Annotated in this window: 54 protein-coding genes, 1 pseudogene and 1 riboswitch (1 of these 56 only partly in view); of the genes and pseudogenes, 11 read left to right on the plus strand and 44 right to left on the minus strand. The window is 71.7% G+C overall.

Translation table 11 applies throughout. The features are described from left to right. Positions 1 to 139, plus strand: a pseudogene (locus ACIRPT_RS24700) (IS481 family transposase); the annotation flags it as partial. Positions 140 to 607: 468 nt separating this feature from the next. Here the strand turns inward: ACIRPT_RS24700 and ACIRPT_RS24705 are convergent. The 10 genes from ACIRPT_RS24705 to ribD all read right to left on the minus strand — a co-directional run bounded on the left by ACIRPT_RS24705 (position 608) and on the right by ribD (position 9,390). Next, the gene (locus ACIRPT_RS24705; protein ID WP_403830629.1) at positions 608 to 1,711 is read right to left on the minus strand and encodes a hemolysin family protein; all 1,104 of its coding nucleotides are present in this window, start codon (positions 1,709 to 1,711) and stop codon (positions 608 to 610) included. Next, positions 1,708 to 3,081, minus strand: coding sequence for a hemolysin family protein (locus tag ACIRPT_RS24710; RefSeq protein ID WP_403504910.1), 1,374 nt, complete (start codon positions 3,079 to 3,081; stop codon positions 1,708 to 1,710). The genes ACIRPT_RS24705 and ACIRPT_RS24710 overlap by 4 nt, the downstream gene beginning before the upstream one ends. Before the next feature lie 174 nt (positions 3,082 to 3,255). Next, positions 3,256 to 3,729 carry a PH domain-containing protein gene (locus tag ACIRPT_RS24715; RefSeq protein WP_403830632.1) on the minus strand — a complete coding sequence of 158 codons (474 nt, stop codon included), beginning with the start codon at positions 3,727 to 3,729 and terminating at the stop codon, positions 3,256 to 3,258. Between the two features lie 128 nt (positions 3,730 to 3,857). Continuing rightward, complete coding sequence (gene hisG / locus ACIRPT_RS24720; protein WP_403504904.1) at positions 3,858 to 4,706, minus strand: ATP phosphoribosyltransferase; 849 nt, start codon at positions 4,704 to 4,706, stop codon at positions 3,858 to 3,860. A 54-nt stretch (positions 4,707 to 4,760) separates the two neighbouring features. Then, positions 4,761 to 5,033 carry a phosphoribosyl-ATP diphosphatase gene (locus tag ACIRPT_RS24725; RefSeq protein WP_400065930.1) on the minus strand — a complete coding sequence of 91 codons (273 nt, stop codon included), beginning with the start codon at positions 5,031 to 5,033 and terminating at the stop codon, positions 4,761 to 4,763. Between the two features lie 35 nt (positions 5,034 to 5,068). Then, positions 5,069 to 5,554 (minus strand): 6,7-dimethyl-8-ribityllumazine synthase, encoded by a 486-nt coding sequence (gene ribH, locus ACIRPT_RS24730; protein WP_403504901.1) that lies wholly within the window; start codon positions 5,552 to 5,554, stop codon positions 5,069 to 5,071. A gap of 54 nt (positions 5,555 to 5,608) precedes the next feature. Beyond that, positions 5,609 to 6,970 carry a bifunctional 3,4-dihydroxy-2-butanone-4-phosphate synthase/GTP cyclohydrolase II gene (locus ACIRPT_RS24735; protein ID WP_403830635.1) on the minus strand — a complete coding sequence of 454 codons (1,362 nt, stop codon included), beginning with the start codon at positions 6,968 to 6,970 and terminating at the stop codon, positions 5,609 to 5,611. Further along, positions 6,967 to 7,620 carry a nicotinamide riboside transporter PnuC gene (locus ACIRPT_RS24740; protein ID WP_403830638.1) on the minus strand — a complete coding sequence of 218 codons (654 nt, stop codon included), beginning with the start codon at positions 7,618 to 7,620 and terminating at the stop codon, positions 6,967 to 6,969. The genes ACIRPT_RS24735 and ACIRPT_RS24740 overlap by 4 nt, the downstream gene beginning before the upstream one ends. Next, on the minus strand, positions 7,617 to 8,279 hold the full coding sequence (locus ACIRPT_RS24745; RefSeq protein WP_403504893.1) for a riboflavin synthase: 663 nt from the start codon (positions 8,277 to 8,279) through the stop codon (positions 7,617 to 7,619). Before ACIRPT_RS24745 ends, ACIRPT_RS24740 begins: the two co-directional genes overlap by 4 nt. 1 nt (position 8,280) lies before the next feature. Next, the gene (gene ribD, locus ACIRPT_RS24750; RefSeq protein ID WP_403831061.1) at positions 8,281 to 9,390 is read right to left on the minus strand and encodes a bifunctional diaminohydroxyphosphoribosylaminopyrimidine deaminase/5-amino-6-(5-phosphoribosylamino)uracil reductase RibD; all 1,110 of its coding nucleotides are present in this window, start codon (positions 9,388 to 9,390) and stop codon (positions 8,281 to 8,283) included. Positions 9,391 to 9,575: 185 nt separating this feature from the next. After that, positions 9,576 to 9,706, minus strand: a riboswitch (FMN riboswitch). Between the two features lie 172 nt (positions 9,707 to 9,878). Here ribD and ACIRPT_RS24755 point away from each other — a divergent pair. Further along, positions 9,879 to 10,658, plus strand: coding sequence for an SDR family oxidoreductase (locus tag ACIRPT_RS24755; RefSeq protein ID WP_403830641.1), 780 nt, complete (start codon positions 9,879 to 9,881; stop codon positions 10,656 to 10,658). Positions 10,659 to 10,740: 82 nt separating this feature from the next. On the opposite strand, the gene ACIRPT_RS24760 is transcribed toward ACIRPT_RS24755, so the two are convergent. Continuing rightward, positions 10,741 to 11,961: an ROK family transcriptional regulator gene (locus ACIRPT_RS24760; protein ID WP_403830644.1), complete on the minus strand. Its 1,221-nt coding sequence runs from the start codon at positions 11,959 to 11,961 to the stop codon at positions 10,741 to 10,743. A gap of 81 nt (positions 11,962 to 12,042) precedes the next feature. On the opposite strand from ACIRPT_RS24760, the gene ACIRPT_RS24765 reads away from it, so the two are divergent. From ACIRPT_RS24765 to ACIRPT_RS24775, 3 genes are read left to right on the plus strand one after another with little or no spacing between them, the layout of a single operon-like run. Then, entirely contained in the window at positions 12,043 to 13,272 is a 1,230-nt protein-coding gene (locus ACIRPT_RS24765; protein WP_403830647.1) for an MFS transporter, read from the plus strand. A gap of 46 nt (positions 13,273 to 13,318) precedes the next feature. Continuing rightward, a complete protein-coding gene (locus ACIRPT_RS24770; protein WP_403830649.1) occupies positions 13,319 to 13,795 on the plus strand; it encodes a hypothetical protein in 477 nt (158 codons plus the stop codon). A 34-nt stretch (positions 13,796 to 13,829) separates the two neighbouring features. After that, positions 13,830 to 14,252: a hypothetical protein gene (locus ACIRPT_RS24775; protein WP_403830651.1), complete on the plus strand. Its 423-nt coding sequence runs from the start codon at positions 13,830 to 13,832 to the stop codon at positions 14,250 to 14,252. A 1-nt stretch (position 14,253) separates the two neighbouring features. On the opposite strand, the gene ACIRPT_RS24780 is transcribed toward ACIRPT_RS24775, so the two are convergent. Next, positions 14,254 to 14,730 (minus strand): acyl-CoA thioesterase, encoded by a 477-nt coding sequence (locus ACIRPT_RS24780; RefSeq protein WP_403504878.1) that lies wholly within the window; start codon positions 14,728 to 14,730, stop codon positions 14,254 to 14,256. A gap of 133 nt (positions 14,731 to 14,863) precedes the next feature. On the opposite strand from ACIRPT_RS24780, the gene ACIRPT_RS24785 reads away from it, so the two are divergent. Beyond that, entirely contained in the window at positions 14,864 to 16,294 is a 1,431-nt protein-coding gene (locus ACIRPT_RS24785) for a uracil-xanthine permease family protein (RefSeq protein ID WP_403830654.1), read from the plus strand. Between the two features lie 31 nt (positions 16,295 to 16,325). Here ACIRPT_RS24785 and ACIRPT_RS24790 read toward each other — a convergent pair whose 3' ends face one another. Next, complete coding sequence (locus ACIRPT_RS24790) at positions 16,326 to 16,778, minus strand: phospholipase (protein WP_403830656.1); 453 nt, start codon at positions 16,776 to 16,778, stop codon at positions 16,326 to 16,328. Between the two features lie 199 nt (positions 16,779 to 16,977). Here ACIRPT_RS24790 and ACIRPT_RS24795 point away from each other — a divergent pair, with 199 nt between their 5' ends. Then, complete coding sequence (locus ACIRPT_RS24795) at positions 16,978 to 17,685, plus strand: DUF5995 family protein (protein ID WP_403830659.1); 708 nt, start codon at positions 16,978 to 16,980, stop codon at positions 17,683 to 17,685. Positions 17,686 to 17,763: 78 nt separating this feature from the next. Here the strand turns inward: ACIRPT_RS24795 and ACIRPT_RS24800 are convergent, their stop codons facing one another. The 3 genes from ACIRPT_RS24800 to ACIRPT_RS24810 form a co-directional block, all read right to left on the minus strand. After that, positions 17,764 to 19,470: a flavin monoamine oxidase family protein gene (locus ACIRPT_RS24800; protein WP_403830661.1), complete on the minus strand. Its 1,707-nt coding sequence runs from the start codon at positions 19,468 to 19,470 to the stop codon at positions 17,764 to 17,766. Between the two features lie 112 nt (positions 19,471 to 19,582). Further along, complete coding sequence (locus ACIRPT_RS24805) at positions 19,583 to 20,383, minus strand: carbon-nitrogen hydrolase family protein (protein WP_403830663.1); 801 nt, start codon at positions 20,381 to 20,383, stop codon at positions 19,583 to 19,585. A gap of 214 nt (positions 20,384 to 20,597) precedes the next feature. Then, entirely contained in the window at positions 20,598 to 20,807 is a 210-nt protein-coding gene (locus ACIRPT_RS24810; RefSeq protein WP_403830665.1) for a hypothetical protein, read from the minus strand. Positions 20,808 to 21,000: 193 nt separating this feature from the next. On the opposite strand from ACIRPT_RS24810, the gene ACIRPT_RS24815 reads away from it, so the two are divergent. Continuing rightward, the gene (locus ACIRPT_RS24815) at positions 21,001 to 21,468 is read left to right on the plus strand and encodes a nuclear transport factor 2 family protein (RefSeq protein ID WP_403504859.1); all 468 of its coding nucleotides are present in this window, start codon (positions 21,001 to 21,003) and stop codon (positions 21,466 to 21,468) included. A 36-nt stretch (positions 21,469 to 21,504) separates the two neighbouring features. Here ACIRPT_RS24815 and ACIRPT_RS24820 read toward each other — a convergent pair whose 3' ends face one another. From ACIRPT_RS24820 to ACIRPT_RS24865, 10 genes are all read right to left on the minus strand, one after another. Next, positions 21,505 to 21,960: an Lrp/AsnC family transcriptional regulator gene (locus tag ACIRPT_RS24820; protein ID WP_403830668.1), complete on the minus strand. Its 456-nt coding sequence runs from the start codon at positions 21,958 to 21,960 to the stop codon at positions 21,505 to 21,507. Positions 21,961 to 21,970: 10 nt separating this feature from the next. Beyond that, entirely contained in the window at positions 21,971 to 23,443 is a 1,473-nt protein-coding gene (locus ACIRPT_RS24825; protein WP_403504854.1) for an amino acid permease, read from the minus strand. Positions 23,444 to 23,868: 425 nt separating this feature from the next. After that, entirely contained in the window at positions 23,869 to 25,308 is a 1,440-nt protein-coding gene (locus tag ACIRPT_RS24830; RefSeq protein WP_403830670.1) for a GuaB1 family IMP dehydrogenase-related protein, read from the minus strand. Between the two features lie 163 nt (positions 25,309 to 25,471). Continuing rightward, positions 25,472 to 25,915, minus strand: a complete 444-nt coding sequence (locus tag ACIRPT_RS24835) for a barstar family protein (protein ID WP_403504848.1) — start codon at positions 25,913 to 25,915, stop codon at positions 25,472 to 25,474. Then, positions 25,912 to 26,358: a ribonuclease domain-containing protein gene (locus ACIRPT_RS24840; RefSeq protein WP_403830672.1), complete on the minus strand. Its 447-nt coding sequence runs from the start codon at positions 26,356 to 26,358 to the stop codon at positions 25,912 to 25,914. The genes ACIRPT_RS24835 and ACIRPT_RS24840 overlap by 4 nt, the downstream gene beginning before the upstream one ends. 74 nt (positions 26,359 to 26,432) lie before the next feature. Beyond that, positions 26,433 to 27,422 carry a sugar-binding transcriptional regulator gene (locus tag ACIRPT_RS24845; RefSeq protein ID WP_403505108.1) on the minus strand — a complete coding sequence of 330 codons (990 nt, stop codon included), beginning with the start codon at positions 27,420 to 27,422 and terminating at the stop codon, positions 26,433 to 26,435. A gap of 199 nt (positions 27,423 to 27,621) precedes the next feature. Further along, entirely contained in the window at positions 27,622 to 28,302 is a 681-nt protein-coding gene (gene rpe / locus ACIRPT_RS24850; protein ID WP_403830674.1) for a ribulose-phosphate 3-epimerase, read from the minus strand. Between the two features lie 136 nt (positions 28,303 to 28,438). Further along, on the minus strand, positions 28,439 to 30,658 hold the full coding sequence (locus ACIRPT_RS24855) for an NADP-dependent isocitrate dehydrogenase (RefSeq protein WP_403830677.1): 2,220 nt from the start codon (positions 30,656 to 30,658) through the stop codon (positions 28,439 to 28,441). A gap of 191 nt (positions 30,659 to 30,849) precedes the next feature. After that, positions 30,850 to 31,455: a hypothetical protein gene (locus tag ACIRPT_RS24860; RefSeq protein ID WP_403830679.1), complete on the minus strand. Its 606-nt coding sequence runs from the start codon at positions 31,453 to 31,455 to the stop codon at positions 30,850 to 30,852. Positions 31,456 to 31,696: 241 nt separating this feature from the next. Next, the gene (locus ACIRPT_RS24865) at positions 31,697 to 32,683 is read right to left on the minus strand and encodes an AraC family transcriptional regulator (RefSeq protein WP_403830681.1); all 987 of its coding nucleotides are present in this window, start codon (positions 32,681 to 32,683) and stop codon (positions 31,697 to 31,699) included. Between the two features lie 81 nt (positions 32,684 to 32,764). Here ACIRPT_RS24865 and ACIRPT_RS24870 point away from each other — a divergent pair, with 81 nt between their 5' ends. Beyond that, entirely contained in the window at positions 32,765 to 33,601 is an 837-nt protein-coding gene (locus tag ACIRPT_RS24870) for an NAD(P)H-binding protein (RefSeq protein ID WP_403830683.1), read from the plus strand. A 275-nt stretch (positions 33,602 to 33,876) separates the two neighbouring features. On the opposite strand, the gene ACIRPT_RS24875 is transcribed toward ACIRPT_RS24870, so the two are convergent. Both ACIRPT_RS24875 and fmt read right to left on the minus strand, forming a co-directional pair. Continuing rightward, a complete protein-coding gene (locus tag ACIRPT_RS24875; RefSeq protein WP_403830686.1) occupies positions 33,877 to 35,316 on the minus strand; it encodes an RsmB/NOP family class I SAM-dependent RNA methyltransferase in 1,440 nt (479 codons plus the stop codon). An 84-nt stretch (positions 35,317 to 35,400) separates the two neighbouring features. Further along, positions 35,401 to 36,333, minus strand: coding sequence for a methionyl-tRNA formyltransferase (gene fmt / locus ACIRPT_RS24880; RefSeq protein WP_403830688.1), 933 nt, complete (start codon positions 36,331 to 36,333; stop codon positions 35,401 to 35,403). Positions 36,334 to 36,609: 276 nt separating this feature from the next. Between fmt and ACIRPT_RS24885 the strand changes: the two genes are divergently transcribed. After that, complete coding sequence (locus ACIRPT_RS24885) at positions 36,610 to 37,149, plus strand: hypothetical protein (protein WP_403504831.1); 540 nt, start codon at positions 36,610 to 36,612, stop codon at positions 37,147 to 37,149. A gap of 124 nt (positions 37,150 to 37,273) precedes the next feature. Here the strand turns inward: ACIRPT_RS24885 and ACIRPT_RS24890 are convergent, their stop codons facing one another. From ACIRPT_RS24890 to pyrR, 14 genes are all read right to left on the minus strand, one after another. After that, positions 37,274 to 39,415, minus strand: coding sequence for a primosomal protein N' (locus ACIRPT_RS24890; protein WP_403830691.1), 2,142 nt, complete (start codon positions 39,413 to 39,415; stop codon positions 37,274 to 37,276). A 288-nt stretch (positions 39,416 to 39,703) separates the two neighbouring features. After that, entirely contained in the window at positions 39,704 to 40,912 is a 1,209-nt protein-coding gene (metK, locus tag ACIRPT_RS24895) for a methionine adenosyltransferase (RefSeq protein ID WP_403830694.1), read from the minus strand. A 237-nt stretch (positions 40,913 to 41,149) separates the two neighbouring features. Then, positions 41,150 to 42,424, minus strand: a complete 1,275-nt coding sequence (gene coaBC, locus ACIRPT_RS24900) for a bifunctional phosphopantothenoylcysteine decarboxylase/phosphopantothenate--cysteine ligase CoaBC (protein WP_403830696.1) — start codon at positions 42,422 to 42,424, stop codon at positions 41,150 to 41,152. Between the two features lie 101 nt (positions 42,425 to 42,525). Beyond that, positions 42,526 to 42,798, minus strand: coding sequence for a DNA-directed RNA polymerase subunit omega (rpoZ, locus tag ACIRPT_RS24905; protein WP_005319902.1), 273 nt, complete (start codon positions 42,796 to 42,798; stop codon positions 42,526 to 42,528). Between the two features lie 89 nt (positions 42,799 to 42,887). Beyond that, positions 42,888 to 43,508, minus strand: coding sequence for a guanylate kinase (gmk, locus tag ACIRPT_RS24910; protein ID WP_403504819.1), 621 nt, complete (start codon positions 43,506 to 43,508; stop codon positions 42,888 to 42,890). Positions 43,509 to 43,546: 38 nt separating this feature from the next. Further along, complete coding sequence (locus ACIRPT_RS24915) at positions 43,547 to 43,870, minus strand: integration host factor (protein ID WP_006607450.1); 324 nt, start codon at positions 43,868 to 43,870, stop codon at positions 43,547 to 43,549. A 216-nt stretch (positions 43,871 to 44,086) separates the two neighbouring features. Beyond that, on the minus strand, positions 44,087 to 44,926 hold the full coding sequence (gene pyrF / locus ACIRPT_RS24920) for an orotidine-5'-phosphate decarboxylase (RefSeq protein ID WP_403830700.1): 840 nt from the start codon (positions 44,924 to 44,926) through the stop codon (positions 44,087 to 44,089). Further along, positions 44,923 to 46,032: a quinone-dependent dihydroorotate dehydrogenase gene (locus ACIRPT_RS24925; RefSeq protein ID WP_403830702.1), complete on the minus strand. Its 1,110-nt coding sequence runs from the start codon at positions 46,030 to 46,032 to the stop codon at positions 44,923 to 44,925. The genes pyrF and ACIRPT_RS24925 overlap by 4 nt, the downstream gene beginning before the upstream one ends. A 108-nt stretch (positions 46,033 to 46,140) precedes the next feature. After that, on the minus strand, positions 46,141 to 49,452 hold the full coding sequence (gene carB, locus ACIRPT_RS24930; RefSeq protein ID WP_403830705.1) for a carbamoyl-phosphate synthase large subunit: 3,312 nt from the start codon (positions 49,450 to 49,452) through the stop codon (positions 46,141 to 46,143). Next, positions 49,445 to 50,587, minus strand: coding sequence for a glutamine-hydrolyzing carbamoyl-phosphate synthase small subunit (carA, locus tag ACIRPT_RS24935; RefSeq protein ID WP_403830707.1), 1,143 nt, complete (start codon positions 50,585 to 50,587; stop codon positions 49,445 to 49,447). Before carA ends, carB begins: the two co-directional genes overlap by 8 nt. Then, complete coding sequence (locus tag ACIRPT_RS24940) at positions 50,584 to 51,171, minus strand: hypothetical protein (protein WP_403830710.1); 588 nt, start codon at positions 51,169 to 51,171, stop codon at positions 50,584 to 50,586. Before ACIRPT_RS24940 ends, carA begins: the two co-directional genes overlap by 4 nt. Continuing rightward, complete coding sequence (locus tag ACIRPT_RS24945; RefSeq protein WP_403830713.1) at positions 51,168 to 52,454, minus strand: dihydroorotase; 1,287 nt, start codon at positions 52,452 to 52,454, stop codon at positions 51,168 to 51,170. Before ACIRPT_RS24945 ends, ACIRPT_RS24940 begins: the two co-directional genes overlap by 4 nt. Before the next feature lie 4 nt (positions 52,455 to 52,458). Then, a complete protein-coding gene (locus ACIRPT_RS24950) occupies positions 52,459 to 53,436 on the minus strand; it encodes an aspartate carbamoyltransferase catalytic subunit (protein WP_403830715.1) in 978 nt (325 codons plus the stop codon). Positions 53,437 to 53,529: 93 nt separating this feature from the next. Then, a complete protein-coding gene (gene pyrR, locus ACIRPT_RS24955; RefSeq protein ID WP_403504798.1) occupies positions 53,530 to 54,135 on the minus strand; it encodes a bifunctional pyr operon transcriptional regulator/uracil phosphoribosyltransferase PyrR in 606 nt (201 codons plus the stop codon). A 220-nt stretch (positions 54,136 to 54,355) separates the two neighbouring features. On the opposite strand from pyrR, the gene bldD reads away from it, so the two are divergent. After that, positions 54,356 to 54,856: a transcriptional regulator BldD gene (gene bldD, locus ACIRPT_RS24960; RefSeq protein ID WP_362712307.1), complete on the plus strand. Its 501-nt coding sequence runs from the start codon at positions 54,356 to 54,358 to the stop codon at positions 54,854 to 54,856. A 228-nt stretch (positions 54,857 to 55,084) separates the two neighbouring features. On the opposite strand, the gene nusB is transcribed toward bldD, so the two are convergent. Both nusB and efp read right to left on the minus strand, forming a co-directional pair. Next, positions 55,085 to 55,519, minus strand: coding sequence for a transcription antitermination factor NusB (gene nusB / locus ACIRPT_RS24965; RefSeq protein ID WP_403504795.1), 435 nt, complete (start codon positions 55,517 to 55,519; stop codon positions 55,085 to 55,087). A 2-nt stretch (positions 55,520 to 55,521) separates the two neighbouring features. Further along, positions 55,522 to 55,806 carry the 3' portion of an elongation factor P gene (efp, locus tag ACIRPT_RS24970; RefSeq protein WP_403830720.1) on the minus strand. 282 nt of this gene lie beyond the right edge of the window, so only the last 285 of its 567 coding nucleotides appear in the window; the start codon falls outside the window, past its right edge; its stop codon occupies positions 55,522 to 55,524.

The following is a 55,806-nucleotide window of genomic DNA, read 5'->3' on the forward strand; positions in this document are numbered from 1 at the left end:
GCCCTACACCAGCAACACCGAGCGGACCGAAGCCTTGACAGACTTCCTCCACACCTACAACCACCACCGATGCCACACCGCACTGGACGGGAAACAGCCCATCACCCGCGTGAACAACGCTGCGGATCAATACACCTAGGGGGCGGGCGAACGGATCCCGTAAGGGGTGCGCGCGCCCCCTGCGGGCCACAACGCGGCGGGGGCGGGCGGGTATTCCCGGAGTCGACGGGGCGAAGGGTCAATGGCTCGGCGGCGCGACGGCTCGATGGCCCGGCGGCTCGGTGGCCCGATGCCTCGAAGGCCCGAAGGCCCGAAGGCAACCGCTCACGGCTCACTGCCCACGGCTGACGGCCCACGGCGCAACGACTCACAGCCCAAAGCCCAACGGCTCACAGCTCACAGCTCACAGCTCACAGCTCACAGCTCACAGCTCGATGATTCGACGGTTCGACAGCTCGCCATCTCGACGACTCGACGACTCGACGACTCGGCAGCTGACCCGCAGGGCACGGCCCGTTCGCCGTCCGGCCGGAGGCAGTCGGGCGCGTGCCCCGGCCGCCGCCCCGGTGCACGCGAACGCGGCGGGCCGGGGCGGGCGCGGCCCCGGTTACCCCGCCAGCGCCCGGTCCCCCTCCGGCAGGGCGCGCGGGGCGGCGACGCGCTCGGCGCGGGCCTCGGGGGTGCGGCGGTGGGCCGGGTCGCGGACCTCGCCGACCAGCATCTCCAGGACGTCCTCCAGCGCGACCAGGCCGAGCACCCGGCCGGTCCCATCGGCGACCGCCGCCAGGTGGGAGGCGGCCCGGCGCATCGCCGTCAGGGCGTCGTCCAGGGGCAGCTCGGCGCGCAGCGTCGCCATCGCGTGCCAGATGCGCTGCGGGACCGCGCGGTCCCGCTCCTCCAGGTCCAGGACGTCCTTGACGTGGAGATAGCCCATGTACGCGCCGCCGGGCGCGCAGACCGGGAAGCGGGAGTAGCCGGTCTTGACGGTCAGCTCCTCCACTTGGCGGGGCGTCACCGTCGGGTCGACGGTGATCAGGCCCGCCCGGTCCAGGAGGACGTCGGTGACGGGGCGGCTGCCGAGCTCCAGGGCGTCGGAGAGCCGTTCCTGTTCCTCCGGTTCCAGGAGGCCGGCCTGGCCGGAGTCCTCGACGAGATGGGTCAGCTGTTCGCTGGTGAAGACCGCCTCGACCTCGTCCCTGGGCTCGACGCGGAAGAGCCGCAGCACACCGTGGGCGCAGGCGCCGAGGAGGGCGGTGACCGGGCGGCACAGCCTGGCGAAGGCGACCAGGCCGGGGCTGAACCACAGGGCGGTCTTCTCGGGCGCCGCCATCGCCATGTTCTTGGGGACCATCTCGCCGATGACGAGGTGGAGGAAGACCACCAGTGCCAGGGCTATGACATAGCCGAGGGGGTGGATGAGGGCCTCGGGGAGGTGGATCGCCTCGAAGGCGGGCTCCAGGAGGCCGGCGACGGTCGGTTCGGCGACCGCGCCGAGGGTCAGGGAGCAGACGGTGATGCCGAACTGGGCGGCGGCCATCATCTGCGGCAGGTTCTCCAGGCCGTGCAGGACCTGCCGGGCCCGTTTGGAGCCCTCCGTCGCCAGCGGTTCGATCTGGCTGCGGCGTACGGAGACCAGGGCGAACTCGGCGCCGACGAAGAAGCCGTTGGCGAGCACGAGGAGTATCGCGAAGAGCAGCTGTGCGAGGGTCATCGGGCCGCCTCCGCGGCGAGCGGGGCGGGGGTCGTGGCGGCGGGCACTGCGGGAGTCACAGCCGTGGGACCGGTCCGTACGATCCTTATCCGCTCGGCGCGGTGGTGGGAGACCAGCCGGACCCGCAGCCGCCAGCCGTCGAGTTCGGCGGTGTCGCCGGGCGCCGGGATCCTGCCGAGTATGTGTGCCACCAGTCCCGCCACCGTCTCGTAAGGGCCGTCGGGGGCCTCCAGGCCGATCCGCCGCAGCATGTCGACACGGCAGCCGCCGTCGGCGTCCCAGGCGGGGCGGCCGTCCTCGGCCGGGGCCTGGCCCAGTTCGGGCAGGTCCACCCCGTCGTGTTCGTCGCGGACCTCGCCGACGAGCTCCTCGATGATGTCCTCCAGGGTGACCACACCGGCCGTGCCGCCGTACTCGTCGACGACGACGGCGATCGGCTGTTCGCTGCGCAGCCGCTCCAGGAGAGGCTGCACCGGCAGCGTCTCGGGTACCAGCAGCGGCGGCACCGCGATCCGGGCGGCCGGGGTGCGCAGCCGCTCGTGCGCCGGGATGGCCAGCGCGTCCTTGAGGTGCACCATGCCGACGATCTCGTCGAGCCGGGTGCGGTAGACGGGGAAGCGGGACAGGCCGGTGGCGCGGGTGAGGTTCACCACGTCCTCGGCGGTCGCGGAGGCCTGCAGGGCGCTGACGCGTACGCGGGGTGTCATGACGTTCTCCGCGGTCAGGTCGCCGAGCGTGATGGTGCGGACGAAGAGGTCCGCGGTGTCCTGCTCGATGGCGCCGGCCTGGGCGGAGTGGCGGGCGAGCGAGACCAGTTCGCCGGGCGTGCGGGCGGAGGCCAGCTCGTCGGTCGGCTCCACGCCGAGCGCGCGGACGAGGCGGTTGGCGACGGTGTTGAGGAGGGTGATGACCGGGCGGAAGAAGCGCGAGAAGGCGTTCTGCGGACCGGCGACGAACCGCGCGACCTGCAGCGGCTTGGAGACCGCCCAGTTCTTGGGCACGAGCTCGCCGACGACCATCTGGACGCCGGAGGCCACCAGCATGCCGAGGACGACGGCGACGCCGGGTGCCGCGGCCTTCGGCAGGCCGATGGCGCGCAGCGGGCCGTCCAGCAGCCCGGCCAGCGCGGGCTCGGCGAGCATGCCGACCACCAGGGAGGTGATCGTGATGCCCAGCTGGGTGCCGGAGAGCTGGAAGGAGAGTTCGCGGAGCGCGGAGACGACGGTCGCGGCGCGCCGATCGCCGTCGGCCGCGGCGCGCTCGGCGTCCGCCTTCTCGACGGTGACGAGGCCGAACTCGGCGGCGACGAAGAAACCGTTGGCCAGGATCAGGACGAGGGCCGCCGCGAGCAGCAGCAGGGGGCCGGTCATGCCGCCGCCTCCGTGGTATGCGGGGGTTGGGGAGGGGCGGCGCAGGTACTACAGGACGATCCGTCCATTGCCGGAGGGAGTCACTCCTCGGTTCGCAGGGTGCCCACTGAGGGGCGGGACGCACGGCGCGTCCCGGAGAACAGAGTAAACAGCGAGGCCCGGATTAGGGCAGGCTCACCCGGCCGTGTGGTTGCCGGTGCCGTGATTCTCGGTGAGCTCGCGCAGCGCGCGGGCGTCACGGATGGCCGCCTCGCGGGCGATGCCGGGCTGGATGCCCATCGCGGGCAGGCTGGTGCCGTCGGCGAGGTCGAGATGGACCCAGGGGTCGCCCTGGCGGAGGTTGACCCGCAGCACCTGGGCCCAGGCCAGTTCGCGCTTGGTGGTGAGGTTGACGACCGTGATGCCCTCCTGCCGCGCGACCACCTTGGGGCGGGCGAGCAGCAGGAGGACCGCCAGGATCAGCAGCCCCGTGCCGACGAAGCTCATGCGCTCGCCGCCGGTCAGCTTCGGCAGCAGCATCGCGATCGCCGTCAGGGCGGCGAGCTGGGCGAGGCCGACGGTGTACAGGACGGCCCGGGTTCGGGTCGGCCGGAAGGTCACCGGGAGGCTGGGCACGTTCGGGAGCTCGAGGGAGGGCTCGGCGGACACGTCGTCGGTCTTCCGTCGGGGGCGGGGATGGGGGTTCCCCCGCTCATGGGGGTCCCCCCGCTCGAGCGAAGTCGAGAGGGGGGCAGAAGTCGAGAGGGGGGAGAAGTCGCGAGTTTGAGGGAGGGCGGTCAGAGCCGGCAGGCGTGGATGCCGGTCGTGAGGATCGCGCGGGCGCCGAGTTCGTAGAGCTCGTCCATGATCCGCTGGGCCTCCTTGGAGGGGACCATGGAGCGGACCGCGACCCAGCCCTCGTGGTGCAGCGGGGAGACCGTGGGCGATTCCAGGCCCGGGGTGAGGGCGACGGCCTTCTCGACGTGCTCGACGCGGATGTCGTAGTCCATCATCACGTACCGGCGGGCCACCAGGACGCCCTGCATACGGCGCAGGAACTGACGGACCTTCGGGTCGTCCTCGGGGGCGCCGGCGCGGCGGATGACGACCGCTTCCGAGGAGAGGATCGGCTCGCCGATGATCTCCAGGCCGGCGTTGCGCAGGGTGGTGCCGGTTTCCACGACATCGGCGATGATCTCGGCGACGCCGAGCTGGATGGCGGTCTCGACGGCGCCGTCGAGGTGGACGACGGAGGCGTCCACGCCGTTGTCGGCGAGGTGCTTGCTGACCAGGCCGGCGAAGGAGGTGGCGATCGTCATGCCGCCGAACTCGCTGACGTCCTTGGCGGTCCCCGGGCGGGTGGCGTACCGGAACGTCGAGCCGGCGAAGCCGAGCTGCATGATCTCCTCGGCGTGCGAGCCGGAGTCCAGCAGCAGGTCCCGGCCGGTGATGCCGATGTCGAGCTTGCCGGAGCCCACGTAGACCGCGATGTCGCGCGGGCGCAGGAAGAAGAACTCGACCTCGTTCTCGGCGTCGACCAGGACCAGTTCCCTGCGGTCCTTGCGCTGGCGGTAGCCGGCCTCATGCAGCATCGCCGACGCAGGCTCGGACAGTGAACCCTTGTTGGGGACAGCGATGCGCAGCATGAGTGCAGGTTCCTTTGCAGCTGAAGGGAGTTGGGGTGGAAGCGGGGGGGTGGATCAGAGGTGGGCGTAGACGTCGTCGAGGGAGATTCCCTTGGCGATCATCATCACCTGAAGGTGGTAGAGGAGCTGGGAGATCTCCTCGGCGGCGGCCTCGTCGGATTCGTACTCCGCGGCCATCCAGACCTCGGCGGCCTCTTCGACGACCTTCTTGCCGATGGTATGGACACCGGCCTGCACCAGTTCGGCGGTGCGGGAGGTGGCGGGGTCGCCGGTGGCGGCCTTCTGCTGGAGCTCGGCGAAGAGCTCCTCGAAAGTCTTCTTGGACATGGTGACGCCTACCCTACGCGGTCGCCCCGCCCCGCTCAGCGCCAGGGTTCGCTGACCGTGCGGAGAGTGGCGGCGGTGGCGACCGCCGCGGTGACCGCTTCGTGGCCCTTGTCCTCGGTCGATCCCGGAAGGCCGGCGCGGTCCAGGGCCTGCTGCTCGGTGTCGCAGGTCAGCACGCCGAAGCCGACGGGGACGCCGGTGTCCACGGAGACCTGGGTCAGGCCCTGGGTGACGCCCTGGCAGACGTAGTCGAAGTGCGGGGTACCGCCCTTGATGACGACGCCGAGCGCGACCACCGCGTCATAGCCGCGGCCGGCCAGGACCTTGGCGACGACCGGGAGCTCGAAGGCGCCGGGGACCCGCAGCAGCGTCGGCTCGTCGATGCCGAGCTCGGTCAGGGCGCGCAGCGCGCCGTCCACCAGGCCGTCCATCACCTGCTGGTGCCACTGGGCGGCGATCACGGCCACCCGCAGGTCGCCACAGTTCTTCACGGTCAGTTCGGGTGCGCCCTTGCCGCTCACGGTTCTCCTCGTACGGGTGATGGGGGTGGTGATGTGCTGACGGGTGACGGGGTGCTACTGGTTGCCGCAGGTGGTCGCGCTACCGGGGGGCGCGGCGTCAGCCGCTCCGGTGACTGGGGCCTCCCCTGCTCGAGCGGATTCGAGAGCTTGGGGAACGGTGCCTGCACCGGGCAGCCAGGGCAGGTCGTGGCCCATGCGGTCCCGCTTGGTGCGCAGATACCGCAGATTGTGTTCGCCGGCCTGGATGCGCATCGGCTCGCGGCCGGTGACCTTGAGGCCGTACCGCACCAGGGCGGAGGTCTTGTCGGGGTTGTTGGTCATCAGTCGCAGCGAGCGCACGCCCAGGTCCTGGAGCATCTGCGCACCCGCGGCGTAGTCGCGGGAGTCAGCGGGCAGCCCCAGTTCGAGGTTGGCGTCCAGGGTGTCGCGGCCGCGTTCCTGGAGTTCGTACGCGCGCAGCTTGGACAGCAGGCCGATGCCGCGTCCCTCGTGGCCGCGGAGGTAGATCACCACGCCGCGCCCGGCCTCGGCGATCCGCTCCAGCGAGGCCTCCAGCTGGGGGCCGCAGTCGCAGCGCAGCGAGTGGAAGATGTCGCCGGTCAGGCACTCGGAGTGCATCCGGACCAGGACGTCCTCGCCGTCGCCGATCTCGCCGGCGACCAGCGCGATGTGCTCGACGCCGTCGACGGTCGAGCGGTAGCCGTACGCGGTGTACTCGCCGTGGGCGGTGGGCAGCCGGGTGGTGGCCTCGCGGCGGACGGTGGGGGCGGAGGTGCGGCGGTAGTCGATCAGGTCCTCGATGGAGATGATCGCCAGGCCGTGCTTGCGGGCGAACGGGACCAGCTCGGGCAGCCGCAGCATGGTGCCGTCCTCGCCGGCGATCTCCACGATGGCGGCGGCGGGGCGGAGACCGGCGAGCCGGGCGAGGTCGACGCCGGCCTCGGTGTGGCCGTTGCGGACCAGGACGCCGCCGGGCTTGGCGCGCAGCGGGAAGATGTGGCCGGGCCGTACGAAGTCGCCGGGCGTCGAGTCGCCGGAGGCGAGCAGCCGCAGCGTGGTGGCGCGGTCGGCGGCGGAGATGCCGGTGCTGATGCCGTGTGCGGCGGTGGCGTCGACGGAGACGGTGAAGGCCGTCTTCATCGACTCGGTGTTGTTCTCGACCATCTGCGGGAGTTCGAGGCGGTCGAGTTCGGTGCCCTCCATGGGGGCGCAGATCAGGCCGCGGCACTCGCTCATCATGAAGGCGACGATCTCGGGGGTGGCCTTCTCGGCCGCGATGACGAGGTCGCCTTCGTTCTCGCGGTTCTCGTCGTCCACGACGACGACGGGGCGGCCCGCGGCGATTTCGGCGATGGCCCGCTCCACGGGGTCCAGCGCCAGGTCCTCGGCGGCGTACCAGCTTTGCAGTGCGGTCATGCCGCTGCTCCTTCCAGGACGGGGCCGGCGGCGGCCCGCGAGCGCACCCACCAGTCGCGCATGCCCCACACGACGAGGGCGAGATAGACGACATAGACAAAGCCGGAGAAGGCGAGGCCGCTGCTGAAGGCGAGCGGAACGCCGACGACATCGACCAGCAGCCAGGCGAACCAGAACTCCACCAGGCCGCGCGCCTGGGCGACCATCGCGGCGAGCGTGCCGACGAAGATGTAGGCGTCCGGCCAGGGGTTCCAGGACAGCTGCGGGAACAGGGTGAACAGTGCGCCGACGGCGGCGGTGCCCAGCGCCGTACCGGCGATCAGCAGGCCGCGCTCGCGCCAGCCGGCGAACCGTACGGCGATGGTGCCGTCCTGCGCCTGCTGCCGGCCGCGCTGCCACTGCCGCCAGCCCCACAGCGCCACGCCGATGACGAGGAGCTGCTTGCCGACGCCGCCGCTGAGGTGGGCGGAGGCGTAGGCGGCGACGAGGATGAGGCCGGAGAGGAACTGGGCGGGCCAGGTCCATATGGACCGCCGCCAGCCCAGGGCGAGGGCCGCCAGGCCGATGGTGTTGCCGACCATGTCCGACCAGATGACGTGCTGGTCAAAGGCCGTGAAGGCCTCGCCGTTCAGCCAGTCGAGGGCGCTCAACGGTCCATCTCCTTCAGTTCCTGGAGGTCCTTGAGGTCGGCGGCGTCCTCGGCGTACCCGGCGTCGGCGATGGTCCGGCCGAGCAGCCGCTCGACGTACTTGGCGAGGACGTCGACCTCGAGGTTGACAGGGTCGCCGGGCCGCTTGATGCCCAGCGTGGTCAGGTCGAGCGTGGTGGGGATGAGGCTGATGGTGAAGTAGTCGTCCGCCGCCTCGACGACGGTCAGGCTGACGCCGTCGACGGTGATGGAGCCCTTCTCGACGACATAGCGGGCGAGCGTGGCGGGCAGGGCGATCTTGACGATCTCCCAGTGTTCGCCCGGGGTGCGCTCGACGATGGTGCCGGTGCCGTCGACGTGGCCCTGGACGAGGTGGCCGCCGAGCCGTCCGCCGAGCGCCATCGGGCGTTCGAGGTTGACCCGCGAGCCGGCGGCCAGCGCTCCGAGGCTGGAGCGGTTCAGGGTTTCGGCCATCACATCGGCGGTGAATTCCCCGCGCTCCGTCTCCACGACGGTCAGACAGACGCCGTTGACGGCGATGGAGTCGCCGTGCTTGGCGTCCTCGGTGACGACGGGGCCGCGCAGTCGGAAACGGGAGCTGTCGCCGAGGTCCTCGACGGCGACGACCTCACCCAGTTCTTCGACGATTCCGGTGAACACTTCAGTTCTCCTCGTGGCGGGCATGCTCGGTGCGGGCATGGCGGATGGGGGTTGCGGTGATGCGCAGATCGGGGCCGAGCCGCTCGGTGTCGGTCACGTCGAGCCGCAACGCCTGGGCGATGGTGGTGATTCCGGCGTCGCTGACGGCGGCCGGTCCGGCGCCGAGCAGTACCGGGGCGAGATAGCCGACGACCTTGTCGACGGCCCCTGCGGCGAGGAAGGCCCCGGCGAGCGTGGGCCCGCCTTCGAGGAGTACGGAGCGGACGTCCCGCTCGTACAGGGCCTTCAGCAGGGCGGGGAGGTGCAGGCCGCGGCCGTCGGCGGCGCGGGGCAGCCGGACGATCGGGGCGAGGCCTTCGAGGCGGGCGGCGTCGGCGTCCTCGGCGACCGCGATGAGGGTGGGCGCGGTGCCGTCCAGGACGCGGGCGCCGGCCTTGACGGCCCTGGCGCCGGTGTCGACGACGACCCGCAGCGGCTGGCTGATCTCGTCGTCCGAGAGGCCGGCGATCCGGGCGCCGAGCTGGGGGTCGTCGGCGCGGGCGGTGCCGGAGCCGACGATGACGGCGTCCGCGGCGGCGCGCAGGCGGTGGACGTCGGCGCGCGACTGGGGTGAGGAGATCCAGCGGCTGGTGCCGTCGGCGGCGGCGATCCGCCCGTCGAGGGTGGCGGCGTACTTCCACAGGACGAAGGGGCGGTGGCGCAGGACCGAGGTCAGCCAGGCCTCGTTGCCGGCCGCGGCCTCGTCCGCGAGGAGTCCGCCCTCGACGTCGACGCCGGCCTCGGCCAGGGTGACGGCGCCGCCGGTGGCGGCCGGGTTGGGGTCGGCGACGGCGTAGACGACCCGGGCGATCCCGGCGTCGATCAGCGCCTGGGCGCAGGGGCCGGTGCGGCCGGTGTGGTTGCAGGGTTCGAGCGTGACCAGTGCGGTGCCGCCGCGGGCCTTCTCGCCCGCCGCGCGCAGGGCGTGGATCTCGGCGTGCGGTCCCCCGGCCCGCTGGTGCCAGCCCTCACCGGCCGTACGGCCGTGGGAGTCCAGGACGACGCAGCCGACCACCGGGTTGGGGCTGGTGTGGCCGAGGCCGCGCGCGGCGAGCTCCATGGCCCGGCGCATTGCCGCGGTCTCGTCGGGGGCTGCGGTGGCCACCGGGTCCTCCTGCCTCTTCGGGCACGGACTCCGGGGCTGTCTGGACGACAGAAGCGGGAACGACGCCACGGGGACACCGCGGCCGGAAAATAGGGGGCTCGCCGGGATACGACCCGACGCGCCGCCGACGGCGGTGTACCGAAGCTCGCCCGCCGCGCACTGCCTCCCATCCGGACTTTCACCGTCGGTGCAGGAATTTCACCTGCTCAACCGGCCGCTGGCTGCGGACGGGTCGCGGACTGTTACCGCCGGTTCGGAATTACACCGACCCCGGAGTGCGCTGCTGCTCTTATGTCAGTACAGCTTCAGTCTGCCACGGCTGATCGTCGGCCATGCGGGCGAGGGCCTGTGGGGTGGCTCACAGGACGCGGCGCGCGTCGGGTGTCACGGGCGGAGCGGCCGTCTCGTCACAGTGGGGACAGTACGTACCTGCGCACCCAAGGACTGATTCCGCGATGGCGACAATTCTGGTGACCGGCGGCACGGGCACGCTCGGGCGGATCCTGGTCGACCGGCTGCTCGGCGACGGCCACGAGGTGCGGTCGCTGAGCCGGCGGCCACACACCGGCCGGGAGCGGCGCGGGCTGCGGGCGTACGCGGTCGATCTGCGCGAGGGCACCGGGCTGGACGAGGCGGTGGCGGGGGTGGACGCGATCGTGCACTGCGCCTCGGCGCCGTCGGGCGGGGACACGGAGGCCGCGGGGCGGCTGATCGACGCGGCGAAGGCGGCGGCGGTGCCGCATCTGGTCTACATCTCCATCGTCGGCATCGACCTGGTCCCGATGCGCTACTACCGCACCAAGCTCGCGGTGGAGCGGCTGATCGAGGACTCCGGGCTCGGCTGGAGCGTGCTGCGCACCACGCAGTTCCACGACCTGGTGCTCGGGGTGATCAAGGCGGGGGCGCGGTCGCCGGTGCTGCCGGTGCCGGTGGGTGTGCGGGTGCAGCCGGTCGAGGTGGCCGAGGTGGCCGACCGGCTGGCCGAGCTGGCGGCCGGGGCACCGGCCGGGCGGGTCACCGACCTCGGCGGTCCCGAGGTGCTCCGGGTCCGGGACCTGGTAGGCGCCACTCTGGAGGCGGGCGGGCGGCGCCGGCTGCGGATGCCGTTGTGGCTGCCGGGCCGGACGTTCGCGGCGCTGCGGCGGGGCGGGATCCTCACGCCGGAACACGCGGACGGGAGGCGGACGTACGCGGAGTTCCTGGCGGCGCGGGGCGGGGGCGGGGCGGGGCGGTGACACCTGGTCCGGGGCGCTCCTGGAGACCGGCGCCCGGCGCCCGCCGGGGGCGGCCCGGCCGTCGTACGGGCCGGGCGCCCGCTCAACTCGCCGGCGCGAACAGGTCGTTCTGAGCGGCGTCGCGCGCGGCGAGCACCGCGCCGAGGAGTACCGCCCGCCCGCCGACCGTGCCCGCGCGGACCTCGGTGCGCAGCGGGGAGAGGCGGGCGAGGCGCTCGGCGACCCGCTCGGCGAGCGCGGCGCCGCCCGCCCGGCCGATCTCGCCGCCGAGGACGACACACCCGGGGTCGAGTACGGCGCAGACCGCCGCCACGCCGAGGACGATCCGCGCGGCGAGCGCATCGAGGAAGGCGGCGTGGCCCCCGGTCGCCGCGGCCCGTACGAGGGCCTCGGCGGGCGGGGCGTCCGCGGCGGCGGGGCCGGCCGGGCCCGGGTCCGGCGTCAGGCCGTGTTCCGCGGCCAGTGCGCAGATCGCGGCGGAGCCCGCCAGCGAGTGGAAACCGCCGTCGCAGCCGCTCGCGGAGGGCAGCGCACCGGTGCCGGGGACGGGCAGAAAGCCGATCTCGCCGGTGCCGCCCGAGGCGCCGCGGCGCAGGGCGCCGTCCAGGACGACGGCGGCGCCCGTGCCGTGCCCCAGCCAGAGCAGGACGAAGGTGTCGCGGTCGCGGGCCGCGCCGTCGCGCTGTTCGGCGATGGCGGCGAGATTGACCTCGTTCTCCAACAGGACCGCCGAGGTCCCCCGGTCGCGGAGCGCGCCGACCAGGGCGACGTGCCAGGGCGGGATCCAGTCGTTGCCGCCGAGCCTGCCGGTGGCGGGGTCGACCAGGCCTGGGGCGCCGACGGCGAGGGTGTGCGGGTGGGCGGCGCCCGCCGCGCCGAGGGCCCGGTCCACGGCGGCGAGGGCGGTCGCGACGGCGGTTTCGGGCGTGTCGTCGGGGCCGATGGGGACGGTGCGTTCGGCGCGTACCCGACCCAGGAGGTCGGCGACCGCGAGGGTGGCGCTGTGGGTGCGCAGATCGAGGCCGACCAGATGGGCCCGGTCGGCGACGATGCCGTAGAGCCTGGCGTTGGGTCCGCGCCGCTGCGCGCCGCTCTCGCCGACCACGGCGATCAGCCCGGCGTCCTGGAGGCGCTCGACCAGGTCCGCCACGGTCGGGCGGGACAGCCCGGTCAGCGACTTGAGCTGACCTGCCGTCAAAGGGCCCTCGGACTGGAGGAGTTGGAGGGCCAGCCGGTCGTTGATCCGCCGTGCGGTGGCCGGTGAGGCGGTGCGCCCTGCGGCCGCCGCGCGCGATGCATCCATGGCCGGATCCTTTCATCCGTGCGGATCACCGGCGGGACAACCCTCTTATTATCAGGCAGGCTTCCTGATAGTTTACCTCTCATGGTCGGCAACGGCGTCCCCGACGCACCCACCCCACCCCCCGCCAACGGGCTGCGCCGCGCACGGTGGGCGCTCGCCCTCGTCTTCCTCATCCACGGCTCGGTCACCGGCAACTTCGCCACCCGCGTCCCCTGGATCCAGGACCACACCGCCCTCACCCCCGGCCAGCTCGGCCTGGCCCTCGCCTTCCCCGCCATCGGCGCGTCCCTGGCCATGCCGCTGGCCGGACGGATCAGCCACCGCCTCGGCGCCCGCACCGCACTGCGCGTCCTGCTCGCCCTGTGGACCCTCGCCCTGGCCCTGCCCGCCCTCTCCCCCGGCCTGTACGTGCTGTGCCCGGCGCTGCTGGTCTACGGCGCGACCTCGGGCATGGCGGACGTCGCCATGAACGCGCTGGGCGTGGAGACCGAGGACCGGCTCGGCCGGCCGATCATGTCGGGGCTGCACGGCATGTGGAGCACGGGCGCGCTGCTGGGTTCGGCGGCCGGCACCGTCGCCGCGCACGCCGGGACCGACGCCCGGCTCCATCTGGGCGGCGCCGCGCTGCTGCTGACGCTCCTGGGTGCCGCCGCCTGCCAGGGCGTACCGGATCTCCGCAGCGCCCCCGAGGAGCATCCGCCGCCCCGCTTCGCGCTGCCGCCGAAGTCCGCGCTGATCATCGGGGCCATAGGCTTCTGCGCGGTCTTCGCGGAGGGCGCGAGCCTGGACTGGTCGGCGGTCTACCTCCGGGACCGGCTGGGCACCGACGCAGGCCTGGCGGCCGCGTCGACCACCGCGTTCGCCTGCACGATGGCCGTCGCCCGGCTGGCCGGCGACAAGGTGGTGGCCCGCTACGGCGCGGTGCGCACGGTACGGGTCGGCGGCGTCCTGGCGACGGCCGGCGGTCTGCTGATCATGGCCGCCCGGCATCCGGCGCCGGCGATGGCCGGCTTCGCCCTGATGGGCCTGGGCATCGCGGTCGTGGTCCCGTTGGCCTTCGCGGCCGCCGCCCGCAGCGGCCCGGCCCCCAGCCAGGCCATCGCGGGCGTCGCCACGATCACCTACACCTCGGGCCTGATCGCCCCGTCCGCGATCGGCGGCATCGCCCAGGCATCCTCGCTGACGATCTCGTTCGCGCTGGTCACGACGTTGGCGGCGGGCCTGGTGGCGGGGGCGCGGGTACTGCGGGTGCCGGGGCGCGCGGCGCACAAAACGGTGGCCGCCACCGCGACCGATCTGGAACGCTCCTGACCGGAGCGGCGGCCGGCGCCGCACCGGCCACCCACCCGGAGCCCCCATGACCGCCCCCGCACGCGGAGCGCGCCGCTTTCCGCCGCACCGGATACCCGAGGTCCGCATCGTGCACGTCAGTAACGGCGGGTGCGGCGGACCCCATGCGGTCTGCACGGTGGACTTCGATCCGCTGCCGGACGACGAGTTCGCGCCGGTCGTCTTCGACTGGCCCGAGCGCGACCGGCGGCGCAACCCGGAGAAGTGGCTGCCCGGCGAGCTGGCGCGGGCGCTGGAGCGGGGGATCACAGCGGCCCTCGACGATCTGCCCCCGGGCGTACGGGCGGCGGCCTGGTGCACGGTCACCCGGGTCCACTGGCACGAAGTCGACTCCCGCGAGAGCGCCTTCGAGCGGGCCGGCGCGATGGCCGTGGAGCGGGCGCTGCGCCGCTGCGGTTTCGTCGCGCCGGACGCGGGGAGCGAACGCAACAAACGGCTCGCGCCGCCCCCTTCCGGCCTGAGACGCTCGCGGCCGGCGCGGTGACCGCCATCGCGCGGGTGAGGCAGCAGGAGCTCCCATGACCACCCTCCCGACGCACCGGACCCGCCGCTTCCCGCCGCAGCCCGTGCGGGAGGTGTCCATCACGCACGTCCGCCAGACCTCGTGCGGCGGCCCGTTCGCGATCGTCACCATGGACTTCGAGCCGCTGCCCGACGACGAGCTCTCCCCCGTCGTCCTCGACTGGCCGGTGCGCGACCGGCCGGAGGTCCGGGAGCAGAGGCGCGCCTGGCCCGAGGACAAGGAGTGGGTCGGCCTGCTGGAGCGGGCCCTGGAACAGGGGGTCCGCAACGCCCTCGACGCGCTCGGGCCCGACATCCGGCCGGCCGTCCGCTGCATCGTCACCGACTTCCGCTGGCATCCGGTGGACTCCGGCGAGCGGGGGTTCGTGCAGGCCGGCGAGATGGCCGTACGGGAAGCCCGGCGCCGCTGCGAGCGGTGACTCAGGCCGCTTCCGCCGCCGGCTCCGGCCGCCGCAGCCCGTCCGCGATCGCGCGGGCCTTGTCCGACCACGGGGTGGGGCGCAGCGTCTCGGAGTCGACGCGGACGAGTACGCGGTGGCCCTGGGCGTAGGTCTCGGTGCCGTCGGCCGAGCAGATCCGGAAGCCGTAGGTGAGGCCGGTGCGGCCGAGGCGCTCGACCCACAGGTGGGCGGCGTAGCGGCCGGCACGGGTGACCGGGCGCTCGTAGGTCAGGCGCATCTCCCTGATGACGTTGCACATGTCACCCGCGGCGGCCCAGTCGCCGTCGAAGCCGAAGCCGTGGCCGTGCCAGTACTCGCCCCAGGCGCGCTCGACGAGCAGCGGGTAGCGGGAGTTGTGGAGCATGCCGAGCGCGTCGAGGTCGTCGAAGTGGACGGTGACGGGGACCAGTTGGCCGTACGGGACGGGGTGGGCGGCCTGGAGGGGTTCGACGCTCACGGGTGGTGCTCCTGAAGTTCTTGTGACGTGGTGCGTGGCATGACTCGGACCATCGTAAGCGGCCGCTTAGTACATGTTCTCCGGCGGGATGGGAAACTGCCCTGTCCTCACCGTTCGGAGAAGTGGAGCAGACATGGGCCTCGGCGTGCGCTGGACCGTGCATGGCGACGGGCGCAACCCGGCCCCGGGGGCCGTGGTCAGGCCGGATGAGCGGCTGTCGTGGCCGCGGACCGCGGGCCTGGGCGCGCAGCATGTCGTGGCCATGTTCGGCGCGAGTTTCGTCTCGCCCGTTCTGATGGGCCTCGATCCCAATCTCGCGATCATGATGTCCGGCGTGGCGACGGCCATCTTCCTGCTCGCCACCCGCGGCCGGGTGCCCTCCTACCTGGGCTGTTCGCTGTCGTTCGTCGGCGTGGCGGCCGTCATCCGCGCGCAGGGCGGCACCAGCGCGACCGTCACCGGAGCGGTCCTCGTCGTCGGCGTCGCGCTGTTCCTGGTGGGCGTGGCGGTCCAGCGGTTCGGGGCGCGGATCATCCATGCCGTGATGCCGCCGGTGGTCACCGGCGCGGTGGTGATGCTGATCGGCTTCAACCTGGCGCCGGTGACGGCGAGTACGTACTGGCCGCAGGACCAGTGGGTGGCGCTGCTGACCATGCTGGTCACCGGGCTGTTCGTGGTCTGTCTGCGCGGGTTCTGGTCGCGGATCGCGATCTTCCTCGGGCTGGTCTTCGGCTACGCCGTCTCCTGGGTCTTCGACCGGGTCTTCGGGCAGATCCATTCCGTCAACGGGGCCGGGAAGGTCGCCGACCACTGGCGGCTGGACTTCTCCGCGGTCGGCTCGGCCGACTGGATCGGCCTGCCGTCGTTCCACGCGCCCGCCTTCCAGTGGTCGGCGATCCTGGTGGCGCTGCCCGTCGTGATCGCGCTGGTCGCGGAGAACGCCGGACACGTCAAGGCGGTCGGCGAGATGACCGGCGATCCGCTGGACGACGAGCTGGGCACCGCGATCTCCGCGGACGGCGTCGCCTCGGTGCTCTCCACCGCCGTCGGCGGCCCGCCCAACACCACGTACTCCGAGAACATCGGCGTCATGGCGGCCACCCGGGTCTACTCCACCGCGGCCTACTGGGCGGCGGCCGGCTTCGCCCTGCTCTTCGGCCTGTGCCCGAAGTTCGGCGCGGTGGTGGCCGCGATCCCCGGCGGGGTGCTGGGCGGTATCACCGTCATCCTGTACGGCATGATCGGCCTGCTCGGCGCCCAGATCTGGATCCACAACAAGGTGGACCTGCGCAATCCGCTGCACCTCGTACCGGTCGCCGCGGGCATCATCATCGGCGTCGGCGGCGTCAGCCTGCGCATCAGCGACAACTTCGAGCTCGGCGGTATCGCGCTGGGCACCATCGTGGTGCTCGCCGGCTACCACGTCCTGCGCGCGCTGGCTCCCGCGCATCTCAAGGTGCAGCCGCCACTCCTGGACGAGGGCACCTCCGCGTACGGCGACGGGACGGGTGGCGAAGGGACGGACGGCGAGACGGACGGGGAGAGCGGGCCGGGTTCCCGCTGACGACGCGGCGCGCGACCCCGGCCCGCCCCGGTCAGCCGAGGTGCTTCACGGCCTCGTAGTACGTCCAGGCCAGCGCGTCGCAGGAGCTCTTCTTGGCGCCGGAATAGCGCGCGCAGACCCGCTTCAGATCGGCGTACAGGGCACTGTCGAGCCGCGGTTTATTGGCCTCGAAAGTGCCCGCTTTCTTGTAGTTGCGGTAGCCGAAGTCATGCCGGGCACAGGAGATCTCGAAGGGAAAGCCGAAGGGATTGTCGGGCGACTTCGAGCAATAGTCGGTGGACCAGTCGAAGTCGTATGCGGACCATTTCGCCTGATCTCCGCGGGCCGCGACCCAGTTGTTGTAGCTGCTCGCGTCGGTCCCCGTCCAACTGGCGAGTACGCGCGGCTTGTCGGCGGGTGCGGCCTGCGCCGGGGCGGCCCCCGCCGACAGGGCTAACACGGCAAGGAGCGGGGCGGACAGGGCTGCGGCGAGTCTTCGGGGCATGACGACCTCCGGAATTTCGGCACCGCCTCGTATGCGGTGTCCCGTGGGGAGGACGCCAAAGTATGCGGTTTTCCGGGGAAGTTGACGCTCTTTAAGGCTCAGCCTAAAAGCACAAGTGGGCGCGCCAGTAATTACCCCGATCAGGTCATCGGCACACGGCAAAGGCCGCATTTCCGGGCGCTGCTGTCACGCTGAACGGATGACGACGACTCAGCGGTGCGGAACGCGGCCGGGATCCGCGACGGCGGCGGATGTGGGCGGGGTACTGGCGCGGATGCGGGACCTGGACGCGGCGCTGCCCGCCGCGGACGGCGTGGCCGTCTTCAACCGCGTCTACCTGACCGTCACCGAAGCGGTGGCGCGACGCATCGGCGCGGGCGCGTTCGCGGACCCGGTGGCGGCGGACGAGCTGGACGTCCGCTTCGCCGGGCGCTACTTCACCGCGGTGGACGCCGCCGCCGCGGGCCGGCGCCCGCCCGCCTGCTGGCGCCCGCTGTTCCAGCTGCGCCGGCACCCTGGCATCCACCCGCTGCAGTTCGCGCTCGCCGGGATCAATGCGCACATCGGGCACGACCTGGCGCTGGCGGTGGTGGACACCTGCCGGGCGCTGGAGTGCGAACCGCCCGCCCTGGAAGGGGACTTCGACCGTATCGGCGCGGTCCTGACCGGGCTCGAGGAGCGGATCCGGGAGAGCCTGATGCCCGGCCCCGACCTGCTGGACATCGCCGATCCGCTCACCCATCTCGCCGGCTCCTGGAGCCTGGAGAGGGCCCGGGACGCCGCCTGGGCGGCGGCCCGGATGATGTGGGGCGCGCGGCGGCTGCCCGAGATGGCCGAGGAGTTCGCCGAGCGGCTGGACGCGAGCGTGGGGCTGGTGGGCCGGTGTCTGCTCACGCCGCTGAATTAACCGCCGCTGCGGCGGGTCCCCGCGGCCGGCCCCTGACCGGCCCGCGGGTCATCGGTTCCCGGGCAGCTCTGCGGTGACTCAGTCCTCGGGCAGCTCGACCGGCGCGATCTCGTCGTACACGTCGCCGGGGCCCGGGTTGGCCGCGTCGGTGCTGCCGCCGAAGTGGTGCATCACGCCCCACACGGCATTGAGCGCGGTCTGCACGGCACCCTCGGCCCAGCCGGCCGTCCAGGAGATGTCGTCGCCCGCCAGGAAGATGCCCCGCTTGTCCTCGGGGAGCCGGTCCTGCATGAAGTGGGTGAACAGGCGGCGCTGGTAGCGGTAGTGGCCGGGGAGATTGGCCTTGAACGCGCCCATGAAGTAGGGCTCGTTCTCCCAGGACACGGTGACCGGGTTGCCGATGATGTGCTTCCGGATGTCGACCTTCGGATAGATCTCCGACAGCGACTTCAGCATCACCTCCATCCGCTCGTTGGCGTCCAGCGGCAGCCACTTCAGGCTGTCGTCGCACCAGGTGTACGAGAGGCAGATGACGGCGGGCTTGTCCGGGCCGTTGTCGAGGAGGTAGGTGCCGCGGGTCATCCGGTCGGTGAGCGTCATCGACATGACGTCCCGGCCGGTGTCCTCGTCCTTGTCCAGCCAGAACGGCCGGTCGACGGGGACGAAGAGCTTGGACGACTCCATGTAGTGGGTGCGCTCCATCGCCGTCCAGTGGTCGATGGGGAACAGCGAGTCGTCGCACGCGATCTTGCTCAGCAGCATCCAGGACTGCGCGGTGAAGACCGCGGCCGTGTAGGTGCGGATGTCGCCGTCGGCGTCGGTCACCGTGATGCGGTTGCCGGCGGTGCGGTGCAGCCGGGTCACCGCGGGGCGGGGCGCGCCGTCGTGCAGCGACGACAGCGAGGTGCCGGGCGCCCAGTGCACGGTCTTCTCCGGCTCGCGCTCCCACAGGCGCAGCGGCAGCTGCTGGGAGCCGCCGACGATGCCGCGGTGGTGGTCGTCGGCCTCGGTGTAGACGACCCGCAGGATCTCCAGGATGGAGTTGGGGAAGTCGGTGTCCCAGCCGCCGGTGCCGAAGCCGACCTGGCCGAAGATCTCGCGGTGCCGGAAGGACTTGAAGGCCTCGGAGTCGCAGAGGAAGCCGTAGAAGGTCTGGTTGTCGAGCTTCTCGACGAGCTGCGCCCAGATCTCACGGATGCGCGGGACGTCGCGCTCGCGCATGGCCTGGTTCATGTCGGTGAAGTCGGCGCCCGCCTCCAGGCAGGCGTTCCACGCCTCGGCGACCTGGCGGTAGACCGCGGGCAGGTCGTCCAGGGTCTTCGCGTAGTGCGACTCGCCCTTCAGGTCGACGACCGTGGACGGGGTGGACTCGGCGAGCGGGTTCGGGAACGGCTCGGTCCCCAGGCCCACCAGGTCGATGTAGTGCTGGAGCGCCGTCGAGGACGGCGGGAAGCGCATCGCGCCCAGCTCGCAGTTGAGCTCGTCCGCGTCGCCCGCGGCGGAGACGCCCTCGAAGCCGACGGTGCGCAGCCGGCCGCCGATCTGGTCGGCCTCGTAGACGACGGGCTTGAGGCCCATCTTCATCAGCTCGTACGCGGTGACGATGCCGGAGAGGCCGCCACCGATGACGGCGACCTCGGTGCCGTGCTCGGTCGCCGGTATCTGGCCGAGCCCCGCCGGGTGGGCCAGGAAGTCGTCGTAGGCGTACGGGAAGTCCGGGCCGAACATCGTGATCGGCGGCTGCACGTCGGTGTGCGGGACGGCGGGGGGCACCGTGGACGTCATGGGGTACGGACTCCTTGCAGGCGGGGCACAGCGGGCGGGGCAGGGCGGCGCAGACCGGGGGCGGGCTGCGGCCGGACCGGGTGTTCCGGTGGGGTGGGTCAGGCGGGGCGGGTCACGTCAGCGGGCCGTACAGCTCCGGCCGTCGGTCGTGCAGATACGGGTTGTCCGCCCGGGATTCCTTCAGGAAGCCTGCGTCGACCTCGGCCTGCACCAGCTGCTCGTGGCGGCCGGCGCGGGTGCGGACGACACCGTCCGGGCCGGCCAGGCAGCTCAGGCCGACGAACTCGAACTCGCCCTCCGCGCCGACCCGGTTGATGTACGCGACGTACATCTGGTTCTCGAAGGCGCGGACCGGGATGACGGATTCGGGGACGAACTGGAAGGGGTGCATCTGCGCGGTGGGCACCAGCAGCAGATCGGTGCCGGCCAGCGCATGCGCCCGGACGTTCTCCGGGAACTCCACGTCGTAGCAGATGATCACGCCGATCCGGACGCCGGACAGCTCGGCCTGGACGACGGGCTGCTCGCCAGGGGTGAACCACTCGCGCTCGAAGCAGCCGAAGAGGTGGGTCTTGCGGTAGTTCGCCAGGCGCTCGCCGCCGGGGCCGATGAGCTGCGCGGAGTTGTAGACGGTGTCGCCGTCGGCGCGCTCGGGGTAGCCGTAGAGCACCGCGATGCCGTGTTCGGCGGCGATCTCGCCGATGGCCCGGGCGCTGTCGCCGTCGGCGGGCTCGGCGAGCCGGTGGACGTCGCCGCCGATGGCGTAGCCGGTCAGGAACAGCTCGGGGCAGGCGAGCAGCCCGGCGCCGTTGGCAGCGGCCGCTCGGACCGCATCCTTGAGTACCTGCAGGTTGTGCGCGACATCGCCGGGCCGTCCCGAACTCTGGAGCAGGGCGGTGTGCAGGGACGGCATGGAACCCCTCGGCGGGACGGTGCGGGCGGGACGCATTGACGGTACGGGCCGCCGCCGATTCCGGACAAGGCGCCACCGTTGCGCGTCGACGGAGCATTCGTTGCGCGTTCAAGGGGCTCGGCGGTGATTCGTTGCGCCGTGGCGTTCGCACAGGTCGGGCGGGGGTCGTCAGCCCACGGCCGAGCCGTGACCGACGGCCTCGCTCACGTCCCCCTCACGTCCCGCGGACGGTTGCCGCGGCGGCGTCGCGGACGGGTCCGCGCAGCCCCGGCGCGCGGAGCGCCGCCGCGGCGGTCCGCTCGGCGCCCGGACCGATCGCGTCGCTGTCGCGCACCATCCTCGGCGGGGCCGCGAGGGTCGGGACGGTCGCGATCACCTTGCGGCGCGGCTCATCGCGGGCCCGCCATCGTGGCGTCCGTGCCACCCGGCCAGGCCCGCATGGGCTCCGAACTCCAGGACGTGGCAACGGAGTTGGGTGCGGCGCTCGGCCACCGGATCGCGGCGGTCGCGGTGCTGGTGGTGGGTGCGACGGTGGCGTACGGGCTGCGGCCCGGCGGCCGACTCAGGCCGTGGCGACACTTGACCTCAAGTCCGCTTCAGGTAGCAACCTCGGACCCATGGACACCGAAGCGATGCATCGCCGACTTCAGCAGCTCACCGACCGCGCCGAGATCACCGACCTCCTGGACCGCTACCTCCGGTCCCTGGACGAGGGCCACTTCGACGAGGCATGGGCCCGCGCCTTCCACACCGAGGAGGTGACCGCCGAGATGCCGATCGGCACGGTCCACGGCCGCGGCGCCCTGCTGGCACACGTCCAGCGCGGTATGGCGCTGTTCGAGGGAACCGTGCATCTGGGAACCAACGCCGTCCTGGAGATCGACGGCGACCGGGCGACCGCGCGCGGCGCCCAGCTCAGCACCCATGTCCTGGCGGACGGCTCCGGGGACGTCTTCATCTCGGCGGGTCACGCCGACAGTGAGCTGGTGCGGACCCCGGACGGCTGGCGGATCGCGGCCACGTCGCTGCGCATCGTGTGGACCCGGGGCACCCCGCCGCGGATGCCGGCGGGCCTGGGGGCATAGCCGGCGTACGCGGCCGGGCCGGAGGGGGCCTGGCTCCTAGCTCGGGGCCCCCGACCCGAACCGCCTCAGCAGCGGCGAGAGCACGAGCACGGACTTGGTCCGTTCCACGAACGGCTCGCCCGCGATCCGTTCCAGTACCCGCTCGAAGTGCCGCATATCGGAGGCGAAGACCTGGACGATGGCGTCCGCCTCACCGGTGACGGTGGAGGCGGACGCCACTTCCGGGTAGCGCGACAGGCCGCGGTGGATCGCCTCGGGCGAGGTGTTGCGGCTGCAGTAGAGCTCGATGAACCCCTCGGTCTCCCAGCCGAGCGCGGCCGGATCGACCCGCACGGTGAATCCCGTGATGGCGCCCTCGGCCCGCAGCCGGTCCACCCGGCGCTTGACGGCCGGGGCGGAGAGTCCGACCTCCTGGCCGATGTCGGCGTAGCTGCGGCGGGCGTCCTCGGCGAGGGCGTGGACGATGCGTTCGTCGAGATCGTTCAGTCGCACTGCGGGTGGATCACTTCTCTGCTGTGGCCAATCGGGAGCGGCGCATGCCGTATCCGAAGTAGATCACAAGGCCGACGGCCATCCAGACTCCGAAGACCACCCAGGTCACGACGTCGAGGCTGCCCATCATGTAGACGCACAGCACGAAGCCGATCGCGGGAAAGAGGGGGGAGAGCGGCGTACGGAAGCTGCGCGGCATGTCGGGGCGCTTGCGACGCAGCACGATGACGGCCACATTGACCAGCGCGAACGCGAAGAGCGTGCCGATGCTGGTGGCGTCGGCCAGCTGGCCCAGCGGGATCGCCGCGGCGAGCACTCCGCAGAACACCGAGACGATCACGGTGTTGGCGCGCGGGGCGCCGCTCTTGGCGTGCACCTTGGAGAACACCTTGGGCACCAGGCCGTCCCGGGACATCGCGAAGAGGATGCGGGTCTGGCCGTAGAGGACGGTCAGAACGACGCTGGCGATGGCGATGACGGCACCGAAGGCGAGCAGCACGGCCCAGAAGTCCTGTCCGGAGACGTCCTTCATGATCCCGGCGAGGGCGGCCTCCGAGCCCTGGAACTTCTTCCACGGCATCGCGCCGACCGCGATGGCGGCGACCAGGCAGTACAGCGCGGTGACGATGATCAGCGAGAGCATGATCGCGCGCGGCAGGTCGCGCTGCGGGTTCTTGGCTTCCTCGCCGGCCGTGGAGGCGGCGTCGAAGCCGATGTAGGAGAAGAAGAGGGTGGCGCCCGCGGCGCTGACGCCCGTCATGCCCAGCGGCATGAAGTCGGCGTAGTTCCCGGAGCGCACGCCCTGGATGGCGACGCCGCAGAACAGCAGCAGCGCGACGATCTTGACGGCCACCATGATGGTGTTGGCCCGGGCGCTCTCCTTGGCCCCGCCCAGCAGGAAGACCATGGCCAGCATCACGACCAGCAGGGCCGGAAGGTTGAAGATGCCGCCGTCACCGGGCGGCTGGGACAGCGCGTCGGGGATGGTGAATCCGAAGGTGCCGTCCAGCAGCTCGTTCAGATACTGCCCCCAGCCCACGGCGACGGCCGCGACCGAGACGCCGTACTCCAGGATCAGACACCAGCCGCAGATCCAGGCGACCAGCTCGCCGAGGGTGGCGTAGGCGTAGGAGTACGAGGATCCCGAGACCGGGATGGTGCCGGCCAGCTCCGCGTAGGACAGCGCGGAGAACAGGGCGGTGATGCCGGCGATGACGAACGAGATGATCACCGCGGGTCCGGCGTCCGGGACGGCCTGGCCCAGGACGACGAAGATGCCGGTGCCCAGCGTGGCGCCGATGCTGATCATGGTCAGCTGCCACATGCCCATCGAGCGGCGGAGCGTGCCGCCCTCTCCCTGGCCGCCCTCGGCCACCAGCCGTTCGACCGGCTTGCGCCGCATCAGGCGGGTGAGGGGACCGCCTGGGCTAGGTGGCCGGGTGTCGCTGGCCCCTGCGGGCGGGGCTGCGCCGTGCTCCAACACTGGGGTGGCTCCTTTATCGCTGCCGGTCGGATGGCGGAATCCATGCGGGATTCCGTTGACGGTTCCGATGACGGGTTCCGGACGGCGCCCACTGCGGTGGGCCCTCACGGAGACGGATGGCGGCGACCGACGGCGGTCCGGACGCGGGCATGCCGAAGCAACCCACGCAAAGGGGAGACCGCCGAGCAGACGGCCTCCGCCACTCCACGTACCGCGGTGAACCTTACGGCCCCGCGTTGACCTGCCGTAATGCGGGTTCCTTGCGCAATGGCGAAGGATCGTTGCGCACCGGCGGGGCGGGCGGTGGTTCGTTGCGCGGAGGCGTCAAAAATCGCCGTGAAGCCCGGGCGGCGGGCCGGCCCGGAAACGCGAGTGGCCCCGCACCGTCGACGTCGGTCGACGGTGCGGGGCCACTTCCCGGAGCGTCAGCTCCAGCTGTCGTGCAGCGGCTTGCCCTCGGCGTATCCGGCGGCGCTCTGCACGCCGACCACGGCCTTCTCGGCGAACTCCTCCAGGGAGCCCGCGCCCGCGTAGGTGCAGGAGCTGCGGACGCCCGCGATGATCGAGTCGATCAGGTCCTCGACGCCGGGGCGCCCCTGGTCGATGAACATCCGCGAGGTGGAGATGCCCTCCTCGAACAGACCCTTACGGGCCCGGTCGTAGGCCGACTCCTCGCTCGTACGGCGCTGCACCGCACGGGCGGAGGCCATGCCGAAGCTCTCCTTGTACGGGCGGCCGTCGGCGGTGTGCTGGAGGTCGCCCGGCGACTCCAGCGTGCCGGCGAACCACGAGCCGATCATGACGTTGGACGCGCCCGCGGCCAGCGCCATCGCGACATCGCGCGGGTGGCGGACGCCACCGTCGGCCCAGACGTGCTTGCCGTACTTCTTGGCCTCGGCGGCGCACTCGAGCACCGCGGAGAACTGCGGGCGGCCGACGCCGGTCATCATGCGGGTGGTGCACATGGCGCCCGGTCCGACGCCGACCTTGATGATGTCCGCGCCGGCCTCGATCAGATCGCGTACGCCCTCGGCGGCGACGATGTTGCCCGCCACGATCGGGACCTGCGGGTCGAGCGCCCGGACGGCCTTGACCGCGCTGAGCATGCCCTCCTGGTGGCCGTGCGCGGTGTCCACCACGAGGGTGTCCACGCCGGCGTCCAGCAGCGCCTTGGCCTTGCCCGCCACATCGCCGTTGATGCCGACGGCGGCGGCGATCCGCAGCTTGCCTTCGGCGTCGGTGGCGGGGGTGTAGAGGGTGGCGCGCAGGGCGCCCTTGCGGGTCAGGATGCCGACCAGCATGCCGTCGGCGTCGACCGCCGGGGCGAGCTTGCGGTTGGCGGCGTCGAGGCGGTTGAAGGCCTCACGGGGGTCGATGTCGGCGTCGAGGACGAGCAGGTCCTTGGACATGACCTCGGACACCTGGGTGAAGCGGTCCACCCCGGCCAGGTCGTGCTCGGTGACGACGCCGACCGGGCGGCCGCTCTCGACGACGATGCCCGCGCCGTGCGCCCGCTTGGGCAGCAGCGACAGGGCGTCCGCGACGGTCGAGACCGGGGACAGCACGATCGGGGTGTCCAGCACGAGGTGCCGGCGCTTGACCCAGGTCACGACCTCGGTGACGACGTCGAGCGGGATGTCCTGCGGAATGACCACGAGGCCGCCACGACGGGCGACGGTCTCGGCCATCCGGCGGCCGGCGATCGCCGTCATGTTGGCGACGACGAGGGGGATGGTGGTGCCGGTGCCGTCGGGCGCGGAAAGATCCACACCCTGACGGGAACCCACAGCCGAACGGCTGGGCACCATGAACACATCGTCGTACGTCAGGTCGTACGGCGGCTTGGCATCGTTCAGGAAACGCATACTGGCTCTCTCACCTGCGGTTTTACGTCTGGGCCGGTGGGGAGTCAGCACCGAACCGTATCCCGGGTCAGGCTGCGGCTCCTAGGACATCATCCCTCATCACCGCCGGAACATGCGAACCGGTGTTCCCTTGGTGTAATGGCACACATACCCCTGGACGTTTCTACGAACCCGGCCGCGCCCTGCCGCGCGCCATGATCACGGCCAGTCCGGTGTCCGTTCCGCGCCAGTATCCGACCGCGTCCGCGAGCACGCCCTCGACGACGCTCCAGTCCTCCGGTACGGCCGCCGCGTACCCCTGCCAGCCGGTGAGCGCCAGCAGCCGGCCGCCGTCGGCCGGGCACCAGGACAGATCGGTGAGGCAGTCGGCGAGCGCGTCCCAGTTCCGGCCGAACCACTGCGGCAGCCGCAGCGACCGGGCGCACCGGTCCATGAATTCCGCCTTGTCCACGGCCCCTTCGAGATCGAGGGTCGCGGTGCTCCACCCGGCGTCCCGGGCGGCGGCCAGCGCATCCGAAAGCGGACGGTCGCCGGGCCAGGGCAGCACCCCCGGGGGCGTACTGCCGTCGAGCACGGCCGCCAGTGGCCGGGGCACAGAACCCGTCATCGCAACACCGCCTGGAAAGTCCGGTAGTGGTCTTCGGTGTAGTAGGTCTCGTGGCCCTCGCCGGTGACCAGGCGGCGGGCGCCGCGGTCCGGGGAGCCGGGGGTGGGGACCGTGTACTCGTGGTAATAACCGCGGGGATGCGCGGGCAGATGCCGCTCGCGGTTACCGAAGACGGTCCCGTCCTGGGGGTACGGGAAGGGGCCGCCGGCGTCGATGAGCCGGAGGGTGTCGCGCGCCTGCGGGGGCAGCTCGCCCGCGGGGACGAGGTGCATCCCCTCGGCCCAGCCGGGAACGCGGGGCGAGCCGGGGACGCCGGACACGGTCGTCGGTGAACTCGCCTGCCGGCCCACGCCCGTGGAGCATCCGGTGAGCGCCAGCAGCAGCCCGGCGAGCAGCGCGCCGATGAGGGCTGCGGTCCGGCGCGGGGTGGAGCTGATCTCCATGGCGCCGATGCTGTCACAGCCGCGCCCGCGCTGCCCGCCGGTGATCGGCGGCGCAGGCGGGCCCTGGCTCTGCGTCAGGCGCCGTCGGGGTCCGCCCGGTCGAGGGCGGGGCGCGGCCCGGGGCCGGTCTCCAGCAGCAGGTGGTCGGCGGCGGCGGTGTCCGTCACCAGGCTCGTGACGAGCCCGGAACGGAGCACCGAGCCGATCGCCGCGGCCTTGCGCCGGCCGCCCGCGATGGCGACGACCTCGGGGATACGGCGCAGCCGGTCGGCCTCCACCGTGATGCAGCGTTCGCCGAGGTCCCGGCCGATCCGCCGCCCCTCGGTGTCGAAGAGGTGCGCGGACATCTCGGCGGCCGCGCCCAGCGAGGCGTAGTGCTCGCGCTCCTCCTCCGAGAGCATGTCGTAGACCGTCGAGACGCCCGGCTCCCAGGAGCCGATGGAGACACAGGCGACGGTGACCTTGTCGAAGTACTCGAAGGCGCGGGCGATGCCGGTCTGGCCGCGCAGCGCGGCGGCGGTCGCCGAGTCGGGCAGCAGCATCGGGGCGTAGATCGGGTGGGCCTCGCCGCCGGAGACATCGGCCGCGCGGCGTACCGCCTCGACCGAGCCGCGGTCGGCGGTGCCCGCGTCGTAGACGCCGGTCAGCTGGACGACGGTGCACGGCGGGAGCCGGTGCAGCGCGGCGGCCATATGGATCGTCGACCGGCCCCAGGCCAGGCCGAGCACGTCCCCCTCGGCGACCAGTTCGCCCAGCAGGTCGGCCGCGACCTCGCCGAGGTTCTCCGGGTCGGCGGCGTCCTCGGAAGCGTCGGCGGGCGACTCGACGACGACGGCGTGCCGCAGGCCGTAGCGGGCCCGCAGCGCATCGGAGCGTTCGGCGTCGAGTTCGGAGGGCACCCGGATCTCGATCCGTACGAGATCGCGCTCCAGCGCCGTCTCCAGCACACGGGCGACCTTGAACCGGCTGACGCCGAACTCGTCCGCGATCTGGATCTTGGACTTGCCCTCAAGATAGAAGCGGCGGGCCATCGCCGCCGCCTGCACCAGCTCGGCGGGGCCCATTCCGGACTGTGGGCGGCTGGCTACCACGAAATTCTCCCCTTTTGCGCATCTGATCGAGTCTTTGCTCATCCTTTCAGAAACCGGAGGTGTACGGGGACCATGACCGCTGCGGCGGCCGTGAACGCTCGGTTGCGACTCGGACAACCGGCGGCACGACCCGCCTCACAGGAGGCGGCCCGTCCCGTGCACCCCTCCCGCCTCAGTGGGCGCAGCCCCAGCCGGCGGCCGTGGCCGCCGCGGCCTTCTCGCGCAGATCCCGCACCGCCTTGGCCGGATCGTCCGCGCCATAGACCGCCGAGCCCGCCACGAACACATCGGCGCCGGCCTCCGCGCACCGCTCGATGGTCGCGTCGGAGACCCCGCCGTCCACCTGGAGCCACAGCTCGAGTCCGTGCTTGGAGATCAGCTCACGGGTGCGGCGGATCTTCGGCAGCATGATGTCGAGGAACGCCTGGCCGCCGAAGCCCGGCTCCACGGTCATGATCAGCAGCATGTCGAGCTCGGGCAGCAGGTCCTCGTACGGCTCGATCGGGGTGGCGGGCTTCAGCGCCATCGAGGCCCGCGCGCCCTTGGCCCGGATCTCCCGCGCCAGCCGTACGGGCGCCGCCGCGGCCTCCACGTGGAAGGTCACCGAACCGGCCCCGGCCTCGATGTACTGCGGCGCCCAGCGGTCCGGGTCCTCGATCATCAGATGCAGGTCGAGGGGGGTGTCCGTCGCCTTGCTCAGCGACTCGACGACCGGCACGCCGAGCGTGAGGTTCGGGACGAAGTGGTTGTCCATGACGTCGACGTGGAGCCAGTCGGCGCCCTCGACGGCCTTCGCCTCCTCGGCGAGGCGGGCGAAGTCGGCGGACAGGATGCTGGGGTTGATCAAGGCCATGCCACCAGTATGGCGCCCCGCCCGGGGGCCGACGGAGGCGGGCGTCCACCGCCCCGCGCCGCCCGCCCCTGTGCACACGCGCAACCGCCCCGGCCGGGGGTACCGGCCGGGGCGGAAGGTGCGGTGGTGACCTGCGTCAGGCGAGGGTCGCCAGCGCCTGGTTGAGGGTCGCCGACGGACGCATCACGGCCGCGGCCTTGGCGACGTCGGGCTGGTAGTAGCCGCCGATGGCGGCGGGCGAACCCTGCACCGCGATCAGCTCGTCGACGATCGTCCGCTCCTGCTCGGTCAGCGTCTTGGCCAGGGCCGCGAACGCCTCCGCGAGCTGCACGTCGTCGGTCTGCTTGGCCAGCTCCTGCGCCCAGTACAGCGCGAGGTAGAAGTGGCTGCCGCGGTTGTCGATGCCACCGAGGCGGCGGCTGGGCGACTTGTCGTTCTCCAGGAACGTCGCCGTCGCACGGTCGAGGGTGTCGGCGAGCACCTGGGCGCGCGCGTTGCCCGTGGTCTGCGCCAGGTGCTCGAAGCTGACCCCCAGCGCGAGGAACTCGCCCAGGCTGTCCCAGCGCAGGTAGTTCTCCTTGACCAGCTGCTGGACGTGCTTGGGCGCGGAGCCGCCGGCGCCGGTCTCGAACAGGCCGCCGCCGTTCATCAGCGGCACGACCGACAGCATCTTGGCGCTGGTGCCCAGCTCCAGGATCGGGAACAGGTCCGTCAGGTAGTCACGCAGCACGTTGCCGGTGACCGAGATGGTGTTCTCGCCGCGGCGGATGCGCTCCAGGGAGAAGCGGATCGCGTCGACCGGCGCCATGATCTCGATCTGCAGGCCGTCGGTGTCGTGCTCCGGGAGGTACTGCTTGACCTTGGCGATCAGACCGGCGTCGTGCGCGCGGCCCTCGTCGAGCCAGAACACCGCGGGATCGCCGGTGGCGCGGGCGCGGGTGACGGCGAGCTTGACCCAGTCCTGGATCGGCGCGTCCTTGGTCTGGCACATCCGGAACACGTCGCCGGCGGAGACCGCCTGCTCCAGCACGGCGTTGCCGGCCTCGTCGACGACCCGCACGGTACCCGTGGCGGGAATCTCGAAGGTCTTGTCGTGGCTGCCGTACTCCTCGGCCTTCTGCGCCATCAGACCGACGTTCGGCACCGAGCCCATGGTCGCCGGGTCGTACGCGCCGTTGGCCCGGCAGTCGTCGATGACGACCTGGTAGATGCCCGCGTAGCTGCTGTCGGGGATGACCGCGAGGGTGTCGGCCTCCGCGCCGTCCGGGCCCCACATGTGGCCGGACGTACGGATCATGGCCGGCATCGAGGCGTCGACGATGACATCGCTCGGCACGTGCAGGTTGGTGATGCCGCGGTCGGAGTCGACCATCGCCAGCTCGGGGCCCTTGGCCAGCTCGGCCTCGAAGGACGCCTTGATCGCCGCGCCCTCGGGCAGGGACTCCAGGCCCTTGAGGATGCCGCCCAGACCGTCGTTCGGGGTGAGCCCGGCCGCGGCGAGCGCCGCACCGTGCTGGGCGAAGGTGTCCGGGAAGAAGGCCCGTACGACGTGACCGAAGATGATCGGGTCGGAGACCTTCATCATGGTGGCCTTGAGGTGCACGGAGAACAGCACGCCCTCGGCCTTGGCGCGGGCGACCTGCGCCGTGAGGAACTCCCGCAGCGCCGCGACGCGCATGACCGACGCGTCGACGACCTCGCCCGCCAGGACCGGCACCGACTCGCGCAGCACGGTGGTGCTGCCGTCGTCGCCGTGCAGCTCGATGCGCAGCGCACCGGCCTCGCCGATGACCGCGGACTTCTCGGTGGAGCGGAAGTCGTCGACGCCCATGGTCGCCACGTTCGTCTTCGAGTCGGCCGACCAGGCACCCATCCGGTGCGGGTGCGCCTTGGCGTAGTTCTTCACCGCCGCGGCCGCGCGGCGGTCGGAGTTGCCCTCGCGCAGCACCGGGTTGACGGCGCTGCCCTTGACCTTGTCGTAACGGGCGCGGATGTCCCGCTCCGCGTCGGTCTTCGGGTCGTCCGGGTAGTCCGGCAGCGCGTAGCCCTGCTCCTGCAGCTCGGCAACGGCGGCCTTCAGCTGCGGGATGGACGCCGAGATGTTCGGCAGCTTGATGATGTTCGCCCCGGGCGTCTTGGCCAGCTCGCCCAGCTCGGCCAGCGCGTCGTCGATGCGCTGGCCCTCCTCGAGGAACTCGGGGAAGTGGGCGATGATGCGTCCGGCCAGGGAGATGTCGCGGGTCTCCACAGTGACGCCGGCGGTCGATGCGTATGCCTGGATCACAGGCAGGAACGAATACGTCGCCAGGGCCGGAGCCTCGTCAGTGTGCGTATAGATGATGGTCGAGTCAGTCACCGGGTGCTCCGCTCCAGGTCTCTCCACGTCTCCAACATTGCTCGACATCAAGATATCTCGTGATCGCCCCCCTCTCGACAGCGCCCGGGACGAGCGGGGGGAGAGACGTGTCACCCCGGGCCGGCGACGGCGGGGGCCCTGGGCGGGCCCCGCCGCCAGACGCTCCCGTTGATCCGCCGGACCAGCGGCACTCAGCGCCCGGCGGTGCCGCGCGGCGGCATCCAGTGGTGGACCGTGAAGTCACCCTTCTCCAGGGTCTCGAACGGGGCGCTGCTCTCGCATTTGCCGACGCTCTTCTTCGGCAGGCCGTCGATGGCCCAGCTGTAGCCGAGCCGGTCCTTCTTGCCGTCGTCCAGCACCGTGAAGCCGAGCCGCTTGCCCTTGAGGTCACCGACGTGCGGCATGCCCGGTGCATCCGTGAAGTGCGACTCGGACACGACGCCGGTGACGACGGCGACCGGGCCGCCGGTCAGCAGGCAGTCGATACGGCCCTTGAAGTAACCGCCCCACTTCGCGCCGACGTGGTGGCTGACGTAGAAGGTGCCGCGCGCATTGCCGGCGAATCCATGGGCGTCAACGGTGAGGTGGGCGTTGTCGCCCGCATCGCGCTCGAGCTTGCCGGATCCCTTGAGCAGGGGCTCGTCGACGGTGTGCCGGACGGCCTGAGCACCGGTCCGGGGACCGCCCTCGGCCGCGGTGGCCGCACCCGTACCCCCCAGGGTCAGCACGGTCACCGCACCGACGGCGAGGGCGGTGGCAGCGGCGGCGAAAGGGCGGCGCAGGCGAATGCGGGGCATGAATTCCTCCACGGGACGTGGCGTCGTGGGCGGGGAGTTCCCCGCCGATCACCACGATCCCGAGCGCGGCCCCGCCGCACATCGCACCTCAGGCCGATGCCCCTCCGCCGCACGGCGGAGCGGGGGCGCAGACACAGGCGCCAGGGGGCGCCTGCGTAGGTTCTCGGCTTCGCTGTCAGACGACGATGCTGTGACCTGCGGTTCTTCTCGTTGTCTCAGGTCGTGTCGCTTAGCTGTTGTCTCAGGAGCGTGTCACTTCCTCAGCGAGCGAGGTTGGACCGCTCCGGCGCACCCGCCGGCGCCAGACCGAGGGGCTGACCCCGCGGGCACGCTTGAAGGCCACGCTGAAGGCGAACGCGTCCTTGTACCCGACCTCGCGGGCCACGGCTGCGACGGTTGCCTCCGTGTCCCGGAGCAAGTCCGCCCCCAGGACCATCCGCCACCCGGTGAGGTACGTGAGCGGGGGCTCGCCGACCAGGTGGGTGAAACGAGCGGCGAAGGCGGCGCGAGACATGTCGACCTTGGCGGCCAGCTCGCCGACCGTCCATCGGTGGACGGGCTCCTCATGCAGCAGGCGCAGCGCGTCGCCGATGGCGGGAGTGGTCAGCGCCCCGTACCAGGAGGGGAGCGTCGTCTGTGGCTTGGCGCACCATGCCCGCAGCGCCAGCACGAGCACGAGATCCAGCAGTTGGTGCAGGACGGCATCCTGACCGGGTTCCTCGCGGGCGACCTCGGTGGCGAGCATGTCCAGCGCCGCACGGGTCCGCGGCCCGGCAGGCACGACCGCCAGCGGCGGGAGCATATCGAGCAGGCGGTCGCCCACGTCGCCACGGAGTTCATAGGCACCCCGGAGCATGGTCGTTGCCCCGGGCAGACCGTCGCCGTAGGTACGGGGGGCCACGCTCCGATGGGCCCCCGCCCCCTCCTCGCCCCTGCCGACGACGTATTTCCTTCCCCCGCGGACCACGACCTGGGGCAGGGTGGACGGCCCGTCAGCGATCGTGTAGGGGCCCGTTCCGCTGAGAAGGGCGATGTCGCCCGAGGCGAGGAGCACCGGCGCGACGTCGGAGTCGTGGAGCCGGACCGATGCGGGGCCGCCGAGCGTGGCCACGACCGTGAGCGGAGGAGCGTCAGCAAAGGTCATGGACCAGGGCGGGCGCTGGATCAACTGTCGGATCAGCGCGTGCCTGGCACGGGCCCGGTGCAGCAGATCGCTCAGAACGTCCACGCCGACGACGCTAGACGATCACAAAGGCATCTGCGACGTTCTCCCATGGATCGTCTTCCGTCCCTGGAGTTCTCTGGAGGCATGGAGAAGATCCTCATCCTCGGCGGCACCGGCAAGACCGGTCGCCGCATCGCCCGGCGCCTGAAGGCCGACGGCCGGCCGGTCCGCACGGCGTCCCGCACCAGCGGCGACATTCCCTTCGACCTCGACGACCCAACTACCTGGGCGCAGGCCCTCGACGGCGTTGCAGCCGTCTACGTCTTGGAGCCGAATCTGCGCACGGGCGTGGACCGCCGGGCGCGCATGCCGAGGTTCGTGCCCGAGGCGGTCGGCGCAGGCGTGCGGCGAGTGGTGCTGCTGTCGGCCCACGGCGTCGGTCATGCCGACGACAGTCACCCCCTCAAGGTCGCCGAGCAGGCCGTGCGCGGCTGCGGCGTCGGATGGACCATCCTGCGACCGGACTGGTTCTCCCAGAACTTCAGCGAATCCTCCTGGCTGCCGGGGATCCTCAACGGGACCCTGTCCCTGCCCACAGGTGACGGGCGCACGCCGTTCGTCGACGCGGAGGACATCGCTGAGGTCGCCGCGGCGTCGCTGACCGAAGACCGGCACAGCGGCCAGATCTACCAGCTGACCGGCCCGCGAGCGATCAGCTTCGGTGAGGCGGCCCACCTCATCAGCGAGGCCACCGGGCGCACGATCCGTCACGTCGACGTCGCCCCCGAGGTCTTCGTCGAGCGTTGCGTCTCCGACGGCGTCCCGGCCGATGTCGCGCGACTGCTCACCGGCGTCCTCGTGGCCATCCGCGACGGCCGGGGCTCCGCGGTCTCCGATGGCGTGGAACGAGCCCTCGGTCGGCCGGCCCGGAGGTTCGAGGACTACGTCGCCGAGACCTCCGCCGCAGGTCACTGGAGCTGACCCAACCAACCCACGGCCGACGAACATTCGCGAAGCGCTGACCCGTTAGCTTGCCGTGTCGTTTGAGAACACTGACCTTCGGTGTTCTCAAACGACGTGGCTTTCACGGAACTCGGGTGGAGAATCTGCCGGCACGAACGAGGACGAGTGACAATCCGACAGCTTCAATGCGACAGGACAACCTGCCAGTCCCAGATTCGTGTCAGATATGCCAGCGCTTGGCCATCGCTCGTGAGATTTGGCCACGAAATCTGAGACCCTACGCCTGCGTTCCCTCAGCCCACCCGCCGCAACAACGCCAGATACATCGCATCCGTCCCGTGCAGATGCGGCCAGAGCTGGACGTCCGGCCCCTCCCCCAGCGCCGGGATCCCCGGCATCAGCGGGCGGGCGTCGATGAACTCCACGTCCACCGCAGGGCCACCGCGGCCCTTGATGACGTCGTCCACCACGGCGCGCGTCTCGGCGAGATGGGGTGAGCAGGTCGCATAGCCGACGACGCCGCCGATCCGTACGGCCGCGACGGCCCGGCGGAGCAGGTCGCGCTGGAGCGGGGCGAAGCCGTCCAGGTCCTCGGGGCGGCGGCGCCAGCGGGCCTCGGGGCGGCGGCGCAGGGCGCCCAGGCCGGTGCAGGGGACGTCCACCAGCACGCGGTCGAAGGCTCCGGGGCGCCACGCGGGGCGGGTGCCGTCGGCGGCGATGACGGTGTACGGGCCGGGGTTGCCTTCGAGGGCCCGCGCCACCAGGCGGGCGCGGTGCGGCTGCTTCTCCGACGCCAGCAGGGCGGCACCGCGCTGCGCCGCCAGCGCGCCCAGCAGCGCCGCCTTGCCGCCGGGGCCCGCGCAGCCGTCCAGCCAGGCCCGGTCGGGGCCCTCGAGCGGCGCGTTGGCCAGCGCGATCGCGACCAGCTGGCTGCCCTCGTCCTGGACGCCGGCCCGGTTCTCGCGTACGGCGTCCAGCGCACCCGGCTCGCCGCCCTCCGCCAGCCGCACGGCGTACGGGGACCAGCGGCCCGGCAGCGCGCTGTCCTCGCCGACGGCGGCCACCAGTTCGTCGGCGGTGGCCCGGCCCGGCCGCGCCACCAGCGTCACCTCGGGCCGCTCGTTGTCCGCCTCCAGCAGGTCCTCGATGCCCGCCCGGCCACCGCCGAGGGCGTCCCACAGGGCGGAGACGATCCAACGCGGGTGGGCGTGCACCACGCCGAGGTGGTCCTCGGGGTCCTCGTCGTAGTCCGGCGCGACCCGCTCCAGCCAGCCGTCCAGGTCATGGGCGGCGACCTTGCGCAGCACCGCATTGACGAACTTGGCCCGCCCGTCGCCCAGCACCACCCGGGCCAGCTCCACGCTCGCGCTGACCGCGGCGTGCGTCGGGATCCGGGTGCCGAGCAGCTGGTGCGCGCCGAGCGTCAGCACGTCCAGCACCGGCGGGTCGACCTCCCGCAGCGGCCGGTCCACGCACTGCGCGATGATCGCGTCGTAGGTGCCCTGCCGGCGCAGCGTCCCGTACACCAGCTCGGTCGCCAGCGCCGCGTCCCGGCTGTCGAAGTTCCCGCCCTCGCGTGCCTTGCGCAGCAGCGGCGGCAGCACGAGATTCGCGTACGCGTCCCGCTCGTCGACGGCCCGCAAGGCCTCGAACGCGAGGATCCGGACCGGGTCCTTCTGCGGACGGCGATAGGGCTTACGGGTGCCATGACGGCGAGGCGGCTGCTGGCTCACAGAAAAGGTGCTCCGGATACGAGAGAGGGGACCGGCACCAGCCTACGCGGGCTGCGCCGGCCCCCGCCGCGGGGACGTCGCGGGCTAGCCCGCGAGCCGCTCCCCGGTCTCGATGCGTACGCCGCGGGCCCAGTCGGCGGCCTTCATCGGCTTCTTGCCCTGGGGCTGGACCCAGATGAGTTCGACGGCGTGGCTGCCGGTGCCGACGTACACCGCCTTCTTGGTGACGGCCAGTTCGCCGGGCTCCAGTTCCGCGCGGTCCGTCACCAGGGCGGCCGACATCACCTTGAGGCGTTCGTCGCGGAAGACCGTCCAGGCGCCGGGAGCGGGCGCGCAGGCCCGCACGAGGCGGTCGACGCGCAGCGCGGGCGCCGCCCAGTCCACCTTGGCGTCCTCCACCTCGATCTTCGGCGCGAGCGTGATGCCCTCGGCGGGCTGCGGGACGGCGTGCAGGGTGCCGTCCTCGATGCCGTCCATGGTCGCGGTGAGGAGCCCGGCGCCCGCGAACGCCAGCCGGGTGAGCAGATCACCGCTGGTGTCGGTGGGCCGGATCTCCTCGGTCAGCACGCCGAAGACGGGGCCGGAGTCCAGGCCCTGCTCGATCTGGAAGGTGGCGGCGCCGGTGACCTCGTCACCCGCAAGGACGGCGTGCTGTACGGGCGCCGCGCCACGCCAGGCGGGCAGCAGCGAGAAATGCAGATTGACCCACCCCCTGGCGGGGACGTCGAGCGCGATCTTCGGCAGCAGCGCGCCGTAGGCGACCACCGGGCAGCAGTCCGGCGCGATCTCCCGCAGCCGGGCCAGAAAGTCCTCGTCGCGCGGCTTGACGGGCTTGAGGACCTCGATACCCGCCTCCTCCGCGCGCTCCGCGACGGGGCTCGCGACCATCCTGCGGCCGCGGCCTGACGGCGCGTCGGGCCGGGTCACGACGGCCACCACCTCATGCCGGTCCGAGGCGATCAGGGCATCGAGGGCGGGCACGGCAACCTCGGGGGTGCCGGCGAAGACGAGCCTCATGGGTGGCGCACTACCTCTCTCGCGCTGCGGATCGACGCATCAGTCTATGGGGCTCGACGCGCATCGTGGGGGCGGACTCCGGCGCGGGACCGTGGTGCGCTTGGCCGGGGGGCGTGCGAAGGCTTCCGCGCCTCTCATGGAAGCTCGTACGCCCCCATACCGTGACCAGAGCCGCTCCTGTCGCGTTGGTCAAACAGCATTGACCTTTGACGGGCCGCTTTGGCGGCCCGATCGCTTTCATCCTTCCTCTTTCACGCCGGTTCGAGAGGCTCGCTCATGGCCGACCACGCAACCCACGACGCCCAGGCACGCGCCAGCCTGCATCTCCTGGTGCGGGACATCGAGCGGGTCCGCCGGCAGGTGGACGCGCTGCGCACCCTGACCGCTCAGCTCGGCAACGTCTACCGGCCGCGCCGCACGGGCCCCTCCGCGGGCTTCGTCGTCTACGGGCGCGCGCCGGCACCCACGGTGCGCCTCGCCCAGGAGCTGCGCGACAGCATCGAAACGCTCGTCACGGCGGCGGTCGACTTCGACCGTTCGCTGGGCTTCTCCTGGGACGCGGTGGGCTCGGCGCTCGGCGTCACCAAGCAGGCGGTGCACCGCCGTTACGGCGCCCGCCGGGCGGCCGCCCAGCCCCCGGCCGACGGCGCGGAGCGCCCGTCGGAGGCGTCCCCCTCCCGCCCGGTCGGCGTGGCCGCGGGCCTGCCCGGGACGCCCGCCGTCCCCACCGCCCGTTCCCTGCCCGCGCAGCCGACCGCCGCCAGCAGGGACGAGGGCGCCCGGCCGGGCGCCTTCCCCGGCCCCCGCAACGGCTGACGGCGCTCCGGGGCACACCGCCCCTCGGCGCACCGCCTCCGCCGGTCGCGCCCGACGACGCACGCCAACGCCCCGGGACCGCCCGACGGCCACCGGTCCGGGGCGGCGCCGTACGCGGGACCGCTCACCCGAGATCGGGCGGATCGATCCGTACCCGCACCGGCTCCCCTTCCCGCTTGACCAGCCGCGCCGCACGCGCCGCCTTGAGCGCCGCCGCGAGCGCCGCCCCCTGCCCCGGCCGGACCCGTACGAGCGCCCGCTCCCACGCCTCCCCCGGCGGGGGATCGCCCGGCCGACGGGGCCGCCCCGGATCCTGCACCGGCAGCGGTACGGGCCCCAGCACCTCGGCTCCCGGCGGGAGTTCGGCGGCACCGAGCAACTCCGCGACATCCTCCGGCCGTCCGGCCACCGCTGCCATCCGGGACACCGGAGGAAAACCCAGCTCGGCCCGCTCGGACAGCTCCCGCACCGCATGCCCGACCGGATCCCACCGCACCAGCGCCTGCACCGGCCGCAGCGTCGGCTCCGCGATCACCGCGACCGTGCCGCCCTCCGCCTGCCCGCGCACCAGCGCCGCCGCCCCCAGCCAGCGCCGCAGCGCCTCCTCCCCCGCCCGCAGATCCGGCCGTCCCAGCAGCGCCCAGCCGTCCAGGAGCAGGGCCGCGGCGTAACCGCCGCCCTCGGCGAGTGGTTCCGCGCCCGGCGTGGAGACCACGAGAGCGGGCCGGTCGGGCACGGTGTCGAGGATGTGGTCACGGCCGGAGGTACGCACGGGCACCTCAGGGAACGCCCGCCCGAGCTCCTCGGCCGTGCGCCGCGCGCCGACGATCTGGGCCCGCAGCCGGTTGCCCCCGCACTCCGCGCAGGACCAGTCCGGCGCCTCCCGTCCGCACCAAGCGCAGCCCAGCGCGCTGTCGTTGCTGTGGGCCTCCAACGGCCCGGCGCAGTGCCGGCACCGCGCGGGCTCGCGGCACCGGACGCAGGCCAGCCTCGGTACGTACCCCCGGCGCGGCACCTGTACCAGCACCGGCCCCCGCGTCAGCCCCGCGCGGGCCGTCTGCCAGGCGAGCGACGGCAGCCGGGCGGCGCGCGCGGCCTCATCGCGGGCCGCCTCGACATCATCGACCGTACGGATCAACGGCGCGGCCGTGCGCACCTGTTCGCGCCCGGCCTCCAAGGCCCGCGCCCAGCCGTTCTCGACCAGCTGGGTGGCCTCGACCGAGCGCCCCAGATCACCGACCAGACACGCCGCCTTTTCCTGCACGGCCCGCAGCAGCAGGACGTCCCGGGCGTGCGGATACGGTGCGTTGGTGTCGCTGTGGCTGGAATTCCCGTCGTCCCAGATGGCGACGAGGCCCAGATCCGCCACCGGCGCGTACATGGCGGCGCGGGTGCCCACGACGGCCCGCACCGCGCCCCGGCGTATCGACAGCCAGCGGCGGTAGCGCTCCTCGGGCCCCGAATCCGCCACCAGCACCGTGTGCATGCCCCGGCCCACCAGCTCGGTCAGCGCCGCGTCCACCCGGGCCGCCGACCGCCCGTCCGGCATCACGACCAGGGCACCCCGCCCGGACGCCAGGGTCGCCGCCATCGTGGCGGCCAGCTCCCAGGGCCAGTGCGGCCCCGGCAGCGCCGACCACACCGCGCGCGGCGAGCCCCCGCGCACCAGGGCGTCCAGGAACGCGGGCCCGTCCGCATACCGGCCCCAGCTGGCCAGCGAGGGCACCGCGGGCGGTGGCGGCGGCGCCGGGAACCGCTCCGCCTCGGCGCGGGCGTTGCGGGGCGGAATGGCCAGCTGCAGCACATCGGCGAGCGAGCCGGCGTAGCGGTCGGCCACCGCCCGGCACAGCGCCAGCAGCGCCGGGCTGAGCACCGGCTCCGGCGAGACGACCTGGGTGAGGGCGGCCAGCGGCCCGCGATACTCGGACTCGGCGATCCGCTCGACGATGTACCCGTCGAGCAGCCCCCCGCCCTCGCGCCGGCCGTCCCGCACCTTGCCGGTGCCCGCCCCGAACCGCACCCGCACCCGCACCCCGGGCTGCGCCTCGTCGTCCATCGCCGCGGGCACAGCGTAGTCCCACAGCTTGTCCAGATGCACCGGCCCCTTGTCGACCAGCACCCGAGCCACCGGAAGCTCCCCGGCCAGCGCCGCGCCCCGCCACGTCCGCGGCTTGGCCCGTGGCGCCTTCGCCTTGCGCACGGTCTCCCGGATCAGCGCCAGCTGCTCGCCCCGCTCCCCCGGATCCCGCCCGTTCTCACTGCTCACAGCACCAGTCTTAGCAGACGCCACTGACAGCGGGCGGCCGCGAGCCGCCCCGGCCCAGGCCCCTACGGCTCCGCGTCCGCGCCGCCAGGTGGGCCATGATCATCCGACGCGCCGCCACCATCAGCCGGCCATGTGACGGGGAACGCCGAGACCGTCGAGACCGTCAAGCGGCGACGGGGCGACGGGGTGACAGGGAGCGCACCAGACCGACCGTTCCCCGGCGTGAAAAAGCCTGTGGCCCCGGACCGCCTGGCGGTCCGGGGCCACAGGCCACAGCAAAGGAACGGCTTACAGCCCCGCTGCCTCGCGCAGCGCGTCCACCCGGTCCGTGCGCTCCCAGGTGAAGTCCTCCAGCTCACGGCCGAAGTGGCCGTAGGCGGCGGTCTGGGAGTAGATCGGGCGGAGCAGGTCGAGGTCGCGGATGATCGCGGCCGGGCGCAGGTCGAAGACCTCGCCGATGGCCTTCTCGATCTTCTCGGGGTCGACGGACTCGGTGCCGAAGGTCTCGACGAAGAGACCGACGGGCTCGGCCTTGCCGATGGCGTAGGCGACCTGGACCTCGCAGCGCTGGGCCAGGCCCGCGGCGACGACGTTCTTGGCGACCCAGCGCATGGCGTACGCGGCCGAGCGGTCGACCTTGGACGGGTCCTTGCCGGAGAAGGCACCGCCGCCGTGGCGGGCCATGCCGCCGTAGGTGTCGATGATGATCTTGCGGCCGGTGAGGCCGGCGTCGCCCATCGGGCCGCCGATCTCGAAGCGGCCGGTCGGGTTGACCAGCAGGCGGTAGCCCTCGGTGTCCAGCTTGATGCCGTCCTCGATGAGCTCGGCCAGGACGTGCTCGACGACGAACTCGCGGATGTCGGGTGCGAGGAGGGAGTCGAGGTCGATGTCCGAGGCGTGCTGGGAGGAGACCACGACGGTGTCGAGGCGGACGGCCTTGTGGCCGTCGTACTCGATGGTGACCTGGGTCTTGCCGTCGGGGCGCAGGTAGGGGATGGTGCCGTTCTTCCGGACCTCGGACAGGCGCTTGGAGAGGCGGTGCGCGAGGTTGATCGGGAGCGGCATCAGCTCCGGGGTCTCGTCGCACGCGTAGCCGAACATCAGGCCCTGGTCGCCGGCGCCCTGCTTGTCCAGCTCGTCGTCATCGCCCTCGACGCGGTTCTCGTACGCCGTGTCGACACCCTGGGCGATGTCCGGGGACTGTGCGCCGATGGACACCGAGACACCACAGGAAGCGCCGTCGAAGCCCTTCTTGGAAGAGTCGTAGCCGATGTCCAGGATCTTGCTGCGGACAAGGTTGGGGATGTCGGCGTACGCCTTGGTCGTCACCTCGCCGGCCACGTGGACCAGGCCGGTGGTGATCAGCGTCTCGACGGCGACCCGGGAGGCCGGGTCCTCCTTGAGGAGCGCGTCGAGGATGGTGTCGCTGATCTGGTCAGCGATCTTGTCGGGGTGGCCCTCGGTGACGGACTCCGAGGTGAACAGGCGGCGGGACACATCGCTCCCTGGGGTTGCAGCGGCTGCTGGCTGATCATTGGCGGAAGGGCCGAGAGCTGCGCTCGGCCCGATCCACGGCCAGTTTATCGGTCGTATGTGACGTTCGGGCACGCAGTCTCGATTTATGGACCCCTCGTGACCTGGGACACCACGGTCCACCGTAGGACGATCACCTCAGCGAGCGGCTGGGTCAAGGGGGCACGCCGGTCTTTTCCGGACTGGTGGGGCCAATCGAGGCTACACGGGCGACTCGGGAGCGGGGCCCGTGAGACGGAGGGCGACAAGGTCCCAGATGGTTTCGGCCAGGGCTTCCTTGGGGCCGTACGGCACGGGGGTCTCGGTGCCGTCCGTGGCGAGGATCACCGCCTCGTTCTCGGCCGAGCCGAAGGCCTTGTGCTCGCCGACCTCATTGACGACCAGCAGGTCACAGCCCTTGCGGGCGAGCTTGGCGCGGCCGTTGGCGAGCACGTCGTCGGTCTCGGCGGCGAAGCCCACGACCACCTGCCCCGGGCGGGCCCGCTCCGCGGAAATCTCGGCGAGGATGTCCGGATTTCGTACCAGCGTGACGGGTTCGGGCTCCGCGCCGTCGATCTTCTTGATCTTGCCGGTGGTGTAGACGGCCGGCCGGAAATCGGCGACGGCGGCGGCCATGACCACCGCGTCGGCGTCCCTGGCGGCTTTCAGTACGGCCTCGCGGAGCTGGCGGGCCGTACCGATGGAGAGGACATCCACACCGGCCGGGTCGGGCAGCTCGGTGTTGCCCGCGACGAGGGTGACCCGGGCGCCACGGGCCGCCGCGGTGCGGGCGAGGGCGTAGCCCTGCTTGCCGGAGGAGCGGTTGCCCAGATAGCGGACCGGGTCCAGTGGTTCGCGGGTGCCGCCGGCGGTCACCACGACGTGCCGGCCCGCGAGGTCCTGCGGAAGGGCCGCCGCGCCGTGGGCCGCGCCGTTTCGCCGCAGCACGTGACGGCAGAGGTCGAAGATCTCCGCGGGGTCGGGGAAGCGGCCCTTGCCGGTATCGACGCCGGTCAGCCGGCCCACCGCGGGTTCGATGACGATCACGCCGCGGCGGCGCAGCGTGGCGACGTTCTCCTGGGTGGCGGGGTTCTCCCACATCTCGGTGTGCATCGCGGGGGCGAAGATCACCGGACAGCGGGCGGTGAGGAGGGTGTTCGTCAGCAGGTCGTCGGCGAGGCCGTGGGCGGCCTTGGCCAGCAGGTCGGCGGTGGCGGGGGCGACCACGACGAGGTCGGCGGCCTGCCCGATGCGCACGTGCGGGACCTCGTGGACCGATTCCCAGACCTCGGTGGTGGCCGGGTTACCGGACAGCGCCGACCAGGTGGCCTCCCCGATGAAGTGCAGCGACGCGGCCGTCGGCACCACCCGTACGTCGTGCCCGGACTCGGTGAGCCGCCGCAGCAGCTCACAGGCCTTGTACGCGGCGATCCCGCCGCTGACACCGAGGACGACCCTGGGCCGTACCCGCTCCTGACCCCGCTCCTGTGCGTCCATTGCTCCGCCGCTCCCCGAGACAACCGGTTCCGTATGCCCCTATGACACACCAAGGGCCCGGCGGTTGCCCCGCCGGGCCCTCGGTAGAGGTGTGGTGCCGCTTACTGGGCCGGGCCCTCGATGGCCTCGGAGGTCAGCAGGCCCGCGTTGATCTCGCGCAGCGCGATCGACAGGGGCTTCTCGTGGACGTGGGTGTCGACGAGCGGACCGACGTACTCAAGCAGGCCCTCGCCGAGCTGCGAGTAGTACGCGTTGATCTGGCGCGCGCGCTTGGCGGCGTAGATCACAAGGCTGTACTTCGAGTCGGTGGCCTCGAGAAGCTCATCAATTGGCGGGTTGATGATGCCCTCGGGTGCGGTGATGGAAGAGGACACTCTCTGCCTTCCGAAGGGGATGAAGCCGGGGTGAAGCATAAAAACGCAAAGATGTGACGACCGGGGATCCGCCGGAAACCTCCGCGGACTCAGCCGCTGACGTTCCGGTCCCCAGGTCGATCCAGCATCAAGGCTAGCAGCTCACGGCTGACGGCCTCGACGGAGGTGTTGACAAGGGTCATGTCGAATTCCTTCTCGGCGGCCAGTTCGACCCTGGCGGCCGCCAGCCGGCGCTCGATGACCTCGGGCGCCTCCGTGCCCCGGCCGGTGAGCCGGCGGACCAGCTCGTCCCAGCTCGGCGGGGCCAGGAAGACCAGCAGGGCCTCCTCCATGGATTCGCGGACCTGCCGGGCGCCCTGGAGATCGATCTCCAGCAGGACCGGTTCCCCGGCCTCGAGACGGTCCATGACCGCCCGACGCGGCGTGCCGTAGCGGTGACCGGCGAATTCGGCCCACTCCAGCAGCTCACCGTTGGCGATGAGCTTGTCGAATTCCTCGTCCTCGACGAAGAAGTACTGGACTCCGTGCCGCTCCCCGGGGCGCGGCTTGCGGGTAGTGGCCGAAACCGAGAGCCAGACCTCGGGATGGACCTTGCGCAGATGCGCGACGACCGTGCTCTTACCGACCCCCGAGGGGCCGGAGAGCACGGTCAGCCGCGGTTGTCTGACCGGGGGTACGGGGGTCTCCCCCCGGGAGACTGCAGAACTCATGCAGCGATTATTCCAGCTTCCGGGCAATGCCGGAAAACTCAGGAAGCAGTGCTGCCGAACTCGCGCTCCAGCGACGCGATCTGGTTGGAGCCAAGACCCCGTACGCGGCGGCTCTCGGAGATCCCGAGCCGCTCCATGATCTGCTTGGCGCGGACCTTGCCCACGCCGGGCAGGGACTCGAGCAGGGCGGAGACCTTCATCTTTCCGATGACATCGTTCTCCTGTCCCTGCTTGATGACCTCATGGAGGGATGCACCGGAGTGCTTGAGCCGATTCTTGACCTCGGCGCGCTCCCGGCGAGCCGCGGCGGCCTTCTCGAGCGCGGCTGCGCGCTGTTCAGGGGTAAGGGGCGGAAGAGCCACGCCTACGTCACCTCGGATGTCGAACTGTCGGATATCGGACCGGTGTGGAACCTAGTCGCCCCGCACCTGCGGAGCAACGAGCAACGCGCTTACGTGCAGTGCTCTCGACGGAGACTAGCGGCCGATGGCGCCAGAGTCAGCGAGAACAGACGAAAAGTCCTGGTCAGACTCTGCTGACTAGGACAATTCGGGACCAAATCACCTGCCGAGATGCTCTTAAGAGACCGCGGTTCGCACTTCCTCGGCGAACCGGACCGCCGCGGCGCGCAGAGCGGCGGTGTCCGGACCGTGCCGGAGGACGCCCCGGCTGACGCTGGGGACCACATTGCGTACGGCGTCCCCGAAGACCGTCGGGAGGTCGGCGGGGGTGGCGCCCTGGGCGCCGATGCCGGGAGCGAGCAGCGGGCCGTTGACCGCCAGGTCGAAGGAGGAGAGATCGCCGAGGGTGGCGCCGACGACCGCGCCGAAGGAACCCAGCGGCTCCGCGCCCGCGTTCTCGGCCGCGAGGTGGCCGAGCATGGTGGCGGCGAGCGTGCGGCCGTCCTCGCGCACCGCGCGCTGGACCTCGGCGCCCTCCGGGTTGGAGGTGAGGGCGAGGACGAAGAGGCCGCAGCCGTTCAGCACGGCGGCGTCCAGCGCCGGGCGCAGCGAGCCGAAGCCCAGATACGGGCTGACGGTGACGGCATCGGAGAACAGCGGGCTGCGCGGATCGAGGTAGGTGTCGGCGTACGCGCCCATCGTCGAACCGATGTCGCCGCGCTTGGCGTCCATCAGCACCAGGGCGCCGCGCTCGCGGGCCTCCGCGACGGCGGTCTCCAGGACGGCGATGCCGCGCGAGCCGAAGCGCTCGAAGAACGCGGACTGCGGCTTGAAGACCGCGACCTGCTCGCCGAGCGCCTCGACGACGGTACGGGTGAAGCGGGCCAGGCCCGCGACGTCGTCGTTCAGGCCCCAGTCGGCCAGCAGCGAGGCGTGCGGGTCGATGCCGACGCAGAGCGGGCCGCGCTCGTCCATGGCGCGGCGCAGGCGGGCGCCGAAGGGCTCCGGAGTAGTCATGCGGTCACCTTCTTGTGTTCGGCGCCGACCGCGTCGGCGAGGGTGGCGTAGGGGCTGTTGCGCAGGCGGGCGGCGAGGCCCTTGTGGAGGGCGCGGCACCAGAACGGGCCCTCGTAGATGAAGGCGCTGTAGCCCTGGACGAGGGTGGCGCCGGCGAGGATGCGCTGCCAGGCGTCCTCGGCGGTGGTGATGCCGCCGACCCCGATGAGGGTGATCCGGTCGCCGACGCGCGCGTACAGGCGGCGCAGGACCTCCAGGGAGCGCTCCTTGACGGGGGCGCCGGAGAGGCCGCCGGTCTCGGCGGTCAGCTTCGGGTCGGAGGTCAGGCCGAGGCCGTCGCGGGCGATGGTGGTGTTGGTGGCGATGATGCCGTCCAGGCCCAGCTCCAGGGCGAGGTCGGCGACCGCGTCGATGTCCGCGTCGGCCAGGTCCGGGGCGATCTTGACCAGCAGCGGAACGCGGCGGTCGGTGACCGTACGGTCGGCGGCCTCGCGCACCGCGCTCAGCAGCGGGCGCAGGTGCTCGACGGCCTGGAGGTTGCGCAGCCCCGGGGTGTTCGGGGAGGAGACGTTGACGACCAGGTAGTCGGCGTGGACGGCGAGGCGCTCGGTGGAGGTGACGTAGTCGCCCACCGCCTCCTCTTCCGGGACGACCTTGGTCTTGCCGATGTTGACGCCGACGGTGGTCGGGAAGACCGGGTTACGGGCGGCCAGGCGGGCCGCCACGGATGCCGAGCCGTCGTTGTTGAAGCCCATGCGGTTGATCAGCGCGCGGTCCGGGACGAGGCGGAACAGGCGCTTCTTGGGGTTGCCGGGCTGGGCCTGGGCGGTGACGGTGCCGATCTCGACATGGCCGAAGCCGAGCATGGTCATGCCGTCGATGGCGACGGCGTTCTTGTCGAAGCCGGCGGCCAGGCCGAAGGGGCCGTGCATCCGGCGGCCGAGCGCCTCGGTGCGCAGCTCCTTGTAGGGGGGCGCGAGGGCGGCGGCGATGAAGGTGCGCAGCACGGGGATGCGCACGGCCAGCTGGATCCAGCGGAAGGCCAGGTGGTGGGCCTGCTCGGGATCCATACGCTTGAAGATCAGGTTGAAGAAGAGGCGGTACATCGTCGGGTGGGGCCTTCCGCGCTGAAGAGATCGCTGAGGAGGTCGCTGGAGCGGTGCCGGGGGGTCGCGAAGAGGGGGACACCTTTCGGTGTCCCCCTCTCCCGGTCCCTACTCCTCGCGGGCCGCGGTGAGCTGCTGTGCGTGTTCCTGGAGGGAACGCACGCCGACGTCACCGCGGGACATCGCCTCGATGCCCTGTACGGCGGCGGCCAGCGCCTGGACCGTGGTCAGGCAGGGGATGCCGCGGGCGACGGACGCGGTACGGATGTCGTAGCCGTCGAGGCGGCCGCCGGTGCCGTACGGCGTGTTGACGATCAGGTCGACCTGGCCGTCGTGGATCAGCTGAACGATGGTCTTCTCGCCGTTGGGGCCCTCGCCCTCGGACTGCTTGCGCACCACGGTGGCGTTGATGCCGTTACGGCGCAGGACCTCGGCGGTGCCGGAGGTGGCCAGCAGCTCGAAGCCGTGCGCGACCAGCTCGCGGGCCGGGAAGATCATCGAGCGCTTGTCGCGGTTGGCGACGGAGACGAACGCGCGGCCCTTGGTGGGCAGCGCCCCGTAGGCGCCGGTCTGCGACTTGGCGTAGGCGGTGCCGAAGACCGAGTCGATGCCCATGACCTCGCCGGTGGAGCGCATCTCCGGGCCGAGCACGGTGTCCACGCCGCGGCCGTGGATGTCCCGGAACCGCGACCAGGGCATGACGGCTTCCTTGACGGAGATCGGCGCGTCCAGCGGCAGGGTGCCGCCGTCGCCGGTCTTGGGGAGCATGCCCTCGGCGCGGAGTTCGGCGACGGTGGCGCCGAGCGAGATCCGGGCGGCGGCCTTGGCCAGCGGCACCGCGGTGGCCTTCGAGGTGAAGGGCACCGTACGGGAGGCGCGGGGGTTGGCCTCCAGGACGTAGAGGATGTCGCCCGCCATCGCGAACTGGATGTTGATCAGCCCGCGGACGCCGACGCCCTTGGCGATGGCCTCCGTCGAGGCGCGCAGCCGCTTGATGTCGAAGCCGCCGAGGGTGATCGGGGGCAGCGCGCAGGCCGAGTCGCCGGAGTGGATACCGGCCTCCTCGATGTGCTCCATGACGCCGCCGAGGTAGAGCTCGTGGCCGTCGTAGAGCGCGTCCACGTCGATCTCGATGGCGTCGTCGAGGAACCGGTCGATGAGGACCGGGTGCTCGGAGATCAGGCCGGCATGGCGGGTGAGGTACTCGCCCAGCGACGGCTCGTCGTAGACGATCTCCATGCCGCGGCCGCCGAGCACGTACGACGGGCGGACCATGACCGGGAAGCCGATCTCGGCGGCGATCTCCTTGGCCTCGTCGAAGGAGAACGCGGTGCCGTACTTGGGGGCGGGCAGTCCGGCCTCGGTCAGGACGCGGCCGAAGGCGCCGCGCTCCTCGGCGAGGTCGATGGCCTCGGGCGAGGTGCCGACGATCGGCACGCCGTTGTCCTTGAGCGCCTGCGCCAGGCCCAGCGGGGTCTGGCCGCCGAGCTGGACGATGACGCCGGCGACCGGGCCCGCCTGCTGCTCGGCGTGCACGACCTCCAGCACGTCCTCGAGCGTCAGCGGCTCGAAGTACAGGCGGTCGGAGGTGTCGTAGTCCGTCGAGACGGTCTCGGGGTTGCAGTTGACCATCACGGTCTCGTAGCCCGCGTCACTGAGCGCGAAGGAGGCGTGGACGCAGGAGTAGTCGAACTCGATGCCCTGACCGATGCGGTTGGGGCCGGAGCCGAGGATGATGACGGCCGGCTTCTCGCGCGGGGCGACCTCGGTCTCCTCGTCGTAGGACGAGTAGAAGTACGGGGTCTTCGCGGCGAACTCGGCGGCGCAGGTGTCGACGGTCTTGTAGACCGGGCGGACGCCGAGGGCGTGCCGTACCTCGCGGACGACGTCCTCGCGCAGGCCGCGGATGGCCGCGATCTGGGCGTCGGAGAAGCCGCAGCGCTTTGCGTCCGCAAGGATCTCCGGGTGGAGCTTCTCGGCGGCCGCGATCTCGTCGGCGATCTCCTTGATCAGGAAGAGCTGGTCGACGAACCAGGGGTCGATCTTCGTGGCGTCGAAGACCTCCTGGGGCGTGGCACCGGCCCGGATCGCCGCCATGACCGTGTTGATCCGGCCGTCGGTCGGGACCTTGGCCTTCTCCAGCAGCGCGGCCTTGTCACCCGGCTCGGCGACGAAGTCGAACTGGCTGCCCTTCTTCTCCAGCGAGCGCAGCGCCTTGTTCAGGGCCTCGGGGAAGTTACGGCCGATGGCCATCGCCTCGCCGACCGACTTCATGGTCGTGGTGAGCGTGGCGTCGGCGACGGGGAACTTCTCGAAGGCGAAGCGCGGCACCTTGACGACGACATAGTCGAGGGTCGGCTCGAAGGAGGCCGGGGTCTTCTCGGTGATGTCGTTGGGGATCTCGTCGAGGGTGTAGCCGACGGCGAGCCGGGCGGCGATCTTCGCGATCGGGAAGCCGGTGGCCTTGGAGGCCAGGGCCGAGGAGCGCGAGACGCGGGGGTTCATCTCGATGACGATGACCCGGCCGTCCTCCGGGTTGACCGCGAACTGGATGTTGCAGCCGCCGGTGTCGACGCCGACCTCGCGGATGATCGCGATGCCGACGTCCCGCAGGATCTGGTACTCACGGTCGGTGAGCGTCATCGCCGGCGCGACGGTGATCGAGTCGCCGGTGTGCACGCCCATCGGGTCGAAGTTCTCGATGGAGCAGACGACCACGACGTTGTCGTTCCGGTCGCGCATCAGCTCCAGCTCGTACTCCTTCCAGCCGAGGATGGACTCCTCCAGGAGCACCTCGGTGGTCGGGGAGAGCGTCAGGCCCTGTCCCGCGATGCGGCGCAGCTCCTCCTCGTCGTGCGCGAAGCCGGAGCCGGCGCCGCCCATGGTGAAGGAGGGGCGGACGACGACGGGGTAGCCGCCGAGCTCGTCGACGCCGTTGAGGACGTCGTCCATGGAGTGGCAGATGACCGAGCGGGCGGACTCGCCGTGGCCGATCTTGCGGTTGACCTCCTCGACGACGCCCTTGAACAGGTCGCGGTCCTCACCCTTGTTGATCGCCTCGACGTTGGCGCCGATGAGCTCGACGCCGTACTTGTCCAGGGCACCGGACTCGTGCAGCGAGATCGCGGTGTTCAGGGCCGTCTGGCCACCGAGGGTGGGCAGGAGCGCGTCGGGGCGCTCCTTGGCGATGATCTTCTCGACGAACTCCGGGGTGATCGGCTCGACATACGTCGCGTCGGCGATCTCCGGGTCGGTCATGATCGTCGCCGGGTTGGAGTTCACCAGGATGACGCGCAGGCCCTCGGACTTGAGGACCCGGCAGGCCTGGGTGCCGGAGTAGTCGAACTCGGCGGCCTGGCCGATGACGATCGGGCCGGAGCCGATGACCAGGACGGACTGGATATCGGTGCGCTTAGGCACGCTGGCCCTCCATCAGGGAAACGAAGCGGTCGAAGAGGTACGCGGCGTCGTGCGGGCCGGCGGCCGCTTCGGGGTGGTACTGGACGCTGAAGGCCGGCCGGTCGAGGAGCTGGAGCCCCTCCACCACGTTGTCGTTCAGGCAGACGTGGGAGACCTCGGCGCGGCCGTAGGGGGTGTCGGAGACCTTGTCGAGCGGGGCGTCGACGGCGAAGCCGTGGTTGTGCGCGGTGACCTCGACCTTGCCGGTCGTACGGTCCTGCACCGGCTGGTTGATGCCGCGGTGGCCGTACTTGAGCTTGTAGGTGCCGAAGCCCAGGGCGCGGCCCAGGATCTGGTTGCCGAAGCAGATGCCGAACAGCGGCGTCCTGCGCTCGAGCACGCCCTGCATGACGGAGACGGGGTGGTCGGCGGTGGCCGGGTCGCCCGGTCCGTTGGAGAAGAACACGCCGTCGGGGTTGACCGCGTAGACGTCCTCGACGGTCGCGGTGGCGGGCAGGACGTGCACCTCGATCCCGCGCTCGGCCATCCGGTGCGGGGTCATGCCCTTGATGCCCAGGTCGATCGCGGCGACGGTGAACTTCTTCGTGCCGATGGCCGGGACGACGTAGGACTCCTTGGTGGCGACCTGCGTGGACAGGTCCGCGCCCTGCATCTCGGGGGCCTGGCGCACCTTGGCCAGCATGGTGCCCGCGTCGGGCAGCGCGTCGCCGGAGAAGATGCCGACGCGCATGGCGCCGGCCTCGCGCAGATGCCGGGTCAGCGCCCGGGTGTCGACGCCGCTGATGCCGACGACGCCCTGCGCGACCAGCTCGTCGTCCAGGGAGCGCACCGAGCGCCAGTTGGACGGGATGCGGGCGGGGTCGCGGACGACATAGCCGGAGACCCAGATCCGCTGCGACTCGGGGTCCTCGTCGTTCACACCGGTGTTGCCGATGTGCGGGGCGGTCATGACGACGACCTGGCGGTGGTACGAGGGGTCGGTCAGCGTCTCCTGGTAGCCGGTCATGCCGGTGGAGAACACCGCTTCGCCGAAGGTCTCCCCCACGGCCCCGTAGGCGCGGCCGCGGAAGGTGCGGCCGTCCTCCAGGACGAGTACGGCGGGGATCTTGGCAGTCCCCCTGGTGGAGGTCGTCATCGTGCGCCTTCCGTTTCGGTGTGCTCGGTGGTGCTGGTGGTGGAACTGAGTGTGGTGAGGGCCTCGACCCAGGCCGCGTGCTCGTCGGCCCGGTCGGAGCGGAACCCGGAGTCGATCTCCTTGTCCCCGTGCTCCCAGGTGACGATCAGCAGGCCGCCCTCGGTGAGGACCTTGCCCGCGATGCCCTTGTCGAGGCGGGCGCCGCGCAGGGCGGCGACGGGCACGAAGAAGTCCTGCGCGCCCGGCCGCACGACGTCCAGACCCCGGTCGGTCAGGGTCAGCTCGGCGCGGCTGCGGGTGCCCAGGCCCCGCGCGACGATCCGGTCGAGCCACTGCCCGGCCGTGGTGGAGCCGTGGTAGCGGCCGCTGAGGTGCAGGCGCGTCTCGCCGGGCTCGTCGGGAGCGGACGGCAGCTCGGGCAGATCGCCCTGGAGCGTGCCGCGCCACTTCCAGCCCTCGCGCATCAGCCAGTAGAGGAAGAGCACGAAGAGCAGCAGGCCGACGACCCAGCCGATCCGGGCGGCCCAGTCGGTGACCGGCGCGGACTTCTGCGCTTCGGCCAGATGGATGAGTGGAGGAGTCACGCCAGCTTCCCGTCGACGACCGTTGCGCGGCCCCGCAGGAAGGTGTGGGTGACGCGTCCCGGCAGCTCACGGCCCTCGTAGGGGGTGTTGCGGCTGCGGGAGGCGAAGCCCGCGGGGTCCACCTCTCCACGGTAAGCGGAATCGAGCAGCGTGAGGTTGGCGGGCTCGCCTGCCGAGACGGGGCGGCCGTGGCCGGTGGCCTGCCCGATCCGCGCGGGCGTGACGGACATCCGGTCCGCGACGTCCGCCCAGGTCAGCATGCCGGTCTCGACCATCGTCTGCTGGACGACCGACAGCGCGGTCTCCAGGCCCACCATGCCCATGGCGGCCGCGGCCCACTCGCAGTCCTTGTCCTCGTGCGGGTGCGGGGCGTGGTCGGTGGCGACGATGTCGATGGTGCCGTCGGCGAGGGCCTCGCGCAGCGCCATGACGTCGCGCTCGGTGCGCAGCGGCGGGTTGACCTTGTAGACGGGGTTGTAGGTGCGCACCATCTCGTCGGTGAGGAGCAGGTGGTGCGGGGTGACCTCGGCCGTCACATCGATGCCGCGGGACTTGGCCCAGCGCACGATCTCGACGGATCCGGCGGTCGACAGATGGCAGATGTGCACGCGGGAGCCGACGTGCTCGGCGAGCAGGACATCCCGGGCAATGATCGATTCTTCGGCCACCGCGGGCCATCCCCCGAGGCCCAGCTCCGCCGAGACGATGCCCTCGTTCATCTGGGCGCCCTCGGTCAGCCGCGGCTCCTGGGCGTGCTGCGCGACGACGCCGCCGAAGGCCTTCACGTACTCCAGGGCGCGCCGCATGATGACGGCGTCGTCGACGCACTTGCCGTCGTCGGAGAAGACCGTGACCCCGGCCGCGGACTCGTGCATGGCGCCGAGTTCGGCGAGCTTCCTGCCCTCCAGGCCGACGGTGACGGCGCCGATGGGCTGCACATCGCAGTAGCCGGACTCCTGGCCGAGCCGGTAGACCTGCTCGACGACGCCGGCGGTGTCGGCGACGGGGAAGGTGTTGGCCATGGCGAACACCGCGGTGTAGCCGCCGGAGGCCGCGGCCCGGGTGCCGGTGAGGACGGTCTCGGAGTCCTCGCGGCCGGGCTCGCGCAGATGGGTGTGCAGGTCGACCAGGCCCGGCAGAAGGACCTTGCCCTCGGCCTCGATGACCTGGGCGCCGTCCGCCGGGAGCCCGGTGCCGACGGCCGCGATGAGCTCCCCGTCGATCAGGACGTCCTGCGGCTCCCCGCCGAGCACCTTCGCACCGCGAATCAGAATCTTGCTCATGGTCTTACTTCTCCTCGGTACGGGTGTGGGTGACGGCAGGCTCGTTGCCGCCCAGGAGCAGGTAGAGGACGGCCATGCGGACGGACACCCCGTTGGCCACCTGCTCGACGACCGTGCAGCGGTCGGAGTCGGCGACCGCGGCGGTGATCTCCATGCCGCGGACCATCGGGCCGGGGTGCATCACGATGGCGTGCTCGGGCATCCGCGCCATCCGTTCGCCGTCCAGGCCGTAGCGGCGCGAGTACTCGCGCTCGGTCGGGAAGAAGGCGGCGTTCATGCGCTCGCGCTGCACCCGCAGCATCATCACGGCGTCCGACTTCGGCAGCACGCTGTCCAGGTCGTACGACACCGAGCACGGCCAGGTCTCCACGCCGACCGGCACCAGGGTGGGCGGTGCGACGAGCGTGACCTCGGCCCCGAGGGTGTGCAGCAGGTCGACGTTGGAGCGCGCGACGCGGCTGTGCAGCACATCGCCGACGAGGGTGATGCGCTTCCCGGCGAGGTCCTGGCCGAGTCCGGCGTCGGGACCGATGAGCCGGCGCCGCATGGTGAAGGCGTCGAGCAGGGCCTGGGTGGGGTGCTGGTGGGTGCCGTCGCCGGCGTTGATGACGGGGGCGTCGATCCAGCCGGAGGTGGCGAGGCGGTAGGGGGCGCCGGAGGCGCTGTGCCGGATGACGACGGCGTCGACGCCCATCGCCTCCAGGGTCTGGGCGGTGTCCTTGAGGGACTCGCCCTTGGAGACGCTGGAACCCTTGGCGGCGAAGTTGATGACGTCCGCGGAGAGCCGCTTCTCGGCGGCCTCGAAGGAGATCCGGGTCCGGGTCGAGTCCTCGAAGAAGAGATTGCAGATCGTGCGCCCGCGCAGGGTGGGGAGTTTCTTGATCGGCCGGTCGGCGACCCGGGCCATCTCCTCGGCGGTGTCGAGGATCAGGACGGCATCGTCGCGCGTGAGGTCGGCGGCCGAGATGAGGTGACGCTTCATCCGGTTTTCTCCGTGGGTGAAGGAGGGCGTACGGGAATGTCCGTCGAGCAGGCAGGCGTACGGGCCCGGGATCACCGGGTCCCCGCGCGGTGCCTAGCGCTCGCCGGCCGGAGCGGTCCGCTTGACGCCGAGCAGCACGGCGTCGCGGCCGTCCTCCTCGGTGAGCTGGACCTTTACCGTCTCCCGCAGCGACGTGGGGAGGTTCTTGCCGACGTAGTCGGCCCGGATCGGAAGTTCGCGGTGGCCGCGGTCGACCAGGACGGCCAGCTGTACGGCGCGCGGCCGCCCGATGTCGCCCAGGGCGTCCAGGGCGGCGCGGATCGTGCGTCCGGAGAAGAGGACGTCGTCGACGAGCAGGACGACCCGGCCCTCGATGCCGTCGCCGGGGATCTCCGTACGGGCCAGCGTCCGGGCCGGGCCCAGGCGCAGGTCATCGCGGTACATGGTGATGTCGAGCGAGCCGACCGGGATCGCGCGGCCGGTGATCTCCTCGAGCTTGGCGGCCAGCCGCCGGGCGAGGAAGACGCCGCGGGTGGGAATTCCCAGCAGCACCACATCGTCCGCGCCCTTGGCGCGCTCGACGATTTCGTGGGCGATACGGGTGAGCATCCGCGCGATGTCCGGGCCTTCGAGCACCGGGCGCGCGGGAAGCTGATCGCGTACGCCTGGTGCGCGTACGTCGGAGCTGCTTGCGTCCATACGAAACGGACCCCCTTCTCCGCCTCACGGGACGGACTTTAAAGGACGTCGGATTTACGTGCCTCAGGCTATCAGGGGACCCTCCAGGAGCCGCGCGCACCCCTGACGGGCGATGGTCTGGCCCATTCGGCTTGACGAAGTCAGATTACGCTGCGTAACCTCACAGTGAGTTACCAGCCACGCGGCGGAGCCGCATCGATACAGCCGTCTGGGGAGCTTTATGTCCAGCGAATACGCCAAACAGCTCGGGGCCAAGCTCCGCGCCATCCGTACCCAGCAGGGCCTCTCCCTCCACGGTGTCGAGGAGAAGTCCCAGGGCCGCTGGAAGGCCGTGGTCGTGGGTTCGTACGAGCGCGGCGACCGTGCCGTGACCGTGCAGCGCCTCGCCGAGCTCGCAGACTTCTACGGTGTGCCGGTGCAGGAGCTGCTGCCGGGCACGACACCTGGCGGCGCGGCCGAGCCGCCGCCGAAGCTGGTGCTGGACCTGGAGCGTCTCGCTCACGTCCCCCAGGAGAAGGCCGGACCGCTGCAGCGCTACGCCGCCACGATCCAGAGCCAGCGCGGCGACTACAACGGCAAGGTGCTGTCGATCCGCCAGGACGATCTGCGCACCCTCGCCGTGATCTACGACCAGTCGCCCTCGGTGCTCACCGAGCAGCTGATCAGCTGGGGCGTGCTGGATGCCGACGCGCGCCGCGCGGTGGCCCACGAGGAGATCTGACGCCGGTCGTCAGTTGCAGAAACGTACCGCCGCTCCGGGATTCCCGGGGCGGCGGTTGCGTTATGTCCGGCGAAACGGGCTTTGCACCCCGGTCGGCGCATACGCAAGAGCCGTCGCGGCGGTTGCGTGGGGCTCAGGCGGCGTTCTGCGGGCATGCGAAGGGCCCGGAGTGATTGCGTATCGCTCCGGGCCCGTTCGTGTGTTCAGCGGCCGTTGTGGCGCGTCGCGCTACTGCGCCTCGCGCCGCAGTCCCGGCTTCAGCTCCTTGAAGCGGCCGAGGAGGCCATTGACGAAGGCCGGGGAGTCGTCCGTGGAGAACTCCTTGGCGAGCTGTACCGCTTCGTCGATCGCCACCGCGTCCGGCGTGTCGTCCACCCAGATCAGCTCGTAGGCGCCGAGCCGCAGGATGTTGCGGTCGACGACCGGCATCCGGTCCAGCTCCCACTCGACGGAGTAGGTGGAGATCAGCTCGTCGATGCGATCGATGTGCTCCGCATACCCCTCGACCAACTCCAGGGTGTATTCGTTCACCGGCGGCTGCCGGGGGTCGGTCCGGGCGTGCCGCATCCAGTCCGCGAGCACGGACTGCACGTCGGCGCCGCGCTGATCGGCCTCGAAGAGAATCTGGAAGGCGCGCTTACGGGCCTTGTTGCGGGCAGCCACGGTTAGCTGTTCACCCGGCCGAGGTAGTCGCCCGAGCGGGTGTCGACCTTGATCTTCTCGCCGGTCGTGATGAAGAGCGGCACCTGGATCTCGTAGCCGGTCTCCAGCGTGGCGGGCTTGGTGCCGCCGGTGGAGCGGTCACCCTGGACGCCCGGCTCGGTCTCCTTGATGACCAGCTCGACCGCGGCCGGCAGCTCGACGTAGAGCACCGAGCCCTCGTGCTGCGCGACGACGGCCTCGAAGCCCTCCAGGAGGAAGTTCGCGGCGTCGCCGACGGACTTGCGGTC

This window comes from Streptomyces sp. NPDC101227, from assembly GCF_044767545.1.
In the GTDB taxonomy this organism is placed as follows: Bacteria; Actinomycetota; Actinomycetes; order Streptomycetales; family Streptomycetaceae; genus Streptomyces.

Excerpts from the sequence above, each read along its gene's own strand:
- ACIRPT_RS24705 (WP_403830629.1), bottom strand. The coding sequence starts at position 1,711 with ATGACCCTCGCACAGCTGCTCTTCGCGATACTCCTCGTGCTCGCCAAC.
- ACIRPT_RS24710 (WP_403504910.1), bottom strand. The coding sequence starts at position 3,081 with ATGACCGGCCCCCTGCTGCTGCTCGCGGCGGCCCTCGTCCTGATCCTG.
- hisG (WP_403504904.1), bottom strand. The coding sequence starts at position 4,706 with ATGCTGCGCATCGCTGTCCCCAACAAGGGTTCACTGTCCGAGCCTGCG.
- ACIRPT_RS24725 (WP_400065930.1), bottom strand. The coding sequence starts at position 5,033 with ATGTCCAAGAAGACTTTCGAGGAGCTCTTCGCCGAGCTCCAGCAGAAG.
- ACIRPT_RS24735 (WP_403830635.1), bottom strand. The coding sequence starts at position 6,970 with ATGACCGCACTGCAAAGCTGGTACGCCGCCGAGGACCTGGCGCTGGAC.
- ribD (WP_403831061.1), bottom strand. The coding sequence starts at position 9,390 with ATGCGCCGGGCCATGGAGCTCGCCGCGCGCGGCCTCGGCCACACCAGC.
- ACIRPT_RS24755 (WP_403830641.1), top strand. The coding sequence starts at position 9,879 with ATGGCGACAATTCTGGTGACCGGCGGCACGGGCACGCTCGGGCGGATC.
- ACIRPT_RS24760 (WP_403830644.1), bottom strand. The coding sequence starts at position 11,961 with ATGGATGCATCGCGCGCGGCGGCCGCAGGGCGCACCGCCTCACCGGCC.
- ACIRPT_RS24765 (WP_403830647.1), top strand. The coding sequence starts at position 12,043 with ATGGTCGGCAACGGCGTCCCCGACGCACCCACCCCACCCCCCGCCAAC.
- ACIRPT_RS24770 (WP_403830649.1), top strand. The coding sequence starts at position 13,319 with ATGACCGCCCCCGCACGCGGAGCGCGCCGCTTTCCGCCGCACCGGATA.
- ACIRPT_RS24775 (WP_403830651.1), top strand. The coding sequence starts at position 13,830 with ATGACCACCCTCCCGACGCACCGGACCCGCCGCTTCCCGCCGCAGCCC.
- ACIRPT_RS24785 (WP_403830654.1), top strand. The coding sequence starts at position 14,864 with ATGGGCCTCGGCGTGCGCTGGACCGTGCATGGCGACGGGCGCAACCCG.
- ACIRPT_RS24790 (WP_403830656.1), bottom strand. The coding sequence starts at position 16,778 with ATGCCCCGAAGACTCGCCGCAGCCCTGTCCGCCCCGCTCCTTGCCGTG.
- ACIRPT_RS24795 (WP_403830659.1), top strand. The coding sequence starts at position 16,978 with ATGACGACGACTCAGCGGTGCGGAACGCGGCCGGGATCCGCGACGGCG.
- ACIRPT_RS24800 (WP_403830661.1), bottom strand. The coding sequence starts at position 19,470 with ATGACGTCCACGGTGCCCCCCGCCGTCCCGCACACCGACGTGCAGCCG.
- ACIRPT_RS24805 (WP_403830663.1), bottom strand. The coding sequence starts at position 20,383 with ATGCCGTCCCTGCACACCGCCCTGCTCCAGAGTTCGGGACGGCCCGGC.
- ACIRPT_RS24815 (WP_403504859.1), top strand. The coding sequence starts at position 21,001 with ATGGACACCGAAGCGATGCATCGCCGACTTCAGCAGCTCACCGACCGC.
- ACIRPT_RS24830 (WP_403830670.1), bottom strand. The coding sequence starts at position 25,308 with ATGCGTTTCCTGAACGATGCCAAGCCGCCGTACGACCTGACGTACGAC.
- ACIRPT_RS24835 (WP_403504848.1), bottom strand. The coding sequence starts at position 25,915 with ATGACGGGTTCTGTGCCCCGGCCACTGGCGGCCGTGCTCGACGGCAGT.
- ACIRPT_RS24840 (WP_403830672.1), bottom strand. The coding sequence starts at position 26,358 with ATGGAGATCAGCTCCACCCCGCGCCGGACCGCAGCCCTCATCGGCGCG.
- ACIRPT_RS24845 (WP_403505108.1), bottom strand. The coding sequence starts at position 27,422 with ATGGGCCCCGCCGAGCTGGTGCAGGCGGCGGCGATGGCCCGCCGCTTC.
- rpe (WP_403830674.1), bottom strand. The coding sequence starts at position 28,302 with ATGGCCTTGATCAACCCCAGCATCCTGTCCGCCGACTTCGCCCGCCTC.
- ACIRPT_RS24860 (WP_403830679.1), bottom strand. The coding sequence starts at position 31,455 with ATGCCCCGCATTCGCCTGCGCCGCCCTTTCGCCGCCGCTGCCACCGCC.
- ACIRPT_RS24870 (WP_403830683.1), top strand. The coding sequence starts at position 32,765 with ATGGAGAAGATCCTCATCCTCGGCGGCACCGGCAAGACCGGTCGCCGC.
- fmt (WP_403830688.1), bottom strand. The coding sequence starts at position 36,333 with ATGAGGCTCGTCTTCGCCGGCACCCCCGAGGTTGCCGTGCCCGCCCTC.
- ACIRPT_RS24885 (WP_403504831.1), top strand. The coding sequence starts at position 36,610 with ATGGCCGACCACGCAACCCACGACGCCCAGGCACGCGCCAGCCTGCAT.
- coaBC (WP_403830696.1), bottom strand. The coding sequence starts at position 42,424 with ATGGACGCACAGGAGCGGGGTCAGGAGCGGGTACGGCCCAGGGTCGTC.
- gmk (WP_403504819.1), bottom strand. The coding sequence starts at position 43,508 with ATGAGTTCTGCAGTCTCCCGGGGGGAGACCCCCGTACCCCCGGTCAGA.
- pyrF (WP_403830700.1), bottom strand. The coding sequence starts at position 44,926 with ATGACTACTCCGGAGCCCTTCGGCGCCCGCCTGCGCCGCGCCATGGAC.
- ACIRPT_RS24925 (WP_403830702.1), bottom strand. The coding sequence starts at position 46,032 with ATGTACCGCCTCTTCTTCAACCTGATCTTCAAGCGTATGGATCCCGAG.
- carA (WP_403830707.1), bottom strand. The coding sequence starts at position 50,587 with ATGACGACCTCCACCAGGGGGACTGCCAAGATCCCCGCCGTACTCGTC.
- ACIRPT_RS24945 (WP_403830713.1), bottom strand. The coding sequence starts at position 52,454 with ATGAGCAAGATTCTGATTCGCGGTGCGAAGGTGCTCGGCGGGGAGCCG.
- ACIRPT_RS24950 (WP_403830715.1), bottom strand. The coding sequence starts at position 53,436 with ATGAAGCGTCACCTCATCTCGGCCGCCGACCTCACGCGCGACGATGCC.
- pyrR (WP_403504798.1), bottom strand. The coding sequence starts at position 54,135 with ATGGACGCAAGCAGCTCCGACGTACGCGCACCAGGCGTACGCGATCAG.
- bldD (WP_362712307.1), top strand. The coding sequence starts at position 54,356 with ATGTCCAGCGAATACGCCAAACAGCTCGGGGCCAAGCTCCGCGCCATC.